Raw genomic sequence first — 57,671 nt, 5'->3', positions numbered from 1 at the left:
CAAGGTGCTCGCCGTGTTCCAGATGGCCGCGGACACTGGCGCGATCATCGGCCCGGTGGTCGCAGGCCTCCTGGCCGACCAACTCGGCTACGGCTGGGCCTTTGGAATAACAGGAGGAGTACTCCTGGTCACCGCTGCAGCCTGGCTGCCTGCGCGTGAACCCTCGAAGCACTCCTCCGTGGTTGCTGAAGACTAGTTCAGCAGGGCGTCGACGAAACCCTCGGCTTCGAACGGAGCGAGATCGTCCGGGCCTTCGCCGAGGCCGATGAGCTTGACCGGCACGCCCAGCGTTTTCTGGATCGCGACCACGATTCCGCCCTTGGCCGTGCCATCCAGTTTGGTGAGCACGATGCCGGAGATGTTCACCACTTCGGCAAAGACACGTGCCTGGTTCAGGCCGTTCTGTCCGGTGGTTGCATCGAGGACCAACAGGACCTCATCCACTTCGGCGAGCTTCTCGATGACGCGCTTGACCTTGCCGAGCTCGTCCATGAGGCCGGTCTTGTTCTGCAGGCGGCCGGCGGTGTCCACCATGACCACGTCCACTTCCTGGTCGATGCCTGCCTTCACGGCCTCGTAGGCAACCGAGGCCGGGTCAGCGCCGTCGATGTCCGACTTCACCGTGGGGACACCCACACGTTGTCCCCACGTTGCCAACTGCTCGGCCGCTGCGGCCCGGAAGGTATCGGCAGCGCCCAGCAGGACGTCCTTGTCTTCGGCCACCAGGACACGGGCCAGCTTGCCTACCGTGGTGGTCTTTCCGACGCCGTTCACGCCTACAACAAGCACGACGGCGGGCCGGTCGCCTTGGCGGGCGACGTTCAGCGAGCGGTCCATGCCGGGATCCACGAGCTTGATGAGTTCCTCCCGCAGCATCGCCTTGACGTGCTCGGGGTCGCGGGTGCCCAGCACCTTCACGCGTTCACGGAGCGCCTCCACCAGTTCCATGGTGGGTTCGGTACCGAGGTCGGCCAGGAGCAGGGTCTCCTCCACCTCGTCCCACACGTTCTCGTCGATCTTGTCTCCGGAGAGCAGGGCCAGGAGGCCCTTGCCCAGGACGTTGTTGGACTTCACCAGGCGGGCGCGGAGGCGGGCCAGGCGGCCTTCGACGGGAGCCGGGGTCTCCACGGCAATGGTTTCCAGCCCGGCGGCGTCATCCGGGGCCACGGCCTCATCGATGGAGCCGCCAAATTCGGGGGCCGGCGCCTTGACGGCGTCGGGACGGTCCTCCACCAGGGTTCCGCCGCCTGCTGCCGGCGACTGGAGGGGGTCGTTGGCGTCCCGCGTTCCGGGATATTTCGCCCCGGACTTCCGGGCCTTCAGCAGCACCGGCACCAGTCCGCCGACCACCACGAGGGCAGCGACAATGGACAGAATAATGGGTAGGAAATCGTTCACTCCCCTACCTTCTCATAAAGCTATGCCCCGGCACCGAGCCGCTGGCTGATGACGGTTGACACCCCATCCCCCCGCATGGTGACGCCGTAGAGGGCATCGGCAACTTCCATGGTGCGTTTCTGGTGCGTGATGACGATCAGTTGGCTGGACTCCCTGAGCTCCTCGAAAATGGTGATCAACCGGCCCAGGTTGGTGTCGTCCAGGGCAGCCTCCACTTCGTCCATGACGTAAAAAGGCGAAGGCCGGGCCTTGAAGATCGCCACCAGCAGCGCAACAGCCGTCAAGGAGCGTTCGCCTCCGGAGAGGAGGGACAGGCGCTTGATCTTCTTGCCGGCAGGCCGGGCTTCCACCTCGATGCCCGTCGTCAGCATGTCGTCCGGATCCGTCAGCACCAGCCTGCCCTCTCCGCCCGGGAAGAGGCGGGCGAAGACGTGGTCGAACTGCGCCGACGTGTCAGCGAACGCTTCGGTGAACACCTGCTGGACGCGTGCGTCGACTTCCTTGATGATGTCCAGGAGGTCCTTCCGGCTGGACTTGAGGTCCTCCAGCTGGGTGTTCAGGAACTGGTGACGCTCCTCAAGGGCCGCGAATTCCTCAAGCGCCAAGGGGTTGACCTTGCCCAAGGCGGCGAGTTCCCGCTCGGCCTTCTTAAGGCGCTTCTCCTGCTCAGTGCGGACAAACGGGATCCCTTCGACGATGGGTTCGCCGTCCTCGTCCACCGGTGCCCTGAGAGCAGCCCATTTGTCCGTACTGGCCGCTGCCGGAACGGGAACTGGCTGGTCGGGTCCGTAGTCGGTCACAAGTTGCTCTGCGGACATGCCGAGTTCTTCGATGGACCGGGCCTCCAAGGCTTCGATCCGCAGGCGCTGCTGTGCCCGGGCAAGCTCATCCTTGTGGACGGAATCGGTCAGCTCGGCCAGTTCCTTGGCGAGGGCCTCGTTTCCCGACCTGACCTGGACGAGTTCGGACTCCAACTGCTCCCGGACCTGCTCCGCAAGGTCACGTTCCCTGCCCGCGAGCTCTACGGACACATCGAGGAACCGCTGGGCGTGCTCAACAGCCAACACCACCGCTGCGGCCCTTTGTGCCTGCGCGCGCCGACGCTGCGCCCGACGGGCCGCTTCTTCACGGGCACGGCGTTCCGTCGCCGCCGCGCGCTCCAGCGAAGCCGCGCGGTTGCTGACTGCACCCAGTTGTTCCTCGGCCGTGCGCAGGGCAAGCCGCGCCTCCATTTCAAGGGCGCGCGCATTCCTGGCCTGCAAGGCGAGTTCGTCGCGCTGGTCCGTGGACGGCTCATCGTCCGGTGCTTCCTGTGCCGCTGCGAGCCGCTCGGCCGCCACCTCCAGATCGAGCTGGGCCTCGGCAATGTTCGCTTCGGCCTTTGCCAGGGAAGCAGCCAGCCTGTCACTCTCGCCGACAGCACTGCGCAGCACCGAGTTAAGGTGCCCCAGCCGTTCCGCCACTGCGGCAAGCCGGGCGTCCGATTCGTGCAACCGTTCCATTGCGGCATCCGCGCGGTCCTGGATTTCGGCACGCCTCGACTCGGCGCTGGCCAGGGCGAACCGGCCGCGTTCCAAAGCCGAGACGACCTCACGGAGCCGGGTGTCGGCGTCGTCCACTGCCGCCTGGATCTCAAGCAGTGAAGGCGCCGCGGCCGACCCGCCCTGGACGGTGGCGGCGGTAAAGACGTCGCCGCTCCTGGTGACGGCCTTGAGCCGGGGATGTTCCGCGACAACCGCGGCCGCCGCTGTGAGATCCTCGACGACGACCGCCCCCGCCAGGAGTGACACCGCACCCTGCGCAGCAGGGTCCGGGACCTTAACGACGTCCACGGCCCAGCGGGTGCCGGAAGGAAGGTGAATCCTGGCGTCGGCATCATCTCCGTCCTGGGACACGGAGTCCGCCAGGAGAAGGACGGCCTTCCCGGCATCGTCTTCCTTGAGGAGCTCAAGAGCGGCGAGGGCGCTCGTGGCATCGCCGGCCACCACGGCGTCCGCCGCATGCCCCAGGGCGGCCGAGACCGCGGCCTCGTAGCCGCTTTCGATGGCGAGCATGCCAGCAAGGGGACCAACAATTCCGGGCACATCCCCGGCAAGGAGCCGTTCCGAGCCGTCCTTGCGGTTAAGTCCCAGTTGCAGGGCATCGCGTCGAGCCGTCAAGGCGTCCCGTTCACGGAGCCCCTGGCGCTCCGCCGTTTTGAGGTCCTCTATCTCGGCAAGGACCGATTCAAGGGCATCGCTGGCGTCCTCATATTCGGCGTCGAGGCTTTCTTCGCCGTCTTCCACGCCCGCAACCTGGGATTCGAGGGCCGTGAACTCGCTCTGGGCCAGGCGGCGCCGCTCGTCGCCGGCCCCCAGCGACTCCCTGATCCTGCCCCGTTCAGCCTCGGCAGCCTCGGCCCGCGAACGCGCTGCCGCCACCTGGCCGGCAAGCCTCGCGAGGCCCTCACGTCGGTCCGCCGCAGCCCTGAGCATGGCGGTGAGCCGTTTGTCCTCGGCGGCCGCGAGCGACTCGGCGGCATCCTTGGCAACCGTAGCCTCCATCAACGCAGCCTGCTTGGCCAGGAGGTCATGCTCCAACGCGGCTTGCTCTTCCCGGACCCTGGCCGCCTGGCGGTCGAGTTGCTCGGGATCGCGTCCCGTATCAGGGGTGGCCTCGGAGGAACCGAGGAGCCGGCGGCGTTCCGCGGCGAGGGAACCCAGGGAGCGCAGGCGTTCACGGGATGCCGATAACTGGTACCAGTGGTCGCGTGCGGCATTGAGGCGTGGGGTCGCCTGGGCAGCTTGTTGTTCCAGCGCGGCTTGGCTTCGGCGGCCGTGCTCCAGTTCCGTTTCGACAATGAGGCGGCGTTCCTTGAGCGCTGCCTCGTCGGCGACGTCCTGCTCAAGGCTTGAGGTCAACTGCACGAGGTCATCGGCAAGCAGGCGGGCGCGGGCATCGCGGACATCGAACTGGACGGTTTGTGCGCGCCGGGCAATCTCTGCCTGCTTGCCCAAGGGCGTCAATTGACGCCGGATTTCGGCAGTCAGGTCGCCCAGCCGGGCCAGGTTAGCCTGCATGGCTTCGAGCTTCCGGACGGTCTTTTCCTTGCGCCGCCTGTGCTTCAGGATCCCGGCCGCTTCCTCGATGAATCCCCGGCGGTCTTCGGGGGTGGCATGCAGGACGCGGTCCAGTTGGCCCTGCCCGACGATGACGTGCATTTCACGGCCCAGGCCGGAATCGGAGAGAAGTTCCTGGATGTCCAGGAGCCGGCAGGGGGCGCCGTTGATCGCATACTCTGACCCGCCTGCGCGGAACAGCGTTCGGGAGATGGTGACTTCGCTGTATTCGATGGGCAACGCGTTGTCTGCGTTGTCGATGGTCAGCGATACGTGGGCACGTCCAAGCGGCGGCCTGCCGGAGGTGCCGGCGAAAATGACGTCTTCCATCTTTCCGCCGCGGAGCGTCTTGGCTCCCTGTTCCCCCATGACCCAGGCCAGCGCGTCCACCACATTGGACTTGCCGGATCCGTTGGGTCCCACCACCGCAGTGACGCCTGGCTCAAAGTCGAACGTCGTAGCCGACGCAAACGACTTGAATCCGCGGACAGTCAGACTTTTCAGATGCAAGGTGTTTCGGTTCTCCTGGAATTGCCCCGGTGACGGTATCCCCCAAATCTACTGCGGTTTACTCGAAATCCGCGGATTCGAGGCCGGAAAGCCTTGCGGCCGGACCGTCGCAACCCTACACTCCTGCCAAGGGTTACTTGGCGTTCGCGTTCCGGTAATCCGGTTTGGTCTGAGGGTCCAATCGGTCCAACCGGGTTCCGGTCTGTGGTTCGGAACACGGGCACAGGTACCACCCAAAGGTATTTTCAACTGAAGATCATGGTTTGACCCTGGCTGGGGAGCGGCAAGCGGGGAACGCGCTGTATGCGCGGTCCCGTCGTTGCAATAGGCGTACCCCAGGAGTTCAGATGCCCGGTCCTTCAGCTTCCCGGCCACTGCGGTTCTTCAAGGGCTTCTTCGTGCCCTTGTTGATCGCCATGTTCGCGTCATTGCTGCCGTTCACCGTCCCTGCGGCGGTGGCGGCAGATCCTTGCAACCCCGTGGTGAATGCCATAGCGTGCGAGAATTCGAAACCCGGCAGTCCGCCGTCGGAATGGGACATCACAGGGGCGGGCGACGACACCCTGCAGGGCTTCGCCACGGCCATCAGCGTCAACGCTGGCCAGCCCATCCAGTTCAAGGTGGACACCTCCGCGTCCAACTACACCATCGCCATCTACCGCACGGGCTGGTACGGCGGCAACGGTGCCCGCAAGGTTGCGGACGTCACGCCGTCGGCTTTCAGGCAAAACCAGCCGGCCTGCCGAAGCGACGTCACCACCGAACTTTACGACTGCGGAACGTGGGCCGTTTCGGCCACTTGGCAGGTGCCCGCCACGGCGGTTTCCGGCGTCTACATCGCTTTGCTGACCCGACCGGATACCGGCGGGCAAAGCCACATCATTTTCATAGTGCGCAACGACGGCAACCGCTCGGCCGTGGTGTTCCAGACATCGGACACCACCTGGCAGGCCTACAACACCTACGGCGGCGCCGACTTCTACCAGGGTGCTGTCAACGGACGCGCCTACAAGATCAGCTACAACCGGCCGATCGCTACCCGGGAAGGTCCCGACGGCCGCGACTTCTACTTCGCCAACGAATACCCCATGGTGCGCTTCCTGGAGCAAAACGGCTACGACGTCAGCTACATCAGTGGACTCGATACCGACACCCGGGGCGCCGAACTGCTGAACCACAAGGTCTTCCTTTCGGTGGGCCACGATGAGTATGTCTCCGGCAACCAACGGACCAACATCACCGCTGCCCGCGATGCCGGAGTCAACCTCCAATTCCTTTCCGGCAACGAAATGTACTGGCGTACCCGGTTCGAGCCTTCCAGCGTTGACGGCACCGCCGGGCGTACCTTGACGTGCTACAAGGAAACCTGGTCCAACGACAAGATCGATCCCAGCACCCAATGGACAGGAACATGGCGCGACCCCCGCTTCGCGTCCCAGGCCAATGGCGGCGGCCTGCCCGAGAACGGCTTGACGGGCACCCTGTACATGTCCAATTTCTCCGACCTCCCCGTGACTGTCTCGGCCGAGGAAGGCAAAACGCGGCTGTGGCGGAATACTTCGCTGACTTCCATGGCCGCCGGGACCAAGACGGCCCTGGCCGCGCACACCGTGGGTTATGAGTCTGACGAGGACCTGGACAACGGCTTCCGGCCGGCGGGACTCGTCAGGCTGTCCACCACCACCGGCCCAGTGACCGAATATCTGCAGGACTTCGGCAACACCGTCAAGGCCGGCACCACAACCCACAACGTGACCCTGTACAAGGCCGCAAGCGGTGCACTGGTATTCTCGGCAGGCAGTGTCCAGTGGACATGGGGCCTGGACCAGGAACACGATGGCAACGGCGCGCCCGCCGATGCACGGATGCGCCAGGCCCAGGTCAACCTGTTCGCTGACATGGGCGCCCAACCGGCAACCCTGGCATCCGGGCTGGTCGCCGCGACGGCGAGCGCCGACAAGTCCGGCCCCACGGCAACCATCAACGCTCCGGCGAACGGGGCCACCATCGCCCAGGGCGCCAGCGTCACTGTCACGGGAACGGCCACGGACGCCGGCGGCGGAGTAGTGGCCGGCGTCGAAGTCTCCACCGACGGCGGCGCCTCCTGGCACCCTGCCACAGGGAAGGCTTCGTGGAGCTACACCTACATCCAAAAGGGCCTCGCAACGGCCACGGTACAGGTGCGGGCAGTTGACGACAGCGCGAACATTGGCGCAATCGCCACGCGCAACCTGACTTTGAGCGGCCCGTACACGGTCTTTGGCCAAACTGTTCCGGCCACCGTGGATTCCGGTGACGGCGGCGCGTACGAAATGGGCATGAGGTTCACGCCATCCGTGGACGGCTTCGTGACCGGTGTCCGGTTCTACAAGAGCACAGCCAACACGGGCACGCACATCGGTTCGTTGTGGAATGCCGCCGGTGACCGGGTGGCCACTGCGACGTTCGCCAACGAGACTGCCTCGGGTTGGCAGACCGTGCTGTTCAGCCAGCCCGTGCCTGTAGCCGCCGGCCAGAAGTACACGGCTTCGTATTGGGCTCCGAGGGGCCACTATGCCACCAAGGACTTCCAATGGGCCTACTCCGGGTTCAACGATGCCCCGATGAAGGTTGCCGGGGGCTTCGGCGCCGAGCCCGCAGGCGTGTACAGCACCTCCCAGGGGTATCCAACGGCAACCTTCAATGGCGGCAATTATTTTGTTGACGCGGTGTTCAGCACAACGGACACCTCGCCGTTGACCGTTTCGAGCCAAACACCCATCCCGTCGTCGTCGAGCGTGTCCGTCTCCACTACGGTGAGCGGCGTCTTCTCGAAGCCCGTCACGGCCGGCACGGTCCAGTTGACCGTGCGCACTGCCGCAGGCACGGCCGTTGCGGGCACCACGGCCTACGACGCCGTGGCCCGGAAGGCGACGTTCACGCCGTCGGCCGCTTTGGCCTTCAGCACGCAGTACAACGTGACACTCGCAGCGACGGCCACCACAGGCGGCACCGTTACGTCCGGAGGGACGTGGTCGTTCACCACTGCGGCAACCGTTCCGCCACCGGGTTCGTGCCCGTGCAGCCTCTACAACGACAGCGTCACTCCCGGCATTGCGCAGATCCAGGACGGTGTGCCGTTGACGCTCGGAGTACGGTTCACCAGTGTCTCGGCCGGCCAGGTGACGGGCATCCGGTTCTACAAGTCGGCCGGTAACACCGGAACGCACACCGGCGCCCTGTACTCGGCCACGGGAACGCAGCTTGCCACGGTCACGTTCGCCAATGAAAGCAGCGCAGGATGGCAGACGGCCATGTTCAGCCAGCCTGTCCAGATGGCGGCCAACACGGAGTACATCGCCGCCTACAAGTCGCTGACGGGAACCTATTCGGCAACAAGCAACGGCTTCGGCTCAGGCATGAGCGTCGGTCCGCTGCGGACGGTCTCCGATGCCGGCGCCTACTCGTACAGCCAGGATTTCCCGAGTTCCCGGTCCACGGCGAGTTACCTGGTTGACGTGGTGGTCATGGTTTCCGCCCCGGCCTTCACAGTGGGCAGCCAAACGCCCCTTGCAGGCGCGTCGAGCGTTCCGTTGAACACACCGGTAAGCGGTGTCCTCTCGGAGGCAGCCTCCAATGTGGCCTTGGGCCTGAAGACAGCCAGTGGCACCGCCGTTGCCGGCACCTCGGCCTATGACACGGCAACCCGCAAGGTCACCTTCACGCCCACCAACCCGCTGGCGGCAGGAACAAGCTACACGGCCACGGTCACGGCGACAGCGACGTCCGGCACGCCGATTTCAGGCAACACCTGGACGTTCACCACGGTGCCCGTTCCACGGACGCCCGGTGTGTGCCCCTGCACGCTGTACCAGGACACCGAAACGCCCACCACCGCCGAAGTGAACGACGGCGTGCCTCTCGCCTTGGGCGTCAGGTTCAGCAGCGACATCGCAGGCCAGATCACGGGCATCCGCTTCTACAAGTCCAGCGGCAACACCGGTACGCATACCGGTTCGCTGTACACGCTGGCCGGGCAGCAGCTGGCCACCGTGACCTTCACCAACGAATCCAGTACCGGATGGCAAACGGCGACGTTCAGCCAACCCGTGAACATCACTGCGGACACCGAGTACATCGCCGCCTACAAGACGACCACCGGCAAGTATTCGTACTCGGCCGGCGCCTTTGGCGACGGTTTCGCCAGCGGCCCACTGAGCGTCGTCACGGATTCCGGGGAGTACTCGTACAGCGGCGACTTCCCGAACACCAATTCCACCGCCAGCTACCTCGTGGACGTGGTGTTCAACCAGCCGGCGCAGTCTTTGGCCGTCACCGCACAGGTGCCGTCCCCGGGGGCAACCGCCATCCCGACGGACGTGAAGCCTTCCATCACGTTCTCTACGGCTGTCAACCCGGGAGTCACGTTCACCTTGACGGCGAATGGTTCTTCGGTGGCCGGCTCTGCGGCGTTGTCCGCTGATGCACGGACAGTGACGTTCACCCCAACGGCAGCCCTGCCGGCGAGCACCGTCATCACGGCCAACGTCTCCAACATCGCCAGCCCACAGGGACAGACCCTGCCACCGAGCACCTGGCAGTTCACGACGGCGAGCGCGGCGGTCCAGCAAAGCACCATCTTCGGGACACTGGCCCCGCAGGTGGCAGCGTCCACCGACACCAAGTCGGTGGAGCTGGGCACCGCCTTCACCGTCTCCACGGCCGGCAACGTGACAGGTATCCGTTTCTACAAGGGCACTGGCAACACCGGGACTCACGTGGGATCGCTGTGGAACTCGGCGGGAACGCGCCTGGCGCAGGTGACGTTCACGAATGAGTCAGCGACGGGCTGGCAGACCGCTACCTTGTCCACTCCGGTCGCGTTGTCCACGGGCCAAACCTATGTGGTGTCCTACAGGGCACCCACCGGCCGCTACTCGTACACGCAGGGCTTCTTTAACACCACCTGGACCAGCGGTCCGTTCACCGCTTCGGGGCCCAACAACGGCCTGTACCGTTACGGAACCGGCGGCGTGATGCCGAACAGCTCGTGGAATGCCACGAACTACTTTGTGGACGTGGTGTACTCCACCGGCGGCCAGACGCAGTTGCAGGCTCCGGCCCAGACACAGACGGCCACACCGACCCCGACGCCGACCCCCACGGCGACTGCCACGGCTACGGCAACGCCTTCACCCAGCCCGTCCCCCTCACCAACCCAGTCCGGTGGCCTGCTCTGCGGCCTGTTGCGGATTTGCTGACACCCCGCCAGCAGGGCTCATAAACTGCCGGTGCCCGGTCCTTCCTGAACTCCAGGACCGGGCACCGGCATTATGCCGTGCACGGGAGTTTGCCGGGCACCGCCGGGACGTGCAACCACCCCGGGGGGCGTAGGCTGCCATCCGGCTACCCGACGGCGGCCTTTACCTGACCACGCTGGGTGACCACGCATGGGCGATGAACAGTCCCGGCTGCGCGGCCGGGTCGGTACCCAGCTGCCAGATGTTGCTGTCCCCCTCGGTGGTCTCGTCAGCCAATCCATAAAGAACAGTGTTGTTGTCCAGCCACTCGATCTGGTCATCCACGCTGCGCTTCTCCGACAGGACAGTTTCCTTGCCCGAAGCAAGATCCAGGATGGCCACCCGCCAATGGGCGGTGAGCGGCCCGCCGTCGTTCTTCTTGTAAGCGATGCGCGTACCGTCCGGCGAGATGGACGGACACTCCACGTTGTCGTGGACGGCGGTGAGGGTCCTCGCGGAGAGGCTGCCCTTGACCAGCCAGATCCGCCCGGACGAGGCTGCCGTGGCGTAGAAGGTATCACTCTGCCCTGGGACGAACGTCACTCCCCACAGGTTCCTGTCGGTCGCCAGCAGCCGCTCGCCGTTGACCATCAGGGCGTAGTCCTCGAGGTTGCCCAGGCTGCCGGAGTTCTGCGTGATTTCGGTTGCCGTGGAGAATCCCGCGGTCGCATAGGAGTGTCCGGTAACAAAGACCGTCGTGGCAATCAGCGAGCCATCCGGACTGATCCGCGTACGGCTGGGGATGCCCGTCAGGGGCCAGGATCGCTGTTGCTGCCAGTCCCGGTTCAGGACGTCTGCTTCAAAGGCCGTCACCAGGCCGCGGTTGGCCTTGAGGCACACCACCTCGGAGGATGTACCGTACACGCGGTCGCACGCCTGTTCACTCACGGCCCGGGTGCCGCCCGGCGCTGACAACGGCACGGTCGCGGCGTTGCCGTAGCCTTGCCCGGCGGCCGTATTCCTGAACAGCACGAAGGGCACGGAAGGCAGCGCCTGGCCGGCAGTGACACCGACTGATGGAGCTGCCGTCCGGCTTTCCTCGAAACGCTGGTAGGCGTTCACTGCGTAGACCCCGGCCCCTGCCAGCACGAGGGCTGTCACCGCCAGGAGAATGCCCCAACGCAGCCTCCCGCCGGTCAGCAGCGCGCTCATGCGCGGCCCACGCGGGGACGGGCACCGGGAAGGATGAACAGGACGGCCACCACGGCGCAGGCGAGGAGGATCCCCGCCAGCAGGACAGCCGTCGAGGCACCCACGGCGTACCACAACACACCGAAACCTGCGGACGCCGTCATCCTGGTCAGGGCCACCACCGTCTGGGCCGAGGCTATGCCGGTGGCCAGTTTTCCCTGTGGCGTCAATTGGGCAGCCAACGCGGCCAGCACGCCGTCCGTGGCGGCATAGAAGGCGCCGAGGAGGACCAGGCAGAGGATGGTGGCCCAGAGCCCGCCAAGGGGTGCGGCCGCCAACAGGTAGCACGCCAACAGGGCAAGGTGTCCGGCGATGAACACCGGGACTTTGCCGAACCGGTCAGCGAGCCGGCCCAAGGGAACGGCCAGCGCCAGGAAGGCCACGTTGGTCCCTACGAACAGGAGCGGGAACCACTGGACCGCGAACGAGTCCCGGTCCTGGAGGACCAGGTAGATGAACCCGTCACCAATGGTCACCAATCCCAGCAAGCCGGCGGCAATCAGGAGCCGCCCGAGGCCCGGTTCCTTCAAGTGCTTCCAGGAGAAGGCGAAGATCCGGCGTTGCTCCTTGGAGAGTCCCTGTTTCAGCCCGCCCGCTTGCAGGTCCGGGACCACAAGCCCCAGGACGGTCACGCCAATGACGGCAAACGCCAGCGACACCACAAAGACGGTGCTGAAGCCGTTGGGGATGACCAGCAACACGAGGAAGGCGATCAGCGGGCCTGCCGCCGCACCGATATTGTCCAGCATCCGGTGGATGCCGAAGGAGCGTGCCAGGTGTTCGGGTTGCGCGGACACCGTGATGAGCGCATCGCGTGGAGCCGTGCGGATTCCCTTGCCGATGCGGTCGCCCGTCACAATCGCGGCGATGGCCCAGAACCCGCCTGCGAACAGGAACCCGATCCTGGCCAGCATGGACAGGCCGTAGCCGGCCAACGCGATCCGTTTCGGGTGGCCGCTCCGGTCTGCGGCCCACCCCGCGGCAATCCGGACGATCGCGCTGGCGCCTTGGTTGATGCCGTCAATGAAGCCAAAGGCAATGGTGGACAGTCCCAGGAACCCGGTCACATACAGCGGGAGGATGGCCGTGACCGATTCCGAGGAGACGTCCGTGACCATGCTGACGATGCCAAGCCAAATGATGATGGGCGACAAACGAAACGGCACCTCGTGGGGAAGTGCCGTTTGCGTGCCTTCCGGCTTTTCCTTTTTGCCGCCGCTGCGATCGGAGAGAGAAATGTACATGGTGCCCCTAGTCCGCCGTTGAGTGCAAGCTGCCCAAAAGTTGGAACCTCGAGTTGCCGGTGCCCGTCGTCGACACAGACACGGTCACAGTATCGGTGCCCCGCACGAACCTCGCTGCTAGGGCGCCATCGCCGGCAGGAGCGTCCTCCGACCAAAATCCGTGCGGAACCAAGGAGGCACGGAAGGAGTCCAGGACTGCCTGCTGGGTCTTGCCAACGATCCCGTCCGCAGAAAGCTGCATGACGTCACCCGACGTCGAAATGCTGGTTGAGCCCACAGTGGTGCCTACGGGGAGGGCCAGGATGTCGCTGGGCCAGCCGTCCACTACCTTGCCGCTCGCCGAGCCCGCAGGAGGCAGGCTTCCCTTGAGGAGTGGAGCCGGCGCCGACGGCGCAGGGAGCCCCGTGGGAGTGGAGGTTACGGGCGGAAGGACCTCCAGCGGTTTGGCGCTGGGCTGCGCCCCGGAACCTTCCGCTCCCGCCGGACTGCCCGACGTCGGACTTCCGGACGGCTGCTCACCCGCACCGGAGCCGGCGGTGCTCCCCGGGACCGGGGCTGCGGACGACGATGCCGCCGGGCTGGCGGATGAGGATCCCTGGGCTGTAGTGGCCGAAGGCCGCACCGCCATCTGGTCAAGGACCACAGCGATGACGGCAATCAGCAGGGCGAGGCCCAGTCCGGCAATCACCAACCGCCGCGCGTTCATGGCTTTCCCGTACTTGCCGCGCCGCCCAGCAGCTGGTGCGCCCTCGCTTCGAGGCCGTCGTCGACGAAATCATAGATGAACGATGCCAACCAGATCACCACCGTTGCAGATATCCAGCCAACAGGGCCGTTGATGAGGAATCCATGGAAAAAAATGCCGGTCAAGAGAAGGATGAGCACGGTGGCCACCAGCCCGGCAAGGACGGTGGCACCTTTTGTCACCAGCCATGTCCTGGGGCGGCTGGAGTTTCGCGTGCGCCGGCGGAACAGCCCATGGACCAGGGGCTTGACCAGGATGGTGGCCGCGGTGAACACGATGACGGCCCAGAGGAACCCGGCTCCCAAACGGACCCCGGGTAAAACTGACGCCACCCACAACGTGATGGCGTTGAAAACCAGTGCGATGGCGATTTTGACCGCCAAGCTTTTCATGGGGACAGTAAACCATTGCCACCCGGAATCCGGAACAGTTTTGCCCCTGTGAAACTCCGGTTACCAGCGCCCGTTCCGGGGGCGCTGCTGGCACACCGGACACGTGTAGGAAGAGCGGTTCATGAACTGTTCGCGCTTGATCATGGTGTGCAGGCCAACTGACTCGCAGCGGCGGCACGTTTCGCCTTCCCGGCCGTACGCATTAAGGGAGCGCGCAAAGTAGCCGGAGTCACCGTTGACGTTGACGTACAGCGAATCGAAGCTGGTCCCGCCGGCATCGAGTGCGGCACTCATGACGTCCCTGACGGCGTCCACCAGGCGCTCCGCATCGCCGCGCCGCAACTTGTCCGTTGGCCGGGCGTAGTGCAGTTGCGCCAGCCAGAGGGCTTCATCGGCGTAGATGTTGCCAATACCGGAGATCAGGGACTGGTCCAGGAGCGCTCGCTTGAGTCCGGTTTTCTTCGATTTCACCTTGCGGTAGAAGGTATCGAACGAAAAATGCGGATCCAGCGGGTCACGGGCGATGTGGGCGGCTTCCTCCGCGATCTCCGGCAAGGGCGTCTCCCCTAGTCCGCCGGGTCCGCCGTCGGAGGTGGGGATAAGCGAGGTAACGAACAGGCCCCCGAAGATCCGCTGATCCACAAACCGCAGTTGCTCCGGCATTCCGTCCGCTTCGCTGAGCCGAAGCCGGACTTTGAGGTGTTTTTCGTCCGGCACGTGTGGATCCTGCATTAACAGTTGCCCGCTCATGCCCAAGTGCGCCATGAGCGCCACCCTGGGCAGTGTCAGGTCTGCCCTGTCCATGGCCAGCGGCATCCACAGGAATTTGCCGCGGCGCACCACGTCCAACACGGTGGCGTGTTCCAGGTTTCCAATGAAGTCCTCGGCACCCAACGCATGCCGGCGGATGGAGCGGGCGTCGATGACGTCCACACCGGTGATGCGGCGGCCGCGTACCCAACGGGCCAGCCCGCGACGCACCACTTCTACCTCGGGAAGTTCAGGCATCGGTCAGGCGGATGCCGGCCCGGCCGCAGTTTCTTGGCCTGCTGGAGTCTGTTCCGGCGTGTTCAGGGCACGCCACGCATCCGCGGCGGCCTCCTGCTCGGCTTCCTTCTTGGAGTGGCCAGATCCGCGGCCATAGGGGGTACCGCCGATGATCAGGACGGCTTCGAAGGTGCGCGCGTGGTCCGGTCCCGAACCTTCCACAGCGTAGTGGATGGCGCCGAGCTGCCTGCTGGCCGTCAGTTCCTGGATGCTGGTCTTCCAGTCCGTACCGGCGCCGAGGGCACCGGCATCCTTGAGCAGGGGACCCACCAGGCGCATGACCAACTGGCGGGCGGTCTCCATGTCATTGGATAGATAGGTGGCGCCGATCAGGGCTTCCATGGTGTCGGCGAGGATGGACGCCTTGTTCTTGCCGTCGGTCAGCTTTTCGCCTTGGCCGAGGTAGATGAACTCGCCAACGCCAAGTGTCCGGCCAATGCCGGCCAGGGCGCGCGTACTGACGACGGCGGAACGCCTCTTGGCGAGTTCGCCTTCGGGGAGTTCGGGGTGCTCGCGGTACAAGGAATCGGTAACGGAGAATCCCAGGATGGAGTCGCCGAGGAACTCAAGGCGCTCATTGGTGGGGATACCCCCATTCTCGTACGCGTAGGAGCGGTGTGTCAGAGCAAGACGAAGCGTCTCGGTGTCAATGAAGACACCGAGACGCTTCAGAAGCTCTTCAGTTGAAGACATCCTTTGTCAGCCTGTGCGGCAGATCAGGCGTCTGCGACCTTGCGGCCCTTGTATTCAAGGAACAGCGCGGTGCCGGCGGAGTCGGTGACGACCTTTGCCTGGTGCGGCAGGCTGTAAACGACCTGACCGTTTTCGATGGTCTTGACCAGGGCGGGGGCAGTTGCCTTCCACTGGGCACGACGTGCGCGTGTGTTTGCGCGAGACATTTTCCGCTTGGGAACAGCCACGGCTATCTCATTTCTCTCTTAGTCCAACAGTTACTAATCAGTTTGCCGGTCAGTCTTAGCCAGATCAGCTAGGGCAGCCCAGCGAGGGTCCAGGACCTCGTGGTGGTGCCCCGGCTCGTCTTCCAGGCGCACTCCGCATTCGGAGCAAAGGCCCTGGCAGTCTTCCCGGCACACCGGCTGGAACGGCAGCATGGTGACTACTGCGTCCCGCAACACCGGCTCAAGATCGATCAGATCGTGCTCGACTCGACGTTGCTCTTCATCGTCTTCTTCGGCAGAAAGCTCTTCACCTTCGTAGAAGAAAAGTTCTTGCACATTGACCTCAAGGTCATACGCAAGGGGATCCAGGCATCGACCGCATTCACCGGTTACGCCGACGATTGCGGTTCCAGATACCAAGATTCCTTCGTGTACGGCCTCAAGCCTGAGATCCAGCTCGACATCCGAGCCTTCCTCCACGCCAATGAGTGCCACACCAAGATCACTCGGTGCAGGGACATGTTCCGTGAGCGTCCGCATGGTCCCGGGACTGCGTCCCAGGTCCTTGACCAACAATGCCAAGGGCGAACTTGCATCTCGCTTAATGAGAACTCCTGTAGAACATATGACCGACGTACCATCTTAGCCTGATCACGCTTGAGGACTCAAACCGGCGCCGCGCATGCCAAGGGCTCGCGGCTACGGTGGGGAATCCTCCAGCATGGCGCTGTGAAGGCACGGGTTACAGACTACCCGTTGCGGGGCACTTCTGCCGGAGGCTCGCCCGCAAGGAGCCGCCTCAGGACGGATTTGGGAACGAAATCGGAAATATCGCCACCCAGGGCGTTGATTTCCTTGATCAGGGTGGAAGACAGGTGCACGTAATGTGCTTCAGCCGGAAGGAACACGGTTTCGACGCCGGAAAGTTGGCGGTTCATGGTGGCCATGGGCAATTCATAGTCGAAGTCCGAGGACGACCGGAGGCCCTTGACGATGGCCGAGACGCCACGGCGGCGGCAATACTCCGCCAGGAGCCCTTCGCCCATGGGCTCCACGATGATTCCACGCAACGACGCAAGGGTTTCGCGGGCCATCTCCATCCGGTCCTCAAGACTGAACCGGTATTTCTTGGCGTAGTTGGTGGACACGGCCACGATGACTTCATCGAACAACCCGGCGGCGCGGGCGATCACTTCGAGATGGCCGTTGTGAATCGGGTCAAAGGATCCTGGGCATACCGCGCGTCTCATGAGTCGAACCTACCCCAAAGCTTCACCGGGATACCATGGCTGACATGTCACCGGCAGGAAGCAGCGCACCAGTCCATACAAGTACTCCATGGCAGCGGGCGGCGACGGGCGCCAACCTGCTGGCGCCGGATGGGAAGCTCGGTGTAACGATCTTCGAGGAGATGACCACCTTGGCCATGTCCACGGGCGCCATCAACCTGGGCCAAGGCTTCCCCGACGAAGACGGACCCGCCGAAATGAAGGCCGCCGCGCAGGCCGCGATCACCGCAGGCGCCAACCAATATGCACCAGGGAAGGGCATCCCGCAATTGCGCGAATCCGTTGCCCAACACCAGGAGCGCTTCTACGGGCTGGCCCCCGACCCGCTCACCGAGGTGGTCATTACCACCGGAGCCACCGAGGCCATCGCCGCCTCGCTCCTGGCGTTCGTCCAGCCCGGCGATGAAGTCCTGACTTTCGAACCGTTCTACGACTCGTACGGCGCGATCATCGGCCTGACAGGGGCCAAGCACGTCACCGCTCCCCTGCTGGCCCCGGACTTCCAACCGGACCTTGACGCCCTGGAGCGCGCCTTCAGCCACCGCACCAAGGTGGTGCTCCTGAACAACCCCCACAATCCCATGGGTTCGGTGTTGACCCGCGAGGCACTGGCCAAGGTGGTGGAACTCGCCACGAAGTACGACGCCATCATTGTCAGCGACGAAGTCTACGAGCACTTGACCTTCGGGGTGGCCCATCTTCCGGTTGCCTCGCTGCCCGGCGCCGCCATGCGGACCATCACCATCTCCTCCGCCGGAAAGACCTTTTCTTTCACGGGATGGAAAATTGGCTGGCTGAGTGGTCCCGCGGAGCTGGTGGCGGCTGCCCGCACGGTCAAGCAGTTCCTCAGTTACAGCTCCGGCACACCCTTCCAAAGCGCAGTGGCGGTGGGGCTTGCGCTGCCGGACAGCTTCTACGCGGAGATCGCGGACACGTTGCAGCACAAACGCGACATCCTTGCCGACGGCCTCCGGGCCGCAGGTTTTGGGGTCTACATCCCCAGCGGAACCTATTTCATCAACGTGGACACGGCCCCCTTGGGAATCGGCGATTCAGTAGACCTGGCGCGACGACTCCCGGACCTGGTGGGCGTCGCTGCCATTCCGGTTCCGGTTTTCTGCCACGAGGAAGGAGCAGAACGTACCCGGAGCCTCCTGCGTTTCGCCTTCTGCAAGAAAACCGAAGTTCTGCAGGAAGCCGCGTCACGGCTCGCAACGTTGAAGGACCGGCTCTGAACCGCCCCGGCGGCAGCCACGGGGCGTCCCGCTTCCTCCGTGCAAGTGGCGTCCACGCCAGCATCGAGGCCGACACGCTGGTACCCGGCAGCTACATCCTCAGCATGGGCGGCGCCGAACAGTCCCACGTCAACCTCGCGAACCCTGCGGAGATCTTCTACGAGTACCTGCGGAGGATCGGCCATGTGGTGGATCTTGCAGCGGCCCCTGGAACGCCCATTTCCGCCCTCCATCTCGGCGCGGGGGCTTTGACGCTGGCCCGCTACATCCAGGCAACGCGTCCGGGCTCCGGACAGCACGCCGTGGAACTTGAACGGGAACTGCTGGACTTTGTCCTCCACCGGTTGCCCATGCCTGACGGGACACGGCTCACGACGCATATCGCGGATGCCCGTGCCGCCCTGGCGGAGCTGCCTGCTGAACTGCGTTTCGACGTCGTCATCCTTGACATCTTCTCCGGCCCGGACGCTCCGGCCCACATTGCGTGCACCGGCTTCTATGAAGAGGCGGCCCGACGGCTCAATCCGAACGGAGTGCTGATAGTGAATGTGGGCGACGAACCGGCGCTCACCCTGGTGCGCAGCCAGGTGAAAGCCATGCGGGAAGCGATGGCTGACGTTGCGGCCTTCGCCGAAACCGGGATGTTCGAGGGCCGGTATCCGGGAAACATCATCCTGGTGGGGACGCAAACAAGGTGGTCCCCGGCCTGGACGTCAGAGCTCCTGGCACGTGGCCCGCACCCTGCCACCGTGCTGACTGGCGTGGACCTGGACAAGATCTCCGGCTAGGCGGGTTCTTCCGGATGGGGCATTGCCGGATCCTCAGGCCGGTTCGGCAAACCAGAGCATGGTTTCGCCGTACTTCTTGTCGGCAAAACACTCCAGCGTTTCAGGCCACGTCGGTTCGGGACTCCTCGATGAGCGTTCCACCACCACCACGGCACCTTCGTCCAGGTGGGGCGCCAGCTTGGCCAGGACCGCACTGAGCGCCGGTTCCTCCAAGGGATAGGGCGGGTCGAGGAAGACCAAGTCCCACAATGCAGCCTCGCCGGCGCGTTCCAGGAAGGACTCCACCTTGGAACGGTGGACGGACACCTTCTTGCCGCCCAGGACCTGGTTGACCATATCCGCATTGCGCTGGCAGATGTCGCTGGCACGGCCATCGAATTCAACCAGTTCAACGCTCCGCGCTCCGCGGCTGGCACTTTCGATGCCCAAGGAGCCCGAGCCTGCGTAGAGGTCCAGCACCCGGGCGTCGTCAATCACGGCCAGCGACTCCAGCCGCGAAAAGAGCGCTTCCTTGACCCGGTCCGTCGTGGGCCTGGTTGCGGTACCGGGCACGCTGGTGAGCGGGTTCCCTCCGGCGACGCCGGCGATGACCCGGCTCATGCCAGGCCTCCGGGCACCGGCCGGGTTCCGCTGTTGCTAACCGCGCTCAAGGAACGCCTCCTTTTCGGGATTCAAGTACTCGTCAATGGCTGCAGCCAGTGCCGGCTGGCGATCCAGGGACGGATCCCCGGAAACCAAAGCCTGTGCATCCGCACGGGCGCGGGCAATCAGGTCCTCGTGTTCCAGGACGCGCAGTAGTTTCAGGGTGGAACGGCCGCCCGACTGCGAAGCCCCGAGGATGTCCCCCTCGCGCCGCAGCTTCAGGTCCTCCTGGGACAACTCGAAGCCATCGGTGGTGGACGCTACGGCATCCAGCCGGCGACGGCTGGGGTGCCCGGGTTCCAAGGTGGTGACCAGGAGGCACGTCCCGGGCAGCCCGCCACGGCCAACCCGGCCACGCAACTGGTGCAGCTGCGAGATGCCGAAGCGGTCGGCGTCGAGGATCACCATGAGGGTGGCGTTGTGGACATCGACGCCCACCTCGATCACGGTGGTGGAAACCAGCACTTTGGTTTCATTGGCCGCGAAGGAAGCCATGGTCTCCGACTTCAGCTGCGGATCCTGCCGCCCATGCAGCGGCGCCAGGGGCACACCTGCCAGCGACGGCTCTTCCAGGAGGCTTTCGACGACGGCTGTCACCGAGGCGAGTTCGCGCCCCGGCCCTTCCTCCGACAGTTCGGCGTCGGTAGGTTCCTTTTCTCCGGGGCTGAAGTCACCGTCGTCGTCCGAACCGATTTTGGGGCAGACCACATACACCTGGTGGCCGGCTTCCACTTCTTCCCGGGACCGCTTCCAAATCCGGTCCACCCATCCGGGGTTTTCCGCCAAGCCCACCACATGGGTGGAAATGGGAGCGCGGCCCGCGGGCAATTCATCAAGGATGGATGTCTCAAGATCGCCAAAGACCGTCATGGCGACCGTCCGGGGAATGGGCGTGGCAGTCATGACCAACAAATGGGGTGGCCTCAGCGCCTTGGCCCGCAGCGCATCGCGCTGTTCCACGCCAAAACGGTGCTGTTCGTCCACCACGATCAGGCCGAGGTCCTGGAAGCTCGTCTTGTCGCTCAAGAGGGCGTGCGTACCGATGACGATCCCGGCGTTGCCGGAGGCGGCGTCGAGCATGGCCTGTTTCCGTGCCGCGGTGGACATGGAGCCCGTCAGGAGTGTGACTTGGACTCCCTGCTGTCCGGAGTCCCCTCCGAGCATTCCGGCACCGCCGAACAATTGATCGCGTGCCAGCCCTCCCAGGGTCCTTCGAATGGAATCGAAGTGCTGGGCAGCCAGCACTTCCGTGGGAGCAAGCAGCGCCGCCTGGCCTCCGGCATCCACCACCTGGAGCATCGCCCGGAGGGCAACGATCGTCTTTCCGGAACCCACCTCTCCTTGCAGGAGGCGGTTCATGGGTGTGTCCCGCGCGAGCTCCTCCGACAGCGTCTTGCCCACCGCGGACTGGCCGGCAGTCAGGGTGAAGGGCAGGTTCCGGTCAAACTCCGCCAGCAGTCCCCCGGCAGCCGGACGACGGGCTGTCGCTTCTTCGGCAGCCAACTGTGCCCGCCGCCGGGCCAGGGCCGTTTGCAGGACCAGCGCTTCCTGGTACCGGAAGCGGGCCTGGGCCCGCTGCCAGTCCTTTGCAGTCTCCGGTGAGTGGATCAAGCGGTAGGCATCGGCCACGCTCAGCAGGCCATCCCTCGCCACGACGGATCCGGGGAGCGGATCGGCCAAAGCATCGAGGTCCAGGGTTTCCAGCAGCGCAGTGATGACCTTATGGATGGACCAGCTGGTGAGCTTGGCAGTGGCCGGGTAGACCGGGATGGGCATGGCTGCAAGCTTCCCGGGATCGATGGAGCCCTCGGCATCCGGATCTTCATCCAGCAGGAGGAAGTCCGGGTTGGTCAGGCCCAAGGCGCCGGCGTACCGTGTGACCTTTCCGGAGAACATGGCACGGCGGCCCTGCAACAGCTCGGCCTTGGCGCGGAACCCGTTGAAGAAACTGACCTTCAACGTGCCGGGGACATGGCTTCCGCCGGCCTCGTCAGTCACCACGATGTCAGTGATGGAACCACGGCGGGCACGCATCTGCCGGGTGCTGTTGGAGACTACCCGGGCAATCAGGGTCACTTCCTCATCGAGGGGAAGGTTGCTGATGGGCGTCAGTTCCCCACGGTTGAGGTACCTCCGCGGAAAATAGTTGAGCAGGGCGCCGGTGGTCCGCAGTCCAAGGTGCTTTTCAATGACAGCCGCGGAGCGCTTTCCGATCCTGCGTTCAAGCGGCAATTCCACTTCAGTCGTCATGCCCGCCCATTGCGTCACGCGGCAGGGCCAACTGGCTGACCGCGATGTCTGTGGGCTCCCCCAACGAACGGATGAGGGCCACGGCGGGTTCAGGATCGGGTACGTGGACATGGACCCGCCACCGGTAACTGGCATCCACCGGGGAATCGTCGTCGTCATCATCGCTCCGTGAGGCGCCGCCCACCTGGCTCATGATGACGGAGTCTCCCATTTCGTCCAGGCGCTGGCGCAGGATGGCAGCGTTCAAAGGCGAAAGCTCAATGGTGCACATGACCTCCACGCCGTCGTCGGCAGGCATGTGCTCGTGGATATGTGGATCCTGGAGTTTGTAGCCGTGCAAGCCGTCCAGAAGTTCGTCCTGCAACTCTTCACCGAGCACGGCCGAACGCAGGCAGTCCAGCACCAGGAGCATACCAACGCCCCCGGCATCCACCACCCGCGCTTCATGGAGCGGAGCGAGCTCGTCCTCGGTACGCACCACAGCCTGGTAGGCGGCCTCAACGGTGGCATCCAGTGCCAGGCCGAGGGCGTGGTTGCTGTCGTCGCCGTTCTGGGTGGCGTCCACGGCCTGTGCCGCATGCGCGGCCGCCTCCAGGACGGACAGCATGGTGCCGGATACCGGTTCGCTCAACGCGGACCAGGCCCGGATCTGCGCCCGGTTCAGGGCCGTGGCAAGCAACGGGGCGCTCAGCCTGGACTTGCCCGCCAGCGGCTCGGCCGCCGCGCAGAGGAAGACGGCGAAGAGTGTCCCCGAATTGCCCCTTGCCTGTTCCATGGCAGCCTGCCCGGCCCGGGCCAGCACGGAGCCAACGTCGTTTCCGGTGTCAGGGGACTCCGGGCCGTTACCCAGCGCGCCAGCCGCGGCGCGGACCGTGAGATACAAGTTGGTTCCGGTATCGCCGTCGGCGACGGGGAAGATGTTGATCGCATTGAGGCGGTCGCTGTGGTTGCCGAGGACCACCTCAGCCTTGCCGAGCCAACGCTTCATGGCGTGCGCATTCGCTGCGATCTTAGTCTGCAAAGTGATCCCATCCCACGGTGTCAGCAGCCTGCCCGGCAATCCGGACGCCGTCGCCTTGTGACCCGGCAACCGCCTGAACTGAGCCTATCGCAGTGAAGCCGTCAGGTAACTGGATATCTGCTGGGAAGGTGGCCAGCAAACCATGGTCCTCGCCACCGCCCACCACCCATGGCATGGGATCCTGGTCAAGCAACGCAGCGACGGGTACCAAGGCAGCGGCATAGCCCTTCAACGCCACGGGATCAAAGTCGAAGACGGCGTTACTCGCAGCGGCGAGCCGGCCGGCGTCGCGCATTAACCCATCCGAAATGTCCATCATGGCCGTGGCACCGGCACGGGCAGCCAGCGGTCCGGCAGCCAGGGGCGGGGTGGGCCGGCACTGGCTGTCCGCCAGGGACCGCTGCTCCGCGGTCCACTCGGTGACGGGAACGTGGCTCTCCAGCAGTGCCAGACCGGCAGCCGCGCGCCCCAGCGTCCCGGCCACCGCCACGACATCCCCGGCGCGGGCGCCCGAACGCAGCACGGGCTCCAGGCCACCCAGTGAACCCACGACGGCGACTGTCACCGCGATCTCCCGGCCACGGCCGAGGTCGCCACCGGACACCGAACAATCCGGTGCTCCGAGGGCAACGATGGCGGCGGTGAGACCGTCGGCGAAATCCTCCACCCAGGCCACCGGCGTTGCTGGTGGCATGGTGAGGCTGACCACCAAGGACGTCGCTTGGCCGCCCATCGCGTTGATGTCGCTCAAGTTCTGCGCGGCGGCCTTCCAGCCGACGTCGAAACCTGTTGTCCGGTAACCGCTGTTCCAGGCAAGGCGGAAATCCTGGTCCTGGGTCTGAGTATCGATGGAGATGAGGGTGCGGCCATCCGGAGCCGCCACCATGGCGGCGTCGTCCCCCGGCCCCAGGAGGATGCTGGCGCTGGTGTTCAAGCGCGGAAAAATCCGGGAAAGGAGCTGGGACTCGCTCACGTGGGCGACTGTCAATGGTTCAGCTGGCAACTGTTCTGCGGGCACGCTCCTACGCTATCGCGGGCAACCGACAGAATAATGCGGGATAGGCTGGACTGATGCACCGAAAGACCCTTCGCCGGACATCGGCGGCACTTGCCGTGTCCGGAATCGCCGCTCTTGCCTTGTCTGCCTGTTCCCCCGCCGTGGATGTCTCGCCGGCCGCCGACGCCGCCAATCCCGCATGCGCGCCCCTGATGGTGGCCCTTCCGGACAAGATCGGCGACGCGGCGTTGCGCAAGACCAACAGCCAGGCAACGGCGGCGTGGGGGGATCCTTCGCAGGTCATCCTGAGGTGCGGGGTGAACGTCCCGGGCCCCACTACCGACCGTTGCGTCAGTGTCAACGACATTGATTGGGTCATCAAGGAAGGCGATCCCTACTACACCCTGACCACGTACGGCCGGGAGCCAGCCACCGAAATCCTCATGGATCCGGACAAGATCAGTTCGGCCACGGTCCTGGCAGACCTTGCGAACGCAGCAGGCAAAATCAAGGCCACCCGACAGTGCGTGGGCCAGGAAGACCTGCAGGACCTGCCGTCCACCAAGTAGGGCGGCCGGCAGGTTCCCTTGTATCAGCAGAGCTTGGTGTGGATCAGCGGAGTCCGGTCTTGCGGGTCAGCGCCAACTGGATCAGTTCGTCGATCAGGTCACCGTAGGCGAGGCCTGAGGCGGCCCACATCTGCGGGTACATGCTCTTGGGCGTAAACCCGGGCATGGTGTTGATTTCGTTGATGATCAACTCGCCCGAAGGCGTGTAGAAGAAGTCCACCCGGCTGAGTCCTTCGGCTCCTACGGCGTCGAAGGCGACGGCGGCCAGTTCCCGGACCCGTGCAATGGCTTCCTCAGGCATGTCGGCCGGGCAGCTCAGGGCTGCTGCGCCATCATCGACGTACTTCGCGGCGAAGTCATAGAACTGGTGTTCTCCCGCGGCCACGGCGATCTCGCCGGGCATGGAGGTCCTGGGAGCATCCGTGCCGCGGCCCTGCAGCACGGCACATTCGATTTCGCGGCCCACAATGCCCGCTTCGATGACCAGCTTCAGGTCATGGCGGCGGGCCTCTTCGATGGCTGCGTCCAGCCCTTCCAGGGAATCGACCTTGGAAATGCCCATGGACGATCCCGCGCGGGCAGGCTTGACGAAGACCGGATAGCCAAGTTTGTCCACGCGCTTGCGTACGGCCTCGGCATCGGTGAGCCATTCACGGTCCGTCACGGCGACGTAGGGGCCAACCATCAGGCCGGCGGCCTCGAAGACCACCTTCATGAAATGCTTGTCCATGCCCACGGCCGATGCCAGGACTCCGGCGCCGACGTAACGGGTGTCCGAAAGTTCCAGGAGCCCCTGGACGGTCCCATCTTCGCCCCACGGTCCATGGAGCAGGGGAAAGACGACGTCCACGGAACCAAGCTCCTGGGGGACCGCGTTGGGCTCGGTCACCACAAGCTGGTGCGCTCCGCCGATCTCGGCCAAGGTGACGGTCTTGTCCGAGGCTGCCACCTCCGGCAGTGCTGCCGAGCTCAGGGACCACTGGCTGGTGTCCCCGGAAGCGAGGACCCATTGCCCGGACTTGGCGATGCCGATCGGCACAACCTCGTACTTGGTGGTGTCGATGGCCCCCATGACGCCGGCAGCCGTGACGCAGCTGACCGCGTGCTCGCTGGACCGTCCGCCAAAAAGGATGGCAACGCGGGGTCGCCGGCCTGCTGCGGGAGTGGTTACTTCAGTGGCCATCAGTAGTCGCCTTCGGACTTCAGTGCCCGGGCCAGCAGTCGCGGGCCCAGGTCATCAACGGACATCTTGCCTTCAAGGACCGCAACAACGGCTGCGGTGATGGGCATCTCAACATTCAATTTGCCGGCCAGTTCGTGCACGGCGGGGCCTGACTTGATGCCCTCGGCTGTTTGGGTCATGCGCTCCGAAACCTGCTCGAGGCTCAATCCTTCGCCCAGGAGCCGCCCTGCGGTGTGGTTCCTGGACAAGGCTGACGAGCAGGTGGCCACGAGGTCGCCGAGCCCGGCAAGGCCGGCCATGGTATGTGCCTCGCCGCCGAGCGCCAGGGCCAGCCGGGAGGTCTCCGCCAGGCCACGCGTGATAACGGAGGCCTTGGTGTTGTCCCCCATCTGCTTGCCCTCACAAATGCCCACCGCCAAGGCGATCACGTTCTTGACGATGCCGCCGATCTCCACGCCAACAACATCGGTGCTGGTGTACGGGCGGAAGTAGGGAGCAGTGCAGCACAGCGCGATGGCTGCGGCCGTTTCGGCGTCGCTGCAGGCAACCACGGATGCCGTCGGCTGTTCCCTGGCGATTTCCATGGCCAGGTTGGGTCCGGACACGACGGCCACGCGGGAAGCGGGGATCCCCAGCTCCTGGGCGATTACCTCGCTCATGCGGGCATCGCTGCCAAGCTCCAGTCCCTTCATGAGGGACACCACAACGGCGTTGGGTTCCAGCAGCCGCTTCCACTCCCCCAACTGGGGCCGGAGCGACTGCGCCGGGACTGCCAGGACCACCAGGCCCGCGCCCTGCAGGACTTCTGCCACATCGGTGGACGCCGTAACGCTGTGCGGTAGCCCGATGTCCTTCAGGTACTGTCCGTTGCGGTGCGATGCGTTGATGTCCGCGACGACTTCCGCGCGGCGGCCCCACACCTGGACGGTGCGGGTGGCGCCTGCGGCGGCCGCCGCGTCCGCGAGGACCTTGGCAAACGTGGTGCCCCATGAGCCTGCGCCCAGGACAGCTACCTTGTCCGGAGCGGGGATGGCAGGTTCAGGAAGGGTCATTTGCCGCCCTCGGATTCAGCGGGCCTGTCCTTGCCGGACTCGGCTCCGCGTTCAACAAACCGTCCGTGCTTGCTCTGTTGGTGGACAGCCGGATCCCAGCGCTGGGCCGGCGGCTCTTCACCGCGGAGCGTCGCCAGGAGTTCCGTCACCGCATCCATGATGACGTCGGTTGCCTCGGTCAGGGTGGTCCGGTCCATGGGCCGGTCCGCGAACGCACTCAAGTCAACGGGTTCCCCGATCAGGACCCGTACCGTTTTACGAGGGAAGATGTGGAAGCGCTTGGCGTACCGGGGAAAGACTTCATGGGCACCCCAGTGGGCCATGGGTACCACCGGAGCGCCTGTTTGCAGGGCCAGGCGGGCCGCCCCGGTGTGGCCCTTCATGGGCCACAGATCCGGATCCCTGGTCAGCGTGCCCTCCGGATAAATGATGATGGCGCCACCGGCGTCCACCACCTCTTTGGCCACCTGCAGCGAGCGGTTGGCACCCGCCGTCGAGCGCTCCACGGGGATCTGCCGGGTGGCCTTCAAGAGGGCACCCACCACGGGCGCCTTGAACAGCCCCGACTTCGCCAGGAAGTGCGGAGGACGTTTCTGGTTGTAGAGCATGTGGCCGATCACGATGGGGTCGATCTCGGTGCAGTGGTTCGGGGCTGCGATGAAGCCACCCGCGGGAAGTTTTTCCGTGCCCTCCCACTTCTTGGCCATCAGGATATTCATCAATGGACGCGCGATGCTTGCCAGCAACACGAACGTGGCACGGCTCTTGGCCGATTCCTTCAAAGGAGTCCCCTGCTACTTGGTGGTGGTGATATCGAAATCGGCGCCCAGGCCGGCGAGTTTTTCGGTGAAGCGCTCGTAGCCGCGGTTGATGATGTCAATGCCCGTGACCCGGGAAGTTCCCGTGGCTGCCAACGCGGCAATGAGATGGCTGAAGCCGCCGCGGAGGTCAGGGATGTCGATCTCGGTTCCGCGCAGCGGCGTGGGTCCGGAAATGACGGCCGAATGGAGGAAGTTGCGCTGGCCGAAACGGCACGGAACGCTGCCCAAGCACTCGCGGTGCACCTGGATGTTGGCACCCATGCGCGCCAGGGCGTCGGTGAAGCCAAAGCGGTTCTCGTAGACGGTCTCATGCACGATGGACACGCCTTCGGCCTGCGTCAGCGCCACCACGAGCGGCTGCTGCCAGTCGGTCATGAAGCCGGGGTGGACGTCCGTTTCCAGCACCAAGGGCGTGAGCTTTCCGCCGGGGTGGTAGAAGCGGATGCCGTCGTCGCCGATGTCCATTCCGCCGCCCACCTTGCGGTAGGTGTTCAGGAACGTCATCATGTCCCGCTGCGAGGCCCCTTCGACGAAGATGTCGCCACGGGTGACCAGCGCGGCTGAAGCCCACGACGCCGATTCGTTGCGGTCCGCGAGGGCGCGGTGGTTGTAGCCGCGAAGGTCCTTGACGCCCTCAATGCGGATGGTGCGGTCCGTCTGGACGCTGATGATGGCGCCCATCTTCTGCAGCACGGCAATGAGGTCGATGACCTCCGGTTCGGTGGCCGCACCGGAGAGTTCGGTGATGCCTTCCGCGCGGGTGGCGCTGAGGAGCACCTGTTCCGTGGCCCCAACCGAGGGATACGGCAGCGAGATCTTGGCGCCGTGGAGGCCATGCGGAGCGGAGATGTGGATGCCACCGGGGCGCTTCTCCACGACTGCGCCGAACTGGCGCAACACGTTCAGGTGGTAATCGATGGGGCGGTCGCCGATCTTGCAGCCGCCAAGGTCCGGGATGAACGCCTCACCGATCGCGTGGATCAGCGGCCCGCACAGCAGGATCGGGATCCGGGAATCCCCGGCGTGCGCATCGATGGCCGTGCTGGATGCCGTCTTGGCGTCCTTGGGGTCCAGCGTCAGGTCGCCCGTCGCGGCGTCCTTGGCCACGGTAACGCCGTGGAGCTGCAGGAGGCTGGTGACAACCTCCACGTCCTTGATCTCCGGCACGTTCCGCAGCACGGACGGCTCGCTGCCCAGCAGCGCCGCAACCATGGCCTTGGGTACAAGGTTCTTGGCCCCGCGCACGGTCACTCGTCCAGTCAAAGGGACCCCACCGCGGATTGTCAGAACACTACTCATCTATACCGGTTTCCTCACGACTACTCGCCCCCCATACTTTCAAAGGCTCCAGCTAAGCATAGAAGCTCGCGTTACCGAACCGAAATGCAACGGCTGCGCGGCGGGGATATCCCCGGCCTTGCGTGGGCCCATGAAAAAAGACCGGCAAGCCCTTCGGAAAGGGCTGTCCGGTCTTCTTTCGGGGTGTAAACCCACCCCTGGCGCTTGCCGCGCAGGCTTTAGCTTTTTGCGGGAAGCGTCGTCGGCTTGAAGGATGGCCGGGTGGCCTCGTACGCCGTGATGTCTTCTTCGTGCTGCAGGGTCAGGCCGATGTCGTCGAGGCCTTCCAGGAGGCGCCAACGGGTGTAGTCGTCAATCTCGAACGGTGCCACGACATTGCCGCATTCCACCGTCTTGGATACCAGATCCACCTTCACTTCGGCGCCCGGGCTGTTCTCCAGGACCTTCCAGATGAGTTCGATGTCGTCCTGGGCCACTTGGGCGGCCAGGAGGCCCTGCTTCCCGGAGTTGCCGCGGAAGATATCGGCGAAGCGGGAGGACAGGACGGCCTTGAAACCGTAATCCTTGAGCGCCCATACAGCGTGTTCGCGCGAGGATCCCGTACCGAAGTCCGGCCCGGCCACCAACACGGAGCCGGACGCGAAGGGCTCCTGGTTCAGGATGAAGGATTCATCCTTGCGCCATGCCGCAAACAAGGCGTCCTCAAACCCGGTACGGGTGATGCGCTTGAGGTACACAGCAGGGATGATCTGGTCCGTGTCCACGTTGCTCTGGCGCAGCGGGACGCCGATGCCGGTGTGGGTAGTGAATGCTTCCATGGGAATCCTCCTAGACTGCGGTTCCGGTCAATGTGCCTGCAGAGGCCGGTTCAAGGTCCGACGGCGAGCTCAAGGTGCCGCGGACAGCTGTGGCTGCAGCCACTACGGGAGAGACCAAGTGGGTTCGGCCGCCCTTGCCCTGCCGGCCTTCGAAGTTGCGGTTGGACGTTGATGCGCACCGCTCCCCCGGCTCCAGCTGGTCCGGGTTCATGCCCAAGCACATGGAGCAACCGGCGAAGCGCCACTCGGCACCGAAGTCCTTGAACACTTTGTCCAGGCCCATGGCTTCGGCTTCCAGGCGGACACGGGCGGAACCGGGAACCACCAGCATGCGCACGTTCGGGTCCTTCTCACGACCGCGGATGATGTCCGCAGCCGCGCTCAGGTCCTCGATGCGCGAGTTGGTGCAGGAGCCCAGGAATACGGTGTCCACGCGGATGTCCTTCATGGGGGTTCCCGCTTCGAGCCCCATGTACGTCAGCGCGCGCTCTGCGGCGAGCTTGGCGTTCTCGTCGCCGAAGTCCTCGGGAGAGGGAACCTTGGCGGAGAGGGACACGCCCTGGCCCGGGTTGGTTCCCCAGGTCACGAACGGTTCCAGCGTGTTGGCGTCCAGGTCCACCTCGACGTCGAACGTGGCGTCCTCATCGGTGTGGAGCGTGTTCCAGTATTCGACGGCGGCATCCCAGTCGGCGCCTTCCGGTGCGTGGGGACGGCCCTGCATGTAGTCGTAGGTGGTCTGGTCCGGAGCCACCATGCCGGCGCGTGCTCCGGCTTCGATGGACATGTTGCAGATGGTCATGCGGGCATCCATGGACAGTGCGCGGATGGCGGAACCACGGTACTCCAGGACATAGCCCTGGCCACCGCCGGTACCGATCTTGGCAATGACGGCGAGGATGATGTCCTTGGCCGTGACACCGGGGCGCAGGGTGCCCTCGACGTTGATGGCCATGGTCTTGAACGGCTTCAGGGACAGCGTCTGGGTGGCCATGACGTGCTCCACCTCGGAGGTGCCAATACCCATGGCCAACGCACCGAAAGCGCCGTGCGTGGAGGTGTGCGAGTCGCCGCAGACCACTGTCATGCCGGGCTGCGTCAGGCCGAGCTGTGGGCCGACGACGTGCACAATGCCCTGTTCCTTGTCGCCCAGGGAGTGCAGGCGGACACCGAACTCCTTGCAGTTGGCGCGCAGCGTCTCGATCTGCGTCCGGCTGGTGAGGTCCGCGATCGGCTTGTCGATATCCAGCGTGGGGGTGTTGTGGTCCTCGGTGGCGATGGTGAGGTCCACGCGGCGCAGCTTGCGGCCGGCCAGGCGCAGGCCCTCGAAGGCCTGCGGGGACGTCACCTCGTGGACCAGGTGCAGGTCGATGAAAAGAAGATCGGGCTGGGCATTGGCTCCTTCGCCTTCACCCTTGCGCACAACGTGCGCGTCCCAGACTTTCTCGGCCAGTGTCTTTCCCACGGCCTGCTCCCTTCACTGTTGGTTGTTCTGCATCCACTGAATCAGCACGGCTGCCAAATAGACCAGTGAAACAACTTGCATCTCAGATATTGAGACGGCAATATCATTACATGGACAATTCTAGTGGAGTCGGTGTCATTGATAAAGCGGCCCAGGTACTGGACGCGCTCGAGGCAGGGCCCACCACGCTTGCACAACTCGTGGCCGCCACGGGCCTGGCCAGGCCCACGGTCCATCGGCTCGCGCTGGCCCTGGTCCACCACCGTTTGGTGAGCCGCGATATTCAAGGACGGTTCGTCCTCGGCAGCCGCCTTGTGGAACTCGCCTCGGCCGCCGGCGAAGACCGGCTCATAGCCTCCGCCGGTCCCGTGCTGATCCAACTCCGCGATGCCACCGGCGAAAGCGCCCAGATCTTCCGCAGGCAAGGCGACTGGCGCGTGTGCGTCGCCTCGGCCGAACGCCCCATCGGTCTTCGGGACACCATCCCGGTGGGAACGCAATTGTCCATGAAGGCCGGCTCCGCCGCCCAAGTGCTGCTGGCGTGGGAAGACCACGACCGTCTCCTTGAAGGACTGCAGAACGCGCGGTTTACGCCCACCGTCCTTGCTGGAGTACGACGCCGGGGCTGGGGTCAGAGCCTCGGCGAACGCGAGCCCGGGGTCGCCTCGGTTTCGGCTCCGGTCCGCGGGCCGTCCGGCCGCGTCATTGCCGCCGTGTCCATCTCGGGACCGATCGAGCGCCTCACCCGACAGCCGGGCCGGCTTCACGCCGAAGTGGTGTGCAATGCGGCCCGGGTCCTCACCGAAGCCCTGCGCAAAAGCAACGACTGACCGACGGAAGGGTGGTCCCATGGAGAATTACGCTGTGTTCCTGCGCGGCATCAACGTGGGTGGCATCAACATCAAGATGGCGGACCTCAAGTCAGCCCTGAAGGACCAGCCCTTTTCCCAGGTGAAGACACTTCTGGCCAGCGGCAACGTTGTACTGCAGAGCGGACTGACGCCGGCGAAAGTAAAGTCCGGCTTCGAAAAGTGCCTGCGGGACTCGTTCGGCTATGACGCTTGGGTGGTGGTGCTCACGGCCGGCCGCGTGGGCGAACTGGTGGCCGCCTGTCCGTATCCCGCTGACGATAAATCGACCCACAGCTATGTCACTCTGGCTTCGGACGCGGCAATGCTGGATGAACTCGTGGAGGCGGGCCACGCCTTGGACAGTGTGGAGCTGACCAGGCTGGGCCCTGAAGCCTTGGCCTGGCTGGCACCTGCCGGTGGAACGCTGGACAGTCCGTTCAGCAAACTCACGGCCAAGGCCCGCTACAAGGCAGGAACCACCACCCGCAACCTTCGCACCTTGATCAAAGTCAGGGACGCAGCAACGTCACTCTGACGCCCCCGGAACGGATCCTAGGCGTCAGCCGCCACGCGCTGCCTTCAGTGCAGCATTGAAGGCCTTCAGGCGGGTAATTTCCACCTCCACCGGTTCAACGATGTGCTCTTCTGCCACGAGCCCCACCGCGGCCTGCAGCCGCCGGGAAGCTCCCTTGGCGCGGACCCGGGCAGCTCCGGCCCCCAACATCCGCCCGCCAAGGGCCAGCACCACTCCGAACAACACTCCTCCGGCGACCATGAGCGTGGGCCAGGGCCAGCCTTCCGTCCTGGGGACCTCGGGGGTGGGCAACTGGAAATAGCCCAGGGCCGCCACAACGCCCAGCCAGGCAAGGCCACCGACGGCCAACAGCAGGGCAAGCCACTGGAAAGCGTTGAAGAGTGCCCACCAAAGGGGGCGCCTGGACGCCTTGAGGTCCGTACCCGCAATGGCCTGGTCCAAGGCATCCGGCAGCTGTTCCCGCCCGTCCCGGGCGACGCCACGAATGGCCGCCCGCCACGGTCCGGGAGCGCCCGCCGAAGCGTCATCCACGAACGCCCTGACGGCTGCGTCCGTTCGGGCCCGCCCCGGCGCCCCGGCGGGTGGAAGCGAGGTCCTGTTCAGTTCCGGTTTGGCGTCGTCCCTGCCCAGGTTCAGCCGTCGCAGTGGATCGGGACGGAACCGGAGAAGCCACCGCGTCACGGGCCAGCCGGTCCTGCGTGCCGATTGCCGCTTGAAGGACCGCTCGACGGCGTGCACCACCAGGGGAACATTCGCCGCTGTGGCCAGCTCTGCAACCAAGTGTGCTTTCGCTTGTGATGAGACACCGTGGGCTTCCCCGTCGCCGGAAACCTCCGCGAGGCCGGAGGCCGCCCTGGCCACGTCAGCCGAGAGCCGCTGGGTGGCAGCCTCCCGCTGGACCACGACGTTCCTGATGGCTCCGCGGACGGCCGCGACGCCGTCGCCCGTCACAGCAGAGGTGCCGAAAACCGGCACGCCGGCCAGGCCATCCTGCTCCAGGATTCCCCGCAGCGAATCCACCACGGCGTTCCCATCCGCAGCGTTGAGTTTGTCCATCTGGTTAAGGACAACCAGGGTCACGGCACCGTGGGTGGCCATGGGACGCAGGAAGCCGTGGTGAACGGCGGCATCGGCATACTTCTGGGGATCCAGTACCCACACCAGGACGTCCACCATGCCCGCGAGGCGCTCGACCAGCTGGCGGTTCTCCACGGTGGTGGAGTCGATGTCCGGCAAGTCGAGCAGGATCAGGCCGGCCTCGCCTCCAGCGAAGTCCGCGACCTCCGGCAGCGCATGCCGGTCACGCACGTCCAGCCAGTCCAGGAGCGGCCCGCTGCCTTCTTCACCCCACACCGCGGCCAGCGGCGCTGACGTAGTGGGCCTGCGTGCCGCCGCCGTGGCGAGGTTGCTGCCCGAGACAGCGTTGAAGAGTGAGGACTTCCCGCTGCCGGTCGCACCGAAGAACCCAACCACGGTATGCCCGGTCGACAGGGAGCGCCGCGAGGCAGCACGGTCCAGGACGTCGTAAACCGCCTCCAGCTGGGCATCGGCCAGGACTCCAGCCGCCAATTCCCGGGCAGTATTGAGGGAATCCAACCGCTCCTGAAGCCTGGATGCCGAGCGGACCTGGGAGTGACGGCTCATGCCACGCCCGCCAGCCGGCGCAACTCCCCGGCATGGCCGAGGAGCTTGCTGCCATCCCCCTGGCCTTCCGCCGGCAGCCGGTCCAGGAACCGCTTCTCTTCGCCATCGAGCAACCGTTGGCAGTGCGCTTGCAGGTCCTCGCGGGCTTGCCGGGCCAAGCGGCGCACGGCATCTTCGCCGAAGACAGCCTCGAGCACGCGTTGGCCCACCACCGCCGTGCCGCCCGCTATGCCGATCTCAAGGCCACTCAACCCCGCCGTCATGGAAAAGACCACCACCATGAGCGCTGCCCCCAGTCCATTCACGCCAAAAGACAACCACCGCGCCTGCGTGCGTTTGCCCTGGCCCTGCGTGCGGATCAGCTCCATGAGGCCTTCCTGCCATTGGCGTATTGCCGCGGCGGCCACGGCATCAAACCCGGGCGACGTGCCGGAAAGATCGTCCCCGCCCAGCAGCTGCCGCCCGGCCGGCTCGGAACGCCACCTTCTGTCCACGTTCTCCGCGGCATTGGCTGCCTCGTCCAGGATCACCGCTTGCAGTCCTGACTCGATCGCAGTCTCCACCTTGACGGCCGGGGCAGGTTCGCCGCGGAAATAGGCGCCCACGCGGTCCCGCAGCCGGCCGATGTTCTGCTCCAGAGTCCTGAAGAATTCGCCTGTTCCCACGAAATCCTGCCAGCGTGCCAGCACCTCGCCCCGCAGTAACGCCCCGTCCTTGGTGGCATCCAGGATCCTCCTGAGCGCCGCGGCATACTCGTCGTTGGCCGTGGCACGGAGGTCTTGCGCAGCGGCCTCCTGTGCGGTTGCCGCGGCGGCAATCCCCTCCAGCCGGGTGCTCACCGCTTTGACGGCACCGTTGAGCGTGCGCCTGGCGACGTCGGCACGGCCGGCCGCGTCGGCAGCCAGGGCCACCAGCCACCGCTGCAAGGGTTCCACCGATTCACCGGGCAGCATGCCCAAGCCGTCCAAGGCACTCTCCCGCACAACAAACAGCTGTGCTTCGCCGAGTCCTTGACGTTCCAGCATTGCCTGCAGATCGGTCCTGACTTCCTCCTCCGCCGCTGGCGGCACGCGGTCCAGAACCACAGCCACGGTGATGTCCCGCGAAGCTGCATCCAGAAGCAGCCGCCAGGGAACGGCGTCGGCATAGCGGTTGGCAGTGGTGACAAAAATCCAAAGGTCTGCTGCGGCCAGCAATTGGCCGGCCAGCCGGCGGTTGTCATCAGAAACCGAATCGACGTCCGGGGCGTCCAGGATGGCTATCCCCTGCGGTACATCCTGGTGTGCCACGAGGACCAGCGAGGTCAGGGCGCCGGCGTCCGGTGTGGGCCCGGCCTGGTTGGCGGGGAGCGGAACCACGGCAACGCTCCCGCGGATCCGGGCCAGCGTGGGGAGAATGCGGGTGCCTTCGAACCACTCGGCGTCCCGGGGGTTGTGCAGGAGAATCGGCTGGCGCGTGGTGGGCCTGATCGCCCCCGCGCGCGTCACTGGATAACCCACCAAGGCGTTCACAAGGGTCGACTTGCCGGCACCGGTCGACCCGCCAACCACTGCCAGCAGGGGAGCGTCCAGGCTGCGGTAACGGGGAATGATGTAGTCATCCAACTGAGCCAGGACCTCGGCTATCCATCTGCGCCCCTCCCCGGCCTCGGGAAGCGCCAAGGGCAGGGCGGTACCGGAAAGATCGGCCCGTGCGGTTTCGAGGGCATGCACCGCACCGTCAAACGAATTTCCGGAATGAGGGCCGGTCCGCGGCTGTGGGGAATCCTGGTCTGCGGTCACTGCTTCATCATGCCAGCCCTGTGCCGGGGATAGGTTGGAAGCAGGGGCCATTGTGGAAAAAGAAATCCCCCGGAGCGCTGCTCCGGGGGATTCATGTGTGACCCCAGCGGGATTCGAACCCGCGTTACCGCCGTGAGAGGGCGGCGTACTAGGCCGCTATACGATGGGGCCTTGCACTTTTCTATCACCGTTTCCGGCGATCAAGCTGAATGAGTATTTCATACTTTCAGCTTGTTTCCAAATCGACGAATCAATTCGGATTCTCCATGAATTCCAGTAAATTTTTACTTCAATTCCAGAGCTGGGATACCAGGACTCGAACCTAGAATGACGGTACCAGAAACCGTAGTGTTGCCAATTACACCATATCCCAAAGTGACTTTCGGACCGGAGATGATCGCCGCGGTTTTCCCTTGGTTTTTCCCTCCGTGCCCCTCAGCACGAGTAATTACTCTACCCGAGACTTTTGACCTGCACAAATCGGAAGAGCGTTACCTGCGTCACAGGGTCTTACGTCCGTGCAGACGCCTCGAGCAGCAGACCGGACAGGGAATCAACCTGGCGTCCGGCAAAGTCCTCCACGACTTCCCCGGTGCGGTTCAGCCATACTCCCACCAGGCCCGCATCGCATGCTCCGTCAGCGTCCAGCAAGCGGTTATCGCCGACGTACAAGGTCTCCCCTGGCGTTGTCCCCAGCAGGCGAACCCCTTCGAGGTAAATGGCGGGATCGGGTTTTGCGGCGCCAACGGTGTCCGTCCCCACGAGGACCTTGATCCTCTCCAGACCGGCACCGTTCAGCTTGGCTCGCTGGTAGTCGTGCACGTTGTTGCTTACGGCACCGTAGGGAACGCCGGCGGCATCCAGGGCATCCAGTACGCCGGAAACATCGTCGAATGCCCGCACGTAGGCCGTCTGCCGCTGGTGGTATTCGGCAACCCACGCCTGGGATTCCTCGCCTTCGGCAAGCTCCACCCCGAAGTGACCCAAAGCAGCGCGTCCCCGGAGCAGCCTCTGCTCGTTGAAGGTCAGTTCCCCCGCCAGGTAGCGGTCGTAGAAGTGCGTTGTTTCATGGGTGAAAATGCGTCCGAACTTCACCCACCCGGCCTGGTCCAGGCCGGGCAGGAGATGTTCGCTGACGTCACGCAACGCCGTGGTCATGGCGTATTCAAGGTCCACCAGGGTGTCGTCGATATCGAACAGCACCCCGCGAATGGTGCCGAAAGAGCTTGCAATCGCCATGCCGGATCCGTCCCTAGCCGCGGAAAGCGCGGACCCGGGCCAAGGAGGAGTCCTTGCCAAGGATGACCATGGATTCGAAGAGCGGAGGCGAAATGCGGCGACCGGATATCGCGGTACGGACAGGGCCGAAGGCCGCACGGGGCTTGATGCCGAGGTCTTCAACCAGTGCCTGCTTGAGCGCCGCCTGGATGTTCTCGGCGGTCCACTCCCCGATCGGCTCCAAGGCGGCGAGGGCAGCGTCCAGGACTTCCTCAAGGTTTGCCGGCAATCCCTTGCGCGCGTCTTCGGCGACGTCGATCGCGTCATCGGCCTTGAACAGGAAGGCCAGCATTTCCGGTGCTTCGCCGAGCAAGGCGATCCGTTCCTGGACCAGCGGAGCAGCCTCCCTGAGGATCTCTTCCTGGCGCGGTGTCAGGATCTCCCCCACGAAACCGGCTGCACGAAGGTAGGGAACCAGTCGCTCTTCAAACACCTCGGGCGCAAGCATGCGGACGTGGGTGCCGTTGATGGCTTCTGCCTTCTTGAGGTCGAAGCGCGCCGGGTTGCCCAGGACATCATGGATGTCAAAGTTGGCGACGAGCTGCTCCACCGTGAAGATGTCCTCATCCGCGCTGAGCGACCAGCCCAGCAGCGACAGGTAGTTCAGGAGCCCCTCGGGGATGAAGCCCCGCTCGCGGTGCAGGAACAGGCTGGACTCGGGGTCGCGCTTGGACAGCTTCTTGTTGCCCTGGCCCATGACGTACGGCAGGTGGCCGAACTCGGGCATGTACTCGGCCACGCCGATGGCATACAGGGCCCGGTACAGGGCGATCTGGCGGGGCGTTGAGCTCAGCAGGTCCTCGCCACGGAGCACGTGCGTGATGCCCATGAGGGCGTCATCCACCGGGTTCACCAGGGTGTACAGCGGAGCACCGTTGGCACGCACCACGGCGAAGTCGGGAACCGAGCCGGCCTTGAACGTAATGTCGCCGCGGACCAGGTCCGTGAAGGTGATGTCCTCATCCGGCATGCGCAGGCGCAGGACTGCCTCACGGCCCTCCGCCTTGAACTGGGCAAGCTGCTCCACGGTCAGGTGGCGGTCGAAGCCGTCGTAGCCGAGCTTCGGGTCGCGGCCTGCGGCCTTGTGCCGGGCTTCGATTTCATCCGGCGTGGAGTAAGACTCGTAGACGTGTCCACCAGCCTTCAGTTTGGCGATGACGTCCTGGTAGATATCACCGCGCTGCGACTGGCGATAAGGCTCATGCGGTCCGCCTACCTCAACGCCCTCGTCCCAGTTGATGCCCAGCCACTTCAAGGCGTCCAGCAACTGGTGGTAGCTCTCCTCGCTGTCGCGGGCGGCGTCCGTGTCCTCGATGCGGAAGATCAGCTTGCCGCCGGTGTGGCGGGCATAGGCCCAGTTGAAAAGGGCGGTGCGGATCAGGCCGACGTGCGGCGTACCCGTGGGCGACGGGCAGAAACGGACGCGGACCGGAGTCTCGGCGTTGACGGCAGGGATGGCGCTGGAGGCAGCGTTCGACGCAGGAGCAGTAGTCATAGTGCTTCCAACTTTACCGCTTGGCGTCCGCCGGTTTTCCCTCCGAAAGCGGCCGACGACGGCACTCAGGCGAGTGCCGCCGTCGTCGGGCCGTTCGGAAGACCGGCTTGGTCAGCGGCGGACAACGGGGTTGGAGAGGCGGCCCAACCCTTCGATCTCCACCTCGATGCGGTCCCCCTCGGAAACCAGGCCAACGCCCGCCGGCGTACCGGTCATGATGACGTCGCCGGGAAGCAGCGTGAAGGCGTGGGAAACGATCGAGACGAGTTCGCGAACGCCCCGGATCATCTGCGTGGTGTTGCCATCCTGGCGCAGTTCGCCGTTGAGGCGTGCCTGAATGTCAACGTCGTCGGGATCGAGTTCGGTTTCGATCCAGGGGCCAAGCGGAGCCGACGTGTCGAAGCCCTTGGCGCGTGCCCACTGGAGGTCAGTCTTCTGGACGTCGCGGGCGGTGAGATCGTTGCCGCAGGTGTAGCCAAAGATCACGTCGTCGGCCCGCTCTTCCGGGACGTCCTTGCAGATGCGGCCGATCACGACACACAGCTCGGCTTCGAAGGAAATCTCCTCGGAGAACTCCGGCAGGACGATCGGATCGTTGGGGCCGATCACCGCAGTGTTGGGCTTGAGGAACAGCAGCGGGTACTGCGGCACCTCGTTGCCCAGTTCCGCGGCGTGCTCGGCGAAGTTCCTGCCGACCCCGATGACCTTGCTGCGCGGGATGATCGGGGCCAGCAGCCTCACATCCTCAAGCTTGTGCTTGGTGTGGGTTGGCTCGACGCCATTGAAGAACGGGTCGCCGTTGATGACAGTGATTTCCTCACTGCCGGGCTCGCCGTCCACGACGCCGTAAAGGGGATCAGAATCAACTACAAACCGGGCGATACGCATGGGCTCAAGCCTACAGTCCGGCGAGGCGCTTTCAGCCGCGCAGGTAATCCAACTGCGCGGCCACCGACGTTTCAGCCGCCCAGCGGACAGAAGGATCGACGTCGGCGTAAACCACGTCGGTGACTTGGGCGATGGTCGCTTGTTGGCCAACGTGGGCCAGGGCGGCGCGGATCTGGTCAAGGCGCTGCTCGCGGTGGTCACGGTACTCGCGGCACTTTTCATCGAGCGCCGGCAACACCGGGCCATGCGCGGGAAGGAGCGTTGCCGGGCCGAGCGCTTCAAGCCGGTCGAGGCTTGCCAGGTAATCGCCCAGCCGCCCATCCGGATAGTCCAGGACGGTGGTTCCGCGGCCCAGGATGGTGTCGCCGGTGAGGACCGATCCGGTGGGGCCATCGGCAGGGAGATGGAAGCATACCGAATCGGAGGTGTGGCCGGGTGTGGCAAGGACGCGGATCTCCACCCCGCCGGCATGGATCACCTCGCCATCCGTGAGCGGCTCCCCTCCGTGGCAGTGCTCCACCATGGCTGCCCGCACGGGGGCTCCCGTCAGCTCGTGGAAACGCGCCGACGCCTCGGTATGGTCTGCGTGGCGGTGCGTAATCAGGATCACGTCCACATGACCCGCCGAAGCCAGCGCGGCCAGGTGCGGCCCATCCTCCGGCCCCGGGTCGACGACAGCCACATGGCCGGATCCCGGGGCGCCGATGACGTAGGAGTTGGTGCCGTCGAGGCTCATCGGGCCGGGGTTCGGGGCCAGCCGGAACCGGGTCAGCTCGCTGCTTTGCTGGAAGTGCGGCTGGGCAGAAGCAGAGGACGGGGGCTGAACCGGGGACTGGGGCTGCATTGCGTCATCGGAAGTCACTGTCCTATCTTGGCACCCCTCCGACGCTCTCTCACCAAATACCCCCTTCCGCCCGACGCTCTCTCACCAAATACCCCCCTTCCGCCTGACGCTCTCTCACTCAAAAGGCGCGCGTGAGAGAGCGTCCCACAAAACAGGCGACTCGATGAGAGAGCGTCCCACAAAACAGGCGACTCGATGAGAGAGGGTGGACGACGACGGTCCCCGCCTTGTCACTCAAGGCGGGGACCGTCGTCGTGCTTTGGACCGTTGTACTTTTGGGGATCTAGACCAGGCGGGTCAGCCAGCCGTGGCGGTCCTCGACCGTTCCGGTCTGGATGCCCAGGAGCTGCTCGCGGATGGCCATGGTGGTTTCGCCTGCTTTGGCGTCCTCGGAGCCGATGAATTCCGTGGCGTCCTTCAGTACGCCGATCGGCGTGATCACGGCAGCGGTACCGCACGCGAAGACCTCGGTGATGTCGCCCGAAGCAACGCCGTCACGCCACTCGTCCAGGGTGATCTTGCGCTCGGATACCTCGCGGCCCATGTCCTTGGCCACCTGGATCACGGAGGACCGGGTGACGCCTTCCAGAATGGTTCCGCTCAGGGCCGGCGTGGCCAGCGAGCCGTCCTTGAACACGAAGAAGACGTTCATGCCGCCGAGTTCTTCCACGGCATCGTCGTTGAAGTGGTCCAGGAAGAGTACCTGCTTGCAGCCGTTGGCCTCTGCTTCCTGCTGCGCGATGAGCGAGGCGGCATAGTTGCCACCGCACTTGGCCGCACCGGTGCCACCGCGGCCAGCCCGGGCGTACTCGCGGGAGATCCAGATGGACACCGGCTTGAGTTCCCCGCCGAAGTAGTTCCCGGCCGGCGAAGCGATGACGCGGAAGGACACTTCACGGGCGGCACGGACACCCAGGAAAGCCTCGGTGGCGATCATGAACGGACGCAAGTACAGGGCTTCACCGTCACCGGAGGGAACCCATTCCTTGTCGGCCTGTACCAGTTCGCGGATGGCGCCCAGGAAGTATTCCTCCGGCAGTTCCGGAAGGGCCAGGCGACGGGCGGACTTGTTGAGCCGGGCAGCATTGGCTTCCGGGCGGAACGTCCAGACGGAACCGTCAGCGTGGCGGTACGCCTTGAGGCCCTCGAAAATTTCCTGGCCATAGTGCAGCACCGCGGCCGAGGGGTCCAGCGTAATGGGACCATACGGCTCTACGCGGGCATTCTGCCATCCGCCCTTGCCTTCGGCGTCGACCTTGTAATCGACGACGGCGGTGTGGTCGGTGAAGTAGTCGCCAAATCCCGGGTTCGCCAGGACGGCTGCACGCTCCTCAACAGACTTCGGGTTGGCCGAAAGCTGCTGGCTGAATTCGACGCCATGGGCAGTCTGAGTCATGTTTCCTCCACAGTCAGCTACCTGGCAGTGCGAACCACGGCCCCTGGAAGAGGAGATGGTTCAGCGATGGACCAAGGAAGCAGGTAAATAATTCAAGACAAGCTTACGCCTGAGTAATGGGCCTAAAGTGCGGCCGCAATGGCGTCGCCGATCGCAGCGGTGCTGCGCGGTTCGCCGGTGCGGCTTTCGACGTCGGCAACAACTGCCGCTTCGATCTTGCGGGCCGCCGAGGTGTAGCCAAGGTGGTCCAGCAACAGCACTGCAGACAGGATCGCAGCAGTGGGGTCCGCCTTCTGCTGGCCTGCGATGTCCGGGGCGGAGCCATGGACTGGTTCGAACATGGACGGTGCGGTGCGGTCCATGTTGATGTTTCCTGATGCCGCGAGCCCGATACCGCCGGTGACGGCAGCTGCGAGGTCGGTCAGGATGTCACCGAAGAGGTTGTCGGTGACAATGACGTCGAAGCGCGCCGGGTCGGTGACCAGGAAGATCGTGGCGGCATCGATGTGCAGGTAGTCGTGGGTGACCTCGGGGAATTCCGTGGCCACGGCCTCGACGGTGCGCTTCCAGAGGTGGCCCGCGAAGACCAGGACGTTGTGCTTGTGCACCAAGGTGACATGCTTGCGCGGACGCTCGCTGGCGCGGCGGAAGGCATCGCGGACAACGCGCTCCACGCCATGGGCAGTATTGAGTGAAACTTCGGTGGCTACCTCGTGCGGGGTTCCGCCGCGGAGAGTGCCGCCGTTGCCAACGTAGGGGCCTTCGGTTCCTTCGCGCACCACGATGAAGTCGATGTTGCCGGGATTGGCCAGCGGGCTGCCGACGGTTCCGTAGAGGCGGGAGGGGCGAAGGTTGACGTAGTGGTCCAGGCTGAAACGCAGCTTGAGGAGCATCTCGCGTTCGATGATGCCCGAGGGGATCCGGGTGTCACCCGGGGCTGCGCCAACGGCGCCGAAAAGGATGGCATCGCGCGTCTTCAGGTCCGCCAAGACCTCGTCCGGAAGGGTTTCGCCGGTCTCGAGCCAGTGCTGGGCACCCAGCTTGTAGTGGGTCTGTTCCAGGGTGACGCCTTCTGCGGCTACAGCCTTCTCCAGGACCTTGACGGCTTCGGCGATGACCTCTGGGCCAATGCCGTCGCCGGGGATGACAGCGAGATTGATGGACGATGCGCTCATACGTCCATCTAGCCGGAGAATCCACATGCTGGTCAAAATCGTCTCACTTGTTGAACATTCCACCGAAAGCTCCGACCACGGCATGATGTGAACACCCGCTACGGCCCCATAGAGTCATAGCGTGGACAGAAGGCACGCAATTTACGAATGGTTCCGGATAAACCGGTTCAAGGTTGACCTGACGGCAACCATCATCCTCCTTCTGCTCTTCGGCCCGGTCTACCTGCTGGCCGGACGGCCCTTCCTCTTCGTCCTGTCCTGCGGCCTCCTGTTGCCCCTCGCCTGGCGACGGACCCGCCCTGTGCCGGCTGCCGCCGTCGTGGTTTTGGTGTGCTTGGTCCAATGGGCGGCTGGTGCCGAACCGGTGGCCGGCCAGATCGCCGTGCCACTCATCATCTACGCCACCGCCGCGTACGGACCGGTGTGGGCAAGCCGCACGGTGCTGCTCCTGGGCATACTGGGCGGTGTGATGCTCACTACACGCGAGTACGCCGGTTCCGCCGAGTCCGGAATCCTGGGCCTCACCATCGGCGCCTTGTACACAGTCCTCATCTGGATGCTGGTACTGGTCAGCTGGACCCTCGGTGACCTGACCAGGGTCCGCCGCCTGCAGCTCCAGGCCCTCGAAGACCGAACCCGGCGGCTGGAAATCGAACAGCAACAGGAACGCCAACTCGCCGCGGCGGACGAACGGTCACACATAGCGCGCGAGATGCATGACATCGTGGCACACTCGCTCTCGGTCATCATTACCCAGGCCGATGGTGCCCGGTACGCAGCGGCAGCCAAACCGGAACTTGCCACGGAGGCCCTGGCCACCATCGCGGCAACCGGCCGCGATTCCCTCAGCGAGATGAGGAGGCTTCTCGGCGTCCTGCGAAACGACGACGACTCCCCCACCCGTCCGCAGCCACGGCTGGCCGACCTGGACGAACTCCTCCTGGGCTTCAGGGCAGCCACCCTGCAGGTCGCCTTCGAAGAGCAAGGCGTCCCCCGGCGGGCCATGCCGGCGGGAGCGGAACTCACGGCGTACCGCACCATCCAGGAAGCCCTCACCAACGTCATCAAGCACGGCGGCCCCACCGCGAAGGCGAGTGTCACCCTGGCCTGGCAAGGCCGCGGCCTTCAGGTGGATGTGGTGGACGACGGGCGCGGCGCAGCCGCCGATCCTCCGGCAGCAGGCGGCGGAAACGGCCTGCGCGGCATGGGCGAACGGATTGCGCTCTACGATGGTTCCTTGTCCGCAGGCCCCGAACAAGGCGGCGGATTCCGCGTATCTGCATTCATCCCCTATTCGGAGGCCTGACCATGTCCGAACCCACCGTGCCCATCCGGGTGGCCCTCGTCGACGACCAGCACCTGGTCCGCTCGGGCTTTGGCATGCTCATCAACTCCCAGCCGGACCTTGAAGTGGTGGCTGAAGCCGGCAATGGCATCGAGGCCATCCAGGCACTCAGCGCCACTGCTGCCGACGTCGTCCTCATGGATGTCCGCATGCCCGGAATGGACGGCATCGAAGCTACCCGCCGCATCCTGGAACAGGCTGCCACGCAGCCCAACGGCTCACAGCGGGCTGACGTGAAGATCGTGGTCCTGACCACCTTCGACCTGGACGAATACGCCTTGGCCGCGATCCGCGCCGGCGCCAGCGGATTCCTGCTGAAGGACGCACCCCCCGAAGAACTCCTGGAGGCTATCCGGACGGTGTACCGCGGTGACGCCGTGATCGCGCCTTCCACTACCCGCCGTTTGCTGGACCACGTTGCTCCGTTGCTGCGGACGCAGACTCCGGAACAGAGCGGGCACGCGGCCGCAGTGGAGACACTGACGGCCCGCGAGCGCGAAGTGTTCCTGCTGATCGCCCAGGGCCAGTCCAATCCGGAGATCGCAGCAGGACTCTTCCTTTCCGAGGCAACGGTCAAGACACATGTGGGGCACATCCTGGCCAAGCTCGGCGCCCGGGACCGCGTGCAGATCGTGGTCATCGCCTACGAGACCGGTGTGGTGGCCCCCGGCATGTAGCAGGGATGAGTTCCGCGCTCCCCGGCCTCCGACCACGGTATGAGCGGGCACCTCGGACAGTGGGCCCTTGGCCTGATCCGGGAACCAGCCGCGGGAAATAGCGTGAAAGCATGACAACTTTCACGTCCGCACCGCACCCGTCGTTTCCAGACCAACCCTCCGGCGCCGAGCCCGCGCGTCCCGCCGTCGAGGCCCTTTCACTGACCAAGAGCTACGGTCGCGGCGATACCCGGGTGATGGCCCTGGACAACGTCTCGGTGCGTTTCGAGGCCGGCAAGTTCACTGCGATCATGGGACCGTCCGGTTCGGGCAAGTCCACCCTGATGCACTGCCTGGCCGGATTGGACACTGCTGACAGTGGCCGCATCCTCCTTGGCGGCACTGAACTGACGGGACTTAGTGACAAGGAACTGACCGCACTCCGGAGGGAACGCATTGGCTTCGTCTTCCAGGCGTTCAACCTGGTGCCCACGCTGACGGCCGAACAGAACATCACCTTGCCGCTTGCGCTGGCGGGAACAACGGCCGACGCCGGGTGGCTGGATACCGTGGTCACCACCCTGGGGCTGAAGGACAGGCTGAAGCACCGCCCACATGAGTTGTCCGGCGGCCAACAGCAAAGGGTTGCGGTGGCACGGGCGCTGCTGACGCGCCCCGACGTCGTCTTCGGCGACGAACCCACCGGCAACCTCGATTCCAAAGCCGGTGGTGAAGTGCTGGCGCTCCTGCGCCGGAGCAGCCAGGAAATGGGCCAGAGCATCATCATGGTGACGCACGATCCCGTCGCCGCAAGCTACGCAGACCGCGTGGTCCTGATGAGCGACGGCGGCTTGGTGGGCGAAATCCACGACCCCACCCCCGAGTCCGTGCTCACAGCGCTCGGAAAGCTGGGGGCGTAGGCATGCTGCGCGTTGCCATATCCCAATTGACGACTCATTACCGCAGGTTCGTGGCCATTGGCCTCGCCGTGATGCTGTCCGTCATGTTCCTGGCCGCCACGCTCATGGTGGGCGCGAGCACCAACGCATCGCTCGGGGCCAGCATCGGCGAGGCTTACCGCCACGCAGACCTGGTGGCTACGTCCAAGAACGGTGAGCCGTTCAGCCAGGCGGCCGTGGAGGCTGCGTCGTCCTCCCCCGCAGTGCAGGACAGTTACGCGGAGCGATCCAGTTACGTGACGTTCGAGGCCGGCGGCGGGGAACAGTTCGGGCGGCTTCGAAATGCGGCACCGACTCCCCTGGAAGGGGCCGTGATTTCGTCAGGTTCCATGCCGTCCAAGCCGTTCGACGTAGTGATTGATGTCAAGACCGCCCAGCACCTGGGCCTCGCCCCGGGCAGCACCTTGGAACTGCATGGCAGTGGTCCAGTCAAGAACGCCAAGGTGACCGTTACTGGCCTGGTGCAATCCACGAACGATCCCTTCTCCGCGTCCGCAGCACAACTCATTGCCGGGCCTTCGGTGCTGAACGCAGTGCAGGACAGTGGCGCCGGTTTCAGCGGCCTGCAGTTCACCCTCAAACCGGGCGAAGATGTGTCCGCGGCGAAGGACTACATCACGCACCGCATGGAGGCCGCTGGTGCTGATGGGCCGGTGTTGCAGACCGCCCAGGAGAAGGTCACGGCCACGGTGGCCATGCTCAGCGCGGGCCAGGACCAGCTGACCATTGTCCTGCTGGCCTTCGCGGGGGTCGCGATTTTGGTATCCACCTTGGTGGTGGCGAACACCTTCTCGGTGCTGGTGGCTCAGCGCACCCGCGAGTTGGCGTTGCTGCGATGCCTCGGTGCCGGACGTGCACAAATCCGGGGTTCCGTCATGGTGGAGGCGCTGGTGGTCGGTTTTGCCTCGTCGGTACTGGGCGTGGCTGCGGCCGTTGGCTTGATGTCCGGGCTGGTCGCTTGGGCCAGGACGCAGCCTGAGCAGTCCTTCGCCACGTTGGCTGTCCCGCCGTCGGCCGTCATTGCGGGGCTGCTGGCCGGAACCCTGCTGACCGTCATGGCCGCGCTGGTGCCTGCGAAGGCGGCAACCGCCGTCGCGCCTCTTGCCGCCCTTCGCCCCGCAGACGACGCCACCGTCCGCAACCGGCGCGGCAAGGTACGCCTTGTCCTTGGTGTGGTGGCTGTGCTCGGCGGGGCCGCCGTGCTGGTCTTCGGCAGCGTCAAGGTCTCCCTCCCGGTGGCACTGCTGGGTGGCGCCGTGTCCTTCGTGGGCATCCTGCTCTGTGCCACGCTCTTCATCCCGACGGTTGTGGCTTGGGCAGGCCGTTTGGCTGCCCCGGCGGGAGTTCCCGGCAAGCTCGCCGCGGTCAACGCAACGCGCAACCCGGCCCGGACATCGGCGACCGCCGCTGCCCTGCTGATTGGCGTCACCTTGGTTTCCCTCATGATGACCGGCGCCGCCACGTCACGCCAGGCCTTCAACAGCACGTTGGCGGAAACCTATCCCGTGGACCTGGCCGCTCCAACTGCCGTGTCGGGCCCCGGTACCGTCGACCCCGCGCAGGCAGTCAAGCGGATCGCGTCCCTGGAGGGGGTGCGCGCAGCCGTCCTCCTCCCGGCAGTGGGCCAGCTCGCCGACGCATCAACGCCCGACGGCGGCACCACCCTCTACGCCATCAGCGGCGCGGATGCTTCCGCCGTGCTACGGGACGACAAGCTGCGTCCTGCGTCTGGGACGGTATACCTGCCTGAGGATTCGCGTGAAGGTCCGGCGAACATCACGACGGCGGCCGGTCCGGTAACGCTCGACGCCAAGGTGCTGAAGACCCGCCATGTCCCGGCCTTCGTGGCAAGCGGCAGCATCACTTCCGGATCGTTGCCGGACACACCCGGCATGGTCTGGGTGAAGGTGGACGATGCCGCGTCCGGTGATCGCGTGCAGGCCCTGCAAAAGGAAATCGCGGCTGCCTTGGGAGTCCCTGAGCGGACGGTCAGCGGCGCGGCGATCGAGCGGGCTACGTTCAACAGCATCATCGATGTCCTGCTGCTGGTGGTCACGGGGCTGCTCGGCATCGCGGTGGTGATTGCCTTGATCGGCGTGGCCAACACCCTGTCCCTCTCCGTCCTGGAACGAACCCGCGAGAATTCGCTGCTCCGGGCGCTCGGCCTGACCAAGGGGCAGCTCCGTGGAATGCTCGCCATCGAAGCAGTCCTTGTGGCCGGCGTGGCAGCTGTCCTCGGCGCCGGCTTGGGCTGTGTGTATGGCTGGCTGGGGGCACAAGCCACCCTTGGCGGCATGGCGGACGTGGTTCCGACGGTGCCGTGGCTCCAACTCGCGGCAGTGTTCGGAGTGGCAGTCATCGCAGGCCTGTTGGCCTCGGTGGTTCCTGCCCGCCGCGCTGCGCGGTTGTCGCCGGTTGAGGGCCTCGCCACCGCCTGACGCTCTCTCACCCAACAACCCTTAAAGCCAAACGCTCTCTCACTTCCGCCGGCCGGACCGGCTGGAAGTGAGAGAGCGTTGGCGTTTTTGGGCGGTTTGGTGAGAGAGGGTCCGTCAGGCCTCGGCGGGTTCCTCGTAGCGCGGGAACACCGGGGCGGGAGCCGGAAGCTCCGTGCCGGCAACGATCGGCGTGGCGATGGCAGCGAACTGGCGCGCCTCGCCTTCCGGCTGGCCAAGTACCTCAAGAAGCTTGGCGGACGACGACGGCATGACCGGTTGGGCGAGGATCGCCACGATCCGGACAACTTCCAAGGTGACGTACAGGACCGTGTTCATGCGCTCCAGGTCCGTCTTACGCAGCACCCACGGCGCCTGCTCGGCAAAGTAGGCGTTGGTATCGCCCAGCACCGTCCAGATTGCCTCGAGTGCACGGCTGAATTCCTGCTTCTCGAAGGCGCCACGGGCTGTTTCGAGCAGCGCGCCCGCCTTGGCAAGGAGTGCCTGGTCCTCGGCAGTGAATTCGCTGGGAACAGGGACCTTGCCTTCGCAGTTCTTGGCCACCATGGACAGCGAACGCTGGGCCAGGTTGCCGAAGTTGTTGGCGAGGTCCGAGTTCATGCGGCCCACGATGGCCTCATGGTTGTAGCTGCCATCGGCGCCGAACGGGACTTCGCGAAGGAAGAAGAAACGGCACTGGTCCAGTCCGTATTGCGTCACGAAGTCCTGCGGTGCCACCACGTTGCCGAGCGACTTGGACATCTTGACGCCATTGTTGGTCAGGAATCCGTGGATCATGACGCGTTTGGGCAGCTCAAGCCCGGCACTCATGAGGAACGCGGGCCAGTAGATGGCATGGAAACGGGAGATGTCCTTGCCGATCACGTGGACATCCGCCGGCCAGAACTTCTTGAAGGATTCGGAGTCCACGTCCGGGTAGCCTGCACCGGTCAGGTAGTTGGTGAGTGCATCCACCCAGACATACATGACATGCTTCTCGTCGCCCGGAACCGGAACGCCCCAGTCGAACGTGGTGCGGCTGATGGACAAGTCCTCAAGGCCACGCTTGACGAAGCTGATGACCTCATTGAACCGCGACTGCGGTGCCCCGAACTCGGGCTGTTCCTCGTACAACGCCAGCAGCTTTTCCTGGTAGGCGGACAGCCGGAAGAAGTAGCTCTCCTCCGCCGTCCACGTCACCAGGGTGTCGGTTTCCTTGGAGTAGCGCAGGCCGTCTTCCTTCACGACGGTATCGTCCTCGACGTAATACGCTTCGTCGCGGACGGAGTACCAGCCCTCGTACTTGGAGAGGTAGATATCGCCGTTGGCTTCCATCTTCTTCCAGATGGCCTGCGACGCCTCATAGTGGTCCGGGTCTGTGGTCCGGATGAAGCGGTCGTGGGAGATGCCCAGGTCCTTGCTCATCTGCTTGAAGGCAGCGGAGTTCCGGTCGGCCAGTTCCTTGGCGGTGAGGCCTTCCTTCTCGGCGGACTGCTGCATCTTGAGCCCGTGCTCATCGGTGCCGGTCATGAAGAACACCTCATGGCCGTCGAGGCGCTTGAAGCGCGCCATGGCATCAGTGGCGATGACCTCGTAGGCATGTCCGATGTGCGGCACGCCGTTGGGGTAGCTGATGGCCGTGGTGATGTAGAACGGGGATTTCTCTGCAGACGTCACTCTAAGAAGTTACCTTTATTTTCGGTGTTGAGAAGCTAGTTGAGCTCGGTCAGCGTATCGCTGAGCCGGACCAGTTCATGGTCGTGTGACGCCACGAGTACCGCGATGCCGTCGCTGGTGGTGTCCTTGAGGATGCCGATGATGCGGTTGGCGGCGGCGCGGTCAAGGCTGGCTGTGGGCTCGTCGACCACCAGGACGCGGGTGCCGAGGATCAGCGCCCGGGCAATGGCCACGCGCTGGCGCTCACCGCCTGAGAGCTGGGCCGGGCGGTGGCGCATGCGGCGACCCAGGCCCACCAGGTCCAGGAGGTCCTTGGCCATCTCGGTGCGCTGCTCCACTTCGCCGTCCGGAACGGCGGGCAGCAGGACGTTCTCCAGCGCGCTCATGCCGTCGATCAGGGCACCGCCCTGGTCCACATAGCCGATGAGTGCCCGACGGCGGTCGGCGATTTCGTCGTCGCCCATCGCTTCCAGGGACGTGCCTTCCCAAAAGACCTTGCCCGACGTCGGGAGCGTCAGTCCGGCGCTCACGGTCAGGATACTGGTCTTGCCGGAGCCGCTTCGGCCGGCGATGCAGTGCATCTCACCGGCGTGCAGCGTGAGGTTGAAGTCATCGACGACGTCCACTTCCTCGGCCCCGCCCTTGTCGCCACCGTAGTGGATGGTGACACGGCTCAGCTCCAGCGGAGTGGCGTGGTCGGCGGCCTTCACGATCGTGTTGGCGCGGGTCTGCAGCGACTCGTCCGTGGATTCCGGGGTCGCCGTCAGCTCGGGGTTGGGAGTCTCAGTCATTTGACTACTTTCGTTGCAATCGGAATCCAGCAAATTACGGCCAGCAGACCGGCCAGCCCGGCCCACAGAGCCGCGTAGGGAGCAAGGAGCAGACCCAGTCCCAGGGCGCCAAGGACGCCAAGGGGAAGGGCCACGGTGCCCACGAGGGCGTTTTCGAAGAAGCGGACCTGGCCCAGCATGTCCGGGTTCCAGCCCATGGCACGCAGGGTACCGAGGTACTCACGCTTGGCGTGGAGCTCGAACCGGCCGGTGACCAAGGTCAGCAGCAGGCCCACGAGCACACCGAACACGGCCAGGATCACACTGGGCAGGGCCACGCTCGCTGCCGCCAGGCCGCTGAGTGCGCTGGCGCCGGCGGCGCGGGGAATATCGATCAGCAAGGCGATCAGCGCACCCACGGCGGCACCGAAGACGCCCACGGCCACTGCCAGCGAGATCGAGTTGAACCGGTTGGTGGTCAGCTGCCTGTTGGCGAACGTCAGCGGCGAATCCACGGTGACGAGGCGTTCGTCGTGCTGGGGTTCCTGGTCCACTACAACGCGGTGGCGCAGTTGCTGGGCGGCGAGGAACGCAGCGCCCGCATAGATGATCAACATGGTGATCGAGACGATGACGGTGGCGAGGTTCCAGCTGAGCAGGCTCAGGATGATGCCGGCCGCAGCCAAGGCAGCCGCGCCCACGGCGAATTCCTCAAGGACCCAGGACCGGATGCGTTTCTGCGTCCAGCCCATGGCCCGGAGGATGCCGGCTTCGCTCCGGCGCTGCCGGATGTAGCTGACCGTCGATGCGCCCGTGAGAAGCGTGGCGCCGAGCAGGGTCAGGAAGAGGAGGGTGACGTTGGTGCCCGTCAGGGAGCCGGACACGGCATCGGCGGCATCCTGGCGGACCCACGACTGCTGGACGGTGCCCAGTGCCGATTCCTTGCCGGAGTCGTCCTTGCTGTAGCCGGGGACGAAGATGTTGGCGTCTTCACGCGCCGAGCCTGCAACCACGGTGGCTTCGAGTCCGAGCTCACGGATCTGGGCAGCGAGCTTCTCAACCTCCGGCTGCGCCTGCTTCCAGTTGCCCGTTGCATTGGCACGGACGCGGATGGCGTCGATGACGTTGGCGTTGGAGTCGTAGCCGCGGGCTGCGGCCAGGCCGTAGTAGTCCGTGATGGCACCGGCGGACTGGCTCACCAGGCCCGTGGCGCTCAGGGAAGGCTTCAGCTGCGTGCTGTCCACATCCTTGCCCTGGGCGTCCTTGCTCAGGGTCATGGGCGCGGGATCGTAGCCGCCGAGCGGAAGCTTGTTGACATCGCCCGCCGCTGCCTGGACGTCCGCGGGGTTGAAGGTTCCGTACACCATGGGCATCGGGGTAGCCGGCTTCTTGCCCGTGGCGAGGTCTTCCCGGTAGGAGCGTTCGTCAACGGGCTTGCGCTGGGTCTGGTCCACGGCGGCCCCGAACGACGACTTCTCGGGCAGGCGGTTGACCGTGACCCAGTCCCCCGGCGTCGCTGACTTGTCCGAGGCACCGTTGGCGGCCTGGTCGCCGTCCTTGTACTTCGGCGCGGCGGCGAAAGCCGTACTCCAGGTAGCCGGATCGTAAAGGCCCTGGCCGAAGGAGGCCGTGCTGCCCAGCAGCTGGCTGTGGTCGGTGGAGCCGGGCCATTCCAGGGCGAAGGGTGCCTTGGAAACGAACGGCAGGTAGTCCTTGTCCAGGGAGCGGGAAACCGTACCGACGTCCTTGACTACCTTGCCGGACGAATCGATTTCCTCGATCTTGACCGAGTACTGCAGGTCCAGGGACGTACCGGAGCGGACAATCAGCGGGATGGCCTGGGAATCGTCCGTCAGGAGACCGTCGCGCTTTGCCTGCTGGTACTGCGTCATGAGCGGAGCCCAGTACTTGAGCTTCACGCCGAGGAAGTCAGGGCCTTCCTCCAGCTGCTGCATGCTCAGGCCCGTGGTGAACAGGCTTTCGAAGTGCCGGCCGATCGCCCCGGCGTTGCGGGCATCCGCCGGCGGAGCCTTCTCCAGCGGCGCCAGGAAATCGCCCGCGGAGCCCAGGAGGGCCCGCTCCGAAGCGGGATCAACCGCGACGACGGACTCGGTCACCTCAGGTGCCAACGGGAGCGCCACGGAGAGGTTGAAGAGGTTGTGCTCCGAACCAAGGGCCGGGGCCGGGAACTTGATGCCTGTTTCGCCGTCGGGTCCGGAGATCCGGACGTTGGAGCCGCCTGCGGCCTGTTCCTGCACCAGGCGGCCCTTGCCCAGGGTGCCTTCGGCGCTGGTCTTGAACAACGTCTGCTGGTTGACGCCGTCGGAGCTCGTGGCCGTAGCCGTCAAGCGGTACTTCTTGGGGGTGTCCGACAACACCGACTCAGCGGCAGGCCATTTGCTGGAATCCATGGCGGACGGATCGCCTGCCGTCACGGCTCCGGCGAGCCCGGCGTTGTAGCCGAGGTAGTCCATGGCATTCAGGCGCGGCGCTTCAAGGTTCTGCGACACACGGGACACCAGGCTGATCGGGGCAGCCACGGACGTTTGGCCCATGGCACGGATCTTGTCCAGCTGGTCGAAGCTGATACCGCCCTGGCCGTTGGCGATTTCCGGTTGGATCAGCGCACCACCCTCGCCGTCCTTGGCCTGGTCAGGCTTCGCCTGGACCAGGATGTCGTACAGACCGCGCGAGTTCTCGTCCACGGTCCGGTTCAGGGCCGCCTGCGACTGGCTCTGGACGAGGACGGACAAGCACATCGCGACGATCAAAATGGCCGCGGTCAGCAGCAGCACACGGCTTCTGATGAACCTTTGGACGGCGTTCATTGGGCTCCCTGAGACCTTGATTGCGGGCGCGCACACATGGACCCTGACCCCTCGAAAACACAAAGGAATCCCGGGCTGTATGTGCAAAAAGTAGTGGCCGGCCTGCTGCCGGGTCCGAATCCCGGACCCAGCCATTGTAAGCAGACCGGCCACGCAAGCGTGTCAGAAGTGTGTCTCCACCACGCCAAAATCAGCTTTGAGGATGACTCCTAGTCCTCCAGGTCCACTTCGCGGACCATGTCCGCTCCGATGCCTGCCTTGATGGCCTCCAACACCTGCTGCGGGACCGAGCTGTCGATGGTCAGGAGCGCCAGGACCTGGCCACCTTCGGTCTGGCGGGCAACCTGCATGCCGCCGATGTTGATGTTGTTCATGCCGAGGATGTGGCCGATGGTGCCGATGACGCCCGGGCGGTCAGCGTAGGCAACAACCACCAGGTGCTCGCTGATGGGGATTTCGACGTCGTACCCGTTGACGCCTACCAGCTTCTCCACCTGCTTGGGCCCGGTCAGGGTACCGGCCACGGAGATCTGGGAACCGTCGCTGAGGGCGCCACGGATGGTCAGGACGTTGCGGTAATCTTCGGCGTCCGGCGTGGTGATCAGGCGGGTGTTGATGCCGCGCTGCTCGGCGATGACGGGGGCGTTGACGTAGGAAACCTGCTCGGTGACAACATCGGCGAACACACCCTTGAGGGCAGCCAGTTCCAGGACCTTGACGTCCAGGGCGGCGATTTCACCGGCAACCTCGACGTCGATCTGGGTCAGGGAAGCGTGTGTCAGGGCAGTGAAGATCCGGCCAAGCTTTTCGATCAGCGGGATGCCCGGTCGGATGTCGCTGGCAATGACGCCGCCGGCCACGTTGACGGCGTCCGGCACCAGTTCACCGGCCAGGGCGAGGCGGACCGACTTGGCCACCGAGACGCCGGCCTTCTCCTGGGCTTCGTCCGTGGAGGCACCAAGGTGCGGGGTCACCACGACGTTGTCGAGTTCGAAGAAGGGCAGGTCCGTACTGGGCTCCTTGACGAAGACGTCCACACCGGCGCCGGCAATCTGGCCTTCCTTCAAGGCGGTGTAGAGGGCTTCCTCGTCAACCAGGCCACCACGTGCCACGTTGATCACATACGCGGATTCCTTCATCTTGCGGAAGGCGTCAGCGCCCAGCATGCCTACCGTCTCAGGCGTCTTGGGCATGTGGATGGTGATGAAGTCCGCGTTGGCCAGGAGCTCGTCCAGGGTGACCAGCTTGACGCCCAACTGCGCCGCACGGGCAGCCGTGATGTAGGGGTCGTAGGCGAGGATCTCGGTGTCGAAGCCCTGAAGGCGGGCAGCCACGAGGGCACCGATGCGGCCCAGGCCAATGATGCCGATCTTCTTCTCGAACAGTTCGATGCCCGTGTACTTGGAACGCTTCCATTCGCCGTTCTTCAGGGCGGAGCTTGCCTGCGGGATGTGGCGGGCCAGGCTCAGGATGTGGCCCACCGTCAGTTCAGCGGCGGAAACGATGTTGGACGTGGGAGCGTTGACCACCATGACACCGGCCTGGGTGGCGGACTTGATGTCCACGTTGTCCAGCCCCACGCCGGCACGTGCGATGACCTTGAGGTTCTTCGCGGCGGCGATGGCTTCGGCATCAACCTGGGTGGCCGAACGGACCAGGATGGCGTCGACGTCGGCAATGGCGGACAGCAACTGGGAGCGGTCGGCGCCGTCGGTCTGGCGGATCTCGAAATCCGGGCCCAATGCCTCGACTGTGGCGGGCGAAAGTTCCTCGGCGAGGAGGACGACGGGTTTGGTGGCTGACACGGGGTGGCACCTTACTTTGGACAACTTGGGAACAGTACTGGACAAGGAGCGGATGCGTGGCCCGGGCACGACGCCGGGACCTGCCCAGAATATCGAATCAGGGCCGCTAAGCCGGTGCCCGGTTGGGGATGTTACGGGCAGGCCGGGCCGGTTGTGAAGAAGTTCACAGCCCACCGTTGGGAGCCGGAGGGCGGGTAGAACGGGCAATGCCCGCCCGGTATGTAGAAGCCGGACGGGCATTGCGGGGGAAGAATCAGCGTGCAGCCGAGCCTTCGACGTAGTCCTCGTCCTGCTGCTGCCAGGAGAAGAGCGAGCGGAGCTCGCGGCCAACTTCCTCGATCGGGTGCTGCTCTGCCTTGGCACGCAGTGCCTTGAACTCGGCGGCGCCGTTGTCCTGGTCGTCGATGAAGCGCTTGGCGAAGGCACCGGACTGGATGTCAGCCAGGACAGCCTTCATGTTTTCCTTCACCTCGGGGGTGATGACGCGCGGGCCGGAAACGTAGTCACCGTACTCGGCGGTGTCGGAGACGCTCCAGCGCTGCTTGGCGATGCCGCCCTCCCACATGAGGTCCACGATGAGCTTGAGCTCGTGGAGTACCTCGAAGTAGGCGATCTGCGGCTGGTAGCCGGCGTCGGTGAGGGTTTCGAAGCCGTACTGGATGAGCTGGGAAACGCCACCGCACAGGACGGACTGCTCGCCGAAGAGGTCCGTTTCGGTCTCTTCGGTGAAGGTGGTCTTGATGACACCGGCGCGGGTGCCGCCGATGGCCTTGGCGTAGGACTTGGCCAGGTCCCAGGCGGAACCGGAAGCGTCCTGTTCCACGGCGATGATGTCCGGGATGCCACGGCCGGCTTCGAATTCGCGGCGGACCGTGTGGCCCGGAGCCTTCGGAGCGATCAGGATGACGTCAACGCCGGCCGGAGCCTCGATGTAGCCGAAGCGGATGTTGAAGCCGTGGGCGAAGGCGAGTGCCTTGCCTTCGGTCAGCTTGTCCTTGATGGAGTCGTTGAAGATCGAACGCTGGTGCTGGTCCGGCGCGAGGATCATGATGACGTCGGCCCATTCGGCGGCGTCGGCGACGTTCTTGACGGTAAAGCCGGCGTCCTGTGCCTTGGCGGTCGACTTCGAGCCGTCCTTCAGCGCGATGACAACCTCGACGCCGGAATCGCGCAGGTTCAGCGCGTGGGCGTGGCCCTGGGAGCCGTAGCCGACAATGGCAACCTTGCGACCCTGGATGATCGACAGGTCTGCGTCGTCGTCGTAGAACATTTCAGTCACTTGCGTAACTCCTCTTGAGTGGATTTCTCGATATTGATGTGGTGCTGCGGTACGGGGCACTGCTCACGCGGAGCGGAGCGCCCTGTCACTCATGGAGCGGGATCCCCGTCCAACGGCCAAGGTGCCGGACTGCACAATTTCACGGATGCCGAACGGCTCCAGCACTGAAAGCAGCGCTGCGAGCTTCTCCGGGGTACCGGTTGCCTCAATCACCAACGAGTCTGTGGACACGTCGACAACAGCGGCGCGGAACAGGTCTGCAGCCTGGGTAACCTGCAGACGTGTCGCGGCATCCGCACGTACCTTGACCAGGATGTGGTCGCGCTGTACGGAAGATTCGGAAGTCAGTTCAACAATCTTGATCACGTTGACCAACTTGTTGAGCTGCTTGGTGACCTGCTCGATCAGGTCGCCGTCGGCGTCGACGACAACCGTCATGCGGGACATGCCGGGTACCTCGGTGGGTCCCACAGCCAGGGAGTTGATGTTGAATGCACGCCGGGCGAAGAGGCTGGCCACGCGGGTCAAAACGCCGGGCTTGTCTTCTACCAGAACGGACAGTGTGTGGCGGGTCATGCCTAGTCCTCCTCTTCCCATTCCGGGGTCATGTTGCGGGCAACCTGGATCTGGTCATTGCTGACGCCGGCGGGCACCATGGGCCACACCATCGAGTTGGGGCTCACCACGAAGTCGATGACCACGGGGCGGTCGTTGATTTCGAGGGCCTTCTGGATGGTGGCGTCGATGTCCTCGTCACGCTCGCATCGAAGTGCGGCGCAGCCGTAGGCGTCTGCCAGCTTG

The 57,671-nt window shown here is 64.9% G+C and carries 47 protein-coding genes and 2 tRNA genes (2 of these 49 cut by a window edge); 11 read left to right on the top strand and 38 right to left on the bottom strand.

Translation table 11 applies throughout. The features are described 5' to 3' along the window. Window positions 1-196, top strand: the 3' end of a protein-coding gene (locus tag ACIPY3_RS04365; protein WP_400330485.1) for an MFS transporter. The gene continues 1,040 nt to the left of window position 1, outside the view; 196 of the gene's 1,236 nt are visible here — the last part of the coding sequence; its start codon lies off the left edge, out of view; the stop codon is at window positions 194-196. On the opposite strand, the gene ftsY is transcribed toward ACIPY3_RS04365, so the two are convergent. Then, a complete protein-coding gene (gene ftsY, locus ACIPY3_RS04360; RefSeq protein ID WP_400330482.1) occupies window positions 193-1,398 on the bottom strand; it encodes a signal recognition particle-docking protein FtsY in 1,206 nt (401 codons plus the stop codon). The two genes, ACIPY3_RS04365 and ftsY, sit on opposite strands and share 4 nt — an antisense overlap. Before the next feature lie 20 nt (window positions 1,399-1,418). Next, window positions 1,419-5,006, bottom strand: a complete 3,588-nt coding sequence (gene smc / locus ACIPY3_RS04355) for a chromosome segregation protein SMC (RefSeq protein ID WP_400330479.1) — start codon at window positions 5,004-5,006, stop codon at window positions 1,419-1,421. 347 nt (window positions 5,007-5,353) lie between these two features. On the opposite strand from smc, the gene ACIPY3_RS04350 reads away from it, so the two are divergent. Further along, on the top strand, window positions 5,354-10,246 hold the full coding sequence (locus ACIPY3_RS04350; RefSeq protein WP_400330477.1) for a DUF4082 domain-containing protein: 4,893 nt from the start codon (window positions 5,354-5,356) through the stop codon (window positions 10,244-10,246). A gap of 162 nt (window positions 10,247-10,408) precedes the next feature. Here the strand turns inward: ACIPY3_RS04350 and ACIPY3_RS04345 are convergent, their stop codons facing one another. From ACIPY3_RS04345 to coaD, 9 genes are all read right to left on the bottom strand, one after another. Continuing rightward, window positions 10,409-11,437 (bottom strand): TolB family protein, encoded by a 1,029-nt coding sequence (locus ACIPY3_RS04345; RefSeq protein WP_400330474.1) that lies wholly within the window; start codon window positions 11,435-11,437, stop codon window positions 10,409-10,411. After that, window positions 11,434-12,720 carry an MFS transporter gene (locus ACIPY3_RS04340; RefSeq protein WP_400330472.1) on the bottom strand — a complete coding sequence of 429 codons (1,287 nt, stop codon included), beginning with the start codon at window positions 12,718-12,720 and terminating at the stop codon, window positions 11,434-11,436. Before ACIPY3_RS04340 ends, ACIPY3_RS04345 begins: the two co-directional genes overlap by 4 nt. Window positions 12,721-12,727: 7 nt before the next feature. Beyond that, window positions 12,728-13,426, bottom strand: a complete 699-nt coding sequence (locus ACIPY3_RS04335; protein ID WP_400330469.1) for a hypothetical protein — start codon at window positions 13,424-13,426, stop codon at window positions 12,728-12,730. Continuing rightward, window positions 13,423-13,857 carry a phage holin family protein gene (locus tag ACIPY3_RS04330; RefSeq protein ID WP_400330467.1) on the bottom strand — a complete coding sequence of 145 codons (435 nt, stop codon included), beginning with the start codon at window positions 13,855-13,857 and terminating at the stop codon, window positions 13,423-13,425. The genes ACIPY3_RS04335 and ACIPY3_RS04330 overlap by 4 nt, the downstream gene beginning before the upstream one ends. A gap of 60 nt (window positions 13,858-13,917) precedes the next feature. Next, complete coding sequence (gene mutM / locus ACIPY3_RS04325; RefSeq protein ID WP_400330465.1) at window positions 13,918-14,865, bottom strand: bifunctional DNA-formamidopyrimidine glycosylase/DNA-(apurinic or apyrimidinic site) lyase; 948 nt, start codon at window positions 14,863-14,865, stop codon at window positions 13,918-13,920. Window positions 14,866-14,868: 3 nt separating this feature from the next. After that, the gene (gene rnc, locus ACIPY3_RS04320; RefSeq protein WP_400330462.1) at window positions 14,869-15,597 is read right to left on the bottom strand and encodes a ribonuclease III; all 729 of its coding nucleotides are present in this window, start codon (window positions 15,595-15,597) and stop codon (window positions 14,869-14,871) included. A gap of 23 nt (window positions 15,598-15,620) precedes the next feature. Further along, complete coding sequence (rpmF, locus tag ACIPY3_RS04315; protein WP_207614841.1) at window positions 15,621-15,824, bottom strand: 50S ribosomal protein L32; 204 nt, start codon at window positions 15,822-15,824, stop codon at window positions 15,621-15,623. A 33-nt stretch (window positions 15,825-15,857) separates the two neighbouring features. Then, a complete protein-coding gene (locus tag ACIPY3_RS04310; protein ID WP_400269088.1) occupies window positions 15,858-16,385 on the bottom strand; it encodes a YceD family protein in 528 nt (175 codons plus the stop codon). A gap of 167 nt (window positions 16,386-16,552) precedes the next feature. After that, the gene (gene coaD, locus ACIPY3_RS04305; RefSeq protein ID WP_400269087.1) at window positions 16,553-17,053 is read right to left on the bottom strand and encodes a pantetheine-phosphate adenylyltransferase; all 501 of its coding nucleotides are present in this window, start codon (window positions 17,051-17,053) and stop codon (window positions 16,553-16,555) included. Window positions 17,054-17,088: 35 nt separating this feature from the next. On the opposite strand from coaD, the gene ACIPY3_RS04300 reads away from it, so the two are divergent. Beyond that, a complete protein-coding gene (locus tag ACIPY3_RS04300; protein WP_400330459.1) occupies window positions 17,089-18,327 on the top strand; it encodes an aminotransferase class I/II-fold pyridoxal phosphate-dependent enzyme in 1,239 nt (412 codons plus the stop codon). A 104-nt stretch (window positions 18,328-18,431) separates the two neighbouring features. Further along, window positions 18,432-19,115: a spermidine synthase gene (locus ACIPY3_RS04295; RefSeq protein WP_400330455.1), complete on the top strand. Its 684-nt coding sequence runs from the start codon at window positions 18,432-18,434 to the stop codon at window positions 19,113-19,115. A 33-nt stretch (window positions 19,116-19,148) separates the two neighbouring features. Here ACIPY3_RS04295 and rsmD read toward each other — a convergent pair whose 3' ends face one another. Genes rsmD through thiL form a run of 4 tightly spaced genes read right to left on the bottom strand, consistent with a single transcriptional unit; the run spans window position 19,149 to window position 24,031 of the window. Further along, window positions 19,149-19,715 carry a 16S rRNA (guanine(966)-N(2))-methyltransferase RsmD gene (gene rsmD, locus ACIPY3_RS04290; RefSeq protein WP_400330452.1) on the bottom strand — a complete coding sequence of 189 codons (567 nt, stop codon included), beginning with the start codon at window positions 19,713-19,715 and terminating at the stop codon, window positions 19,149-19,151. Between the two features lie 36 nt (window positions 19,716-19,751). After that, on the bottom strand, window positions 19,752-22,007 hold the full coding sequence (locus ACIPY3_RS04285; RefSeq protein ID WP_400330450.1) for an ATP-dependent DNA helicase RecG: 2,256 nt from the start codon (window positions 22,005-22,007) through the stop codon (window positions 19,752-19,754). Then, window positions 21,997-22,995, bottom strand: a complete 999-nt coding sequence (locus ACIPY3_RS04280; protein WP_400330643.1) for a DAK2 domain-containing protein — start codon at window positions 22,993-22,995, stop codon at window positions 21,997-21,999. The genes ACIPY3_RS04285 and ACIPY3_RS04280 overlap by 11 nt, the downstream gene beginning before the upstream one ends. Window positions 22,996-23,017: 22 nt before the next feature. Beyond that, a complete protein-coding gene (gene thiL, locus ACIPY3_RS04275) occupies window positions 23,018-24,031 on the bottom strand; it encodes a thiamine-phosphate kinase (RefSeq protein WP_400330641.1) in 1,014 nt (337 codons plus the stop codon). A 68-nt stretch (window positions 24,032-24,099) separates the two neighbouring features. Here thiL and ACIPY3_RS04270 point away from each other — a divergent pair, with 68 nt between their 5' ends. Beyond that, window positions 24,100-24,594, top strand: coding sequence for a DUF3515 family protein (locus ACIPY3_RS04270; RefSeq protein WP_400330447.1), 495 nt, complete (start codon window positions 24,100-24,102; stop codon window positions 24,592-24,594). A 43-nt stretch (window positions 24,595-24,637) separates the two neighbouring features. On the opposite strand, the gene ACIPY3_RS04265 is transcribed toward ACIPY3_RS04270, so the two are convergent. From ACIPY3_RS04265 to leuC, 6 genes are all read right to left on the bottom strand, one after another. Continuing rightward, window positions 24,638-25,777 (bottom strand): D-alanine--D-alanine ligase family protein, encoded by a 1,140-nt coding sequence (locus ACIPY3_RS04265; RefSeq protein ID WP_400330444.1) that lies wholly within the window; start codon window positions 25,775-25,777, stop codon window positions 24,638-24,640. Next, window positions 25,777-26,829 (bottom strand): NAD(P)H-dependent glycerol-3-phosphate dehydrogenase, encoded by a 1,053-nt coding sequence (locus ACIPY3_RS04260; RefSeq protein ID WP_400330441.1) that lies wholly within the window; start codon window positions 26,827-26,829, stop codon window positions 25,777-25,779. Before ACIPY3_RS04260 ends, ACIPY3_RS04265 begins: the two co-directional genes overlap by 1 nt. Next, entirely contained in the window at window positions 26,826-27,611 is a 786-nt protein-coding gene (locus tag ACIPY3_RS04255; protein WP_400330435.1) for a lysophospholipid acyltransferase family protein, read from the bottom strand. The genes ACIPY3_RS04260 and ACIPY3_RS04255 overlap by 4 nt, the downstream gene beginning before the upstream one ends. 12 nt (window positions 27,612-27,623) lie before the next feature. After that, a complete protein-coding gene (murA, locus tag ACIPY3_RS04250; RefSeq protein ID WP_387436059.1) occupies window positions 27,624-28,949 on the bottom strand; it encodes a UDP-N-acetylglucosamine 1-carboxyvinyltransferase in 1,326 nt (441 codons plus the stop codon). Window positions 28,950-29,167: 218 nt separating this feature from the next. After that, window positions 29,168-29,767 carry a 3-isopropylmalate dehydratase small subunit gene (gene leuD / locus ACIPY3_RS04245; RefSeq protein WP_400330433.1) on the bottom strand — a complete coding sequence of 200 codons (600 nt, stop codon included), beginning with the start codon at window positions 29,765-29,767 and terminating at the stop codon, window positions 29,168-29,170. A 10-nt stretch (window positions 29,768-29,777) separates the two neighbouring features. Beyond that, window positions 29,778-31,229: a 3-isopropylmalate dehydratase large subunit gene (leuC, locus tag ACIPY3_RS04240; RefSeq protein ID WP_400330431.1), complete on the bottom strand. Its 1,452-nt coding sequence runs from the start codon at window positions 31,227-31,229 to the stop codon at window positions 29,778-29,780. Window positions 31,230-31,339: 110 nt separating this feature from the next. On the opposite strand from leuC, the gene ACIPY3_RS04235 reads away from it, so the two are divergent. Continuing rightward, window positions 31,340-32,059, top strand: coding sequence for an IclR family transcriptional regulator (locus tag ACIPY3_RS04235; RefSeq protein ID WP_243541036.1), 720 nt, complete (start codon window positions 31,340-31,342; stop codon window positions 32,057-32,059). A gap of 19 nt (window positions 32,060-32,078) precedes the next feature. Then, entirely contained in the window at window positions 32,079-32,615 is a 537-nt protein-coding gene (locus tag ACIPY3_RS04230; protein ID WP_400330429.1) for a DUF1697 domain-containing protein, read from the top strand. Window positions 32,616-32,639: 24 nt separating this feature from the next. On the opposite strand, the gene ACIPY3_RS04225 is transcribed toward ACIPY3_RS04230, so the two are convergent. The 10 genes from ACIPY3_RS04225 to ACIPY3_RS04180 all read right to left on the bottom strand — a co-directional run bounded on the left by ACIPY3_RS04225 (window position 32,640) and on the right by ACIPY3_RS04180 (window position 43,116). Beyond that, on the bottom strand, window positions 32,640-34,259 hold the full coding sequence (locus ACIPY3_RS04225) for a GTPase (RefSeq protein ID WP_400330427.1): 1,620 nt from the start codon (window positions 34,257-34,259) through the stop codon (window positions 32,640-32,642). Then, window positions 34,256-36,040: a dynamin family protein gene (locus ACIPY3_RS04220; protein WP_400330426.1), complete on the bottom strand. Its 1,785-nt coding sequence runs from the start codon at window positions 36,038-36,040 to the stop codon at window positions 34,256-34,258. The genes ACIPY3_RS04225 and ACIPY3_RS04220 overlap by 4 nt, the downstream gene beginning before the upstream one ends. A 98-nt stretch (window positions 36,041-36,138) precedes the next feature. Then, window positions 36,139-36,211: transfer RNA gene (locus ACIPY3_RS04215), tRNA-Glu, on the bottom strand. 130 nt (window positions 36,212-36,341) lie between these two features. Further along, window positions 36,342-36,413: transfer RNA gene (locus tag ACIPY3_RS04210), tRNA-Gln, on the bottom strand. 137 nt (window positions 36,414-36,550) lie between these two features. Next, window positions 36,551-37,279: an HAD family hydrolase gene (locus ACIPY3_RS04205; protein ID WP_400330424.1), complete on the bottom strand. Its 729-nt coding sequence runs from the start codon at window positions 37,277-37,279 to the stop codon at window positions 36,551-36,553. A gap of 13 nt (window positions 37,280-37,292) precedes the next feature. Continuing rightward, window positions 37,293-38,813, bottom strand: coding sequence for a glutamate--tRNA ligase (gene gltX / locus ACIPY3_RS04200; RefSeq protein WP_400330422.1), 1,521 nt, complete (start codon window positions 38,811-38,813; stop codon window positions 37,293-37,295). Window positions 38,814-38,924: 111 nt separating this feature from the next. Continuing rightward, window positions 38,925-39,701, bottom strand: a complete 777-nt coding sequence (locus ACIPY3_RS04195; RefSeq protein WP_400330420.1) for a fumarylacetoacetate hydrolase family protein — start codon at window positions 39,699-39,701, stop codon at window positions 38,925-38,927. Between the two features lie 31 nt (window positions 39,702-39,732). Next, window positions 39,733-40,545 (bottom strand): MBL fold metallo-hydrolase, encoded by an 813-nt coding sequence (locus tag ACIPY3_RS04190; RefSeq protein ID WP_400330638.1) that lies wholly within the window; start codon window positions 40,543-40,545, stop codon window positions 39,733-39,735. A gap of 283 nt (window positions 40,546-40,828) precedes the next feature. Next, complete coding sequence (locus ACIPY3_RS04185) at window positions 40,829-41,941, bottom strand: branched-chain amino acid aminotransferase (protein WP_400330417.1); 1,113 nt, start codon at window positions 41,939-41,941, stop codon at window positions 40,829-40,831. 122 nt (window positions 41,942-42,063) lie between these two features. Further along, window positions 42,064-43,116: a 3-isopropylmalate dehydrogenase gene (locus ACIPY3_RS04180; protein WP_400330413.1), complete on the bottom strand. Its 1,053-nt coding sequence runs from the start codon at window positions 43,114-43,116 to the stop codon at window positions 42,064-42,066. 121 nt (window positions 43,117-43,237) lie between these two features. Between ACIPY3_RS04180 and ACIPY3_RS04175 the strand changes: the two genes are divergently transcribed. From ACIPY3_RS04175 to ACIPY3_RS04160, 4 genes are all read left to right on the top strand, one after another. Beyond that, the gene (locus ACIPY3_RS04175; protein WP_400330410.1) at window positions 43,238-44,422 is read left to right on the top strand and encodes a sensor histidine kinase; all 1,185 of its coding nucleotides are present in this window, start codon (window positions 43,238-43,240) and stop codon (window positions 44,420-44,422) included. Between the two features lie 2 nt (window positions 44,423-44,424). Then, window positions 44,425-45,138 (top strand): response regulator, encoded by a 714-nt coding sequence (locus tag ACIPY3_RS04170; protein WP_400330407.1) that lies wholly within the window; start codon window positions 44,425-44,427, stop codon window positions 45,136-45,138. Between the two features lie 110 nt (window positions 45,139-45,248). Continuing rightward, complete coding sequence (locus tag ACIPY3_RS04165; protein WP_400330404.1) at window positions 45,249-46,037, top strand: ABC transporter ATP-binding protein; 789 nt, start codon at window positions 45,249-45,251, stop codon at window positions 46,035-46,037. Between the two features lie 26 nt (window positions 46,038-46,063). Then, entirely contained in the window at window positions 46,064-48,514 is a 2,451-nt protein-coding gene (locus ACIPY3_RS04160; RefSeq protein ID WP_400330401.1) for an ABC transporter permease, read from the top strand. A gap of 114 nt (window positions 48,515-48,628) precedes the next feature. Here the strand turns inward: ACIPY3_RS04160 and metG are convergent, their stop codons facing one another. The 7 genes from metG to ACIPY3_RS04125 all read right to left on the bottom strand — a co-directional run. Further along, a complete protein-coding gene (gene metG, locus ACIPY3_RS04155) occupies window positions 48,629-50,188 on the bottom strand; it encodes a methionine--tRNA ligase (protein WP_400330398.1) in 1,560 nt (519 codons plus the stop codon). A 35-nt stretch (window positions 50,189-50,223) separates the two neighbouring features. Then, the gene (locus ACIPY3_RS04150; protein WP_397322510.1) at window positions 50,224-50,979 is read right to left on the bottom strand and encodes an ABC transporter ATP-binding protein; all 756 of its coding nucleotides are present in this window, start codon (window positions 50,977-50,979) and stop codon (window positions 50,224-50,226) included. Further along, window positions 50,976-53,786 carry an FtsX-like permease family protein gene (locus ACIPY3_RS04145; RefSeq protein ID WP_400330394.1) on the bottom strand — a complete coding sequence of 937 codons (2,811 nt, stop codon included), beginning with the start codon at window positions 53,784-53,786 and terminating at the stop codon, window positions 50,976-50,978. The genes ACIPY3_RS04150 and ACIPY3_RS04145 overlap by 4 nt, the downstream gene beginning before the upstream one ends. A 209-nt stretch (window positions 53,787-53,995) precedes the next feature. After that, window positions 53,996-55,591: a phosphoglycerate dehydrogenase gene (gene serA / locus ACIPY3_RS04140; protein ID WP_397322508.1), complete on the bottom strand. Its 1,596-nt coding sequence runs from the start codon at window positions 55,589-55,591 to the stop codon at window positions 53,996-53,998. Window positions 55,592-55,844: 253 nt separating this feature from the next. Then, entirely contained in the window at window positions 55,845-56,870 is a 1,026-nt protein-coding gene (ilvC, locus tag ACIPY3_RS04135; RefSeq protein ID WP_400330391.1) for a ketol-acid reductoisomerase, read from the bottom strand. 63 nt (window positions 56,871-56,933) lie between these two features. Beyond that, window positions 56,934-57,446 carry an acetolactate synthase small subunit gene (gene ilvN / locus ACIPY3_RS04130; RefSeq protein WP_021470923.1) on the bottom strand — a complete coding sequence of 171 codons (513 nt, stop codon included), beginning with the start codon at window positions 57,444-57,446 and terminating at the stop codon, window positions 56,934-56,936. Window positions 57,447-57,448: 2 nt separating this feature from the next. Then, a protein-coding gene (locus ACIPY3_RS04125; protein WP_400330389.1) for an acetolactate synthase large subunit crosses the window boundary here: on the bottom strand, window positions 57,449-57,671 show its final stretch. It continues 1,679 nt past the right edge of the window; the window shows 223 of its 1,902 coding nt (coding positions 1,680-1,902); its start codon lies off the right edge, out of view — the gene reads right to left on this strand; it ends in the stop codon at window positions 57,449-57,451.

This window comes from Paenarthrobacter sp. NPDC089714 (assembly GCF_044748905.1).
Classification (GTDB): domain Bacteria; phylum Actinomycetota; class Actinomycetes; order Actinomycetales; family Micrococcaceae; genus Arthrobacter.
The sequence above is the reverse complement of the archived record's forward strand: the minus strand, read 5'-3'. Positions and strand labels throughout refer to the sequence as shown.

Coding starts and splice junctions, on each gene's coding strand:
- ACIPY3_RS04350 (WP_400330477.1), top strand. CDS start 5,354: ATGCCCGGTCCTTCAGCTTCCCGGCCACTGCGGTTCTTCAAGGGCTTC.
- ACIPY3_RS04345 (WP_400330474.1), bottom strand. CDS start 11,437: ATGAGCGCGCTGCTGACCGGCGGGAGGCTGCGTTGGGGCATTCTCCTG.
- ACIPY3_RS04340 (WP_400330472.1), bottom strand. CDS start 12,720: ATGTACATTTCTCTCTCCGATCGCAGCGGCGGCAAAAAGGAAAAGCCG.
- ACIPY3_RS04335 (WP_400330469.1), bottom strand. CDS start 13,426: ATGAACGCGCGGCGGTTGGTGATTGCCGGACTGGGCCTCGCCCTGCTG.
- ACIPY3_RS04330 (WP_400330467.1), bottom strand. CDS start 13,857: ATGAAAAGCTTGGCGGTCAAAATCGCCATCGCACTGGTTTTCAACGCC.
- mutM (WP_400330465.1), bottom strand. CDS start 14,865: ATGCCTGAACTTCCCGAGGTAGAAGTGGTGCGTCGCGGGCTGGCCCGT.
- rnc (WP_400330462.1), bottom strand. CDS start 15,597: ATGTCTTCAACTGAAGAGCTTCTGAAGCGTCTCGGTGTCTTCATTGAC.
- coaD (WP_400269087.1), bottom strand. CDS start 17,053: ATGAGACGCGCGGTATGCCCAGGATCCTTTGACCCGATTCACAACGGC.
- ACIPY3_RS04300 (WP_400330459.1), top strand. CDS start 17,089: ATGGCTGACATGTCACCGGCAGGAAGCAGCGCACCAGTCCATACAAGT.
- ACIPY3_RS04295 (WP_400330455.1), top strand. CDS start 18,432: ATGGGCGGCGCCGAACAGTCCCACGTCAACCTCGCGAACCCTGCGGAG.
- rsmD (WP_400330452.1), bottom strand. CDS start 19,715: ATGAGCCGGGTCATCGCCGGCGTCGCCGGAGGGAACCCGCTCACCAGC.
- ACIPY3_RS04285 (WP_400330450.1), bottom strand. CDS start 22,007: ATGACGACTGAAGTGGAATTGCCGCTTGAACGCAGGATCGGAAAGCGC.
- ACIPY3_RS04280 (WP_400330643.1), bottom strand. CDS start 22,995: ATGAAGCGTTGGCTCGGCAAGGCTGAGGTGGTCCTCGGCAACCACAGC.
- ACIPY3_RS04270 (WP_400330447.1), top strand. CDS start 24,100: ATGCACCGAAAGACCCTTCGCCGGACATCGGCGGCACTTGCCGTGTCC.
- ACIPY3_RS04265 (WP_400330444.1), bottom strand. CDS start 25,777: ATGGCCACTGAAGTAACCACTCCCGCAGCAGGCCGGCGACCCCGCGTT.
- ACIPY3_RS04260 (WP_400330441.1), bottom strand. CDS start 26,829: ATGACCCTTCCTGAACCTGCCATCCCCGCTCCGGACAAGGTAGCTGTC.
- murA (WP_387436059.1), bottom strand. CDS start 28,949: ATGAGTAGTGTTCTGACAATCCGCGGTGGGGTCCCTTTGACTGGACGA.
- leuD (WP_400330433.1), bottom strand. CDS start 29,767: ATGGAAGCATTCACTACCCACACCGGCATCGGCGTCCCGCTGCGCCAG.
- ACIPY3_RS04235 (WP_243541036.1), top strand. CDS start 31,340: ATGGACAATTCTAGTGGAGTCGGTGTCATTGATAAAGCGGCCCAGGTA.
- ACIPY3_RS04230 (WP_400330429.1), top strand. CDS start 32,079: ATGGAGAATTACGCTGTGTTCCTGCGCGGCATCAACGTGGGTGGCATC.
- ACIPY3_RS04225 (WP_400330427.1), bottom strand. CDS start 34,259: ATGAGCCGTCACTCCCAGGTCCGCTCGGCATCCAGGCTTCAGGAGCGG.
- ACIPY3_RS04205 (WP_400330424.1), bottom strand. CDS start 37,279: ATGGCGATTGCAAGCTCTTTCGGCACCATTCGCGGGGTGCTGTTCGAT.
- gltX (WP_400330422.1), bottom strand. CDS start 38,813: ATGACTACTGCTCCTGCGTCGAACGCTGCCTCCAGCGCCATCCCTGCC.
- ACIPY3_RS04195 (WP_400330420.1), bottom strand. CDS start 39,701: ATGCGTATCGCCCGGTTTGTAGTTGATTCTGATCCCCTTTACGGCGTC.
- ACIPY3_RS04190 (WP_400330638.1), bottom strand. CDS start 40,545: ATGCAGCCCCAGTCCCCGGTTCAGCCCCCGTCCTCTGCTTCTGCCCAG.
- ACIPY3_RS04185 (WP_400330417.1), bottom strand. CDS start 41,941: ATGACTCAGACTGCCCATGGCGTCGAATTCAGCCAGCAGCTTTCGGCC.
- ACIPY3_RS04180 (WP_400330413.1), bottom strand. CDS start 43,116: ATGAGCGCATCGTCCATCAATCTCGCTGTCATCCCCGGCGACGGCATT.
- ACIPY3_RS04170 (WP_400330407.1), top strand. CDS start 44,425: ATGTCCGAACCCACCGTGCCCATCCGGGTGGCCCTCGTCGACGACCAG.
- ACIPY3_RS04165 (WP_400330404.1), top strand. CDS start 45,249: ATGACAACTTTCACGTCCGCACCGCACCCGTCGTTTCCAGACCAACCC.
- ACIPY3_RS04150 (WP_397322510.1), bottom strand. CDS start 50,979: ATGACTGAGACTCCCAACCCCGAGCTGACGGCGACCCCGGAATCCACG.
- ACIPY3_RS04145 (WP_400330394.1), bottom strand. CDS start 53,786: ATGAACGCCGTCCAAAGGTTCATCAGAAGCCGTGTGCTGCTGCTGACC.
- ilvN (WP_021470923.1), bottom strand. CDS start 57,446: ATGACCCGCCACACACTGTCCGTTCTGGTAGAAGACAAGCCCGGCGTT.